Here is a 57671-nt window from a genome sequence, read left to right on the forward strand (position 1 = left end):
TTCAAAAGGTTCCCTCCCCCGCAAATTCTTATTCTTTGGGAATACCCAGCAACCGCCGCCAGCGGGGCAACCCGCGATCCAGAGCCAGAAAGCCGGAGGGCAGATCGGGCGGTGCGGGGTGGCACAGGGCGGCGGCAAGGTCGTCGGCGGTGGCCACAAAGGCGGTGCCGGGCACGCCCAGCAGCGGGCACATGTTGAAGTCGTTGGCGGCGGTCTGCACGATGAGGGGCAGCCGCTGGTAGGCGGCTTCCAGCGCCACGGTGGTGGAATTGGCGGCCCAGACGACCAGTCCATGGGGGCCGGGGACAAGCAGCTGGGCCACGGGGGTGTTCACCACGCGGGGCGCGCCGCCAGCGGGAAAGCGCGCGGCAAGGCGGCCTTCCACGGGCAGGTTGGGGTGCGGCTTGACCACCACGTCGTACCCGCCCAGCGTGCCTGCCCGTGCGGACTCGGCCAGCACGTCGAGCTGGTTGTCGGTCTCGTCGACGAAAAAGCTGGTGACGATGAGCAGGGTGGGCTTGCCCGGCGCGGCGTCGGGGCTGGTTGTCGGGCAGGTGGCCGGTGTGACGGGCGCAGCCGGAGCCGCGTCCGCATCTGTGCCCTGCGCCGCACCCTGCGCGGCATCGGCAAGGTACAGGTAGCGCAGCGCCTCGATTTCGCCCAGCCGGTCGGCGGGCATGCCCGCGTCACGCATGTGGCCCAGCGCTCCCTGGCCGTTGCAGCACAGCAGGTCGGGCAGGGTGGCGGCGGCGTCCGGCTCGGCAAAGGCGCGGGCGTCCTCGTAGTAGCGCAGGTCGGTGGGGCGCACTGTGGAATGCTGGGTGCCGTACACCGGGCCGCGCCGCGCCTCGTGCATGGCGTGGGCAAGGGACTTTTCCCAGGGGTGGTTTTCCATGGGAAAGATGGTCCATTCCTGCGGCGCGCAGACTGCCGCGTACTGGCGGAAGGCGGCGCGCATCAGGCGGCGTTGCAGGCCCAGCCAACCGCGCGTGGATTCCGCCCAGTTGCGTTCCATGTACGGCCAGAAATCCATGCGCGAACCGGGCAGGCGGCACTGCCCGGCCACGTGGCGGGTCAGGCGCGTGGCGCGCAATGCCATGCGGCAGTAATGCAGCACTTCGCGGGCGATGGTGGCCGGGGTCAGGAATTCCTCGATGAAGTGAAAGGCGATGCCGTCCTGCTTGCGGGCGCGGAATTCGTCGCGCAGGCGGATGGCGTCGGCCAGCGAATAGTGCGGCGTGGGCTCGAAGATGAACAGCCAGGTCACGCCATGCACGCCGCCCTGCTGCGGGTCCAGCGCGTCGTGCAGGGTTTCCCAGTAGCGCGAGCGCAGCCGACCTTGTTTGGCGGCCTGCACGTCGATGTTGGGAAAGTAGGTGGCCACGGTGCCGGGGCGCGGGTGCGCGGGCAGGCTGGCCTTGCCCGTGGCCTCCGGCGCGGCGGGCAGCAGGCGCTTTTCGCGCAGCAGCCACGCGCCAAGGCGCGCCACGGCCTGTACCGGCGCGGGCAGACGGTAGTACAGGTCGGTCAGGCGCTGTTTGGCCGAGCGGGGGGCGGCGGCGACTTCCGTGCCGGTTCCCGCCTCGTTTCCGGCTTCCGTTTTGGCCGGATGCAGCTCGAACCGGCGTCCGGTGACCGCGCAGAAGCGCAGCAGGATGCCCGCCAGCACCGTGTCGTCGGTGACCAGGCAGACATGGTCGGCGCGGGCGTCCTCTATGGCCAGTTCCAACGCGCGCAGCTTGGTCACTTCGTACAGGTTGCGGCAGATTTTGGGATGCTTTTCGGCAAGCGTGGTGAACCACCAGTGCGAGAAGGTGTCGCCCACGGCCAGCAGTTCCCGCAGGTTGCGGGTGGAACGTGCGGGCCGGGTCAGCCCGGTCTCGTGCGCCCAGGTGATGTACGCGCGCCGGATGTCCGTGAAATGCGCCTCCACCAGCGCGGGCACCGAAAGATGTCCGTGGGGCACGTTGCGCCGGGCCCAGTGGGCCACCACCGGAGGCAGGCCGCCGGATTCCGGTTGCGGGCGGGGTGGGGCGTCTGGTCCATCCAGCAGGATGAAGGTGGTCACGAAGGCTCCTTTGCGGGTGGTGCGAAAGGCGCGGGGAGCCGCGCCGGTGCGGCATGCGGCTCCCCGGCGAGATGCAGCGGTCGTTCCAGCTTTAGCAGAGGCCTTCCAGCCACACATTCAGCCCCGTCAGGTCATGCCCCCACGGGTGCGGGGTGGCGGCAAAGGCTTCGCCCCGGCCATAGAACAGGGTGCCCACGGCTTCCGCAGCGGTCATGTCGGTCTTGGCATCGCCGATCATCACCACTTCCGCCGGGGGCACGGCGGCCTTTTCCACGGCGCGGCGCAGCACGTCGGTCTTGCCGGGCGGCGAACCGTAGATGGCCGCGAAGTATTTGGCCAGCCCGCGCTCGGTCAGGATGTGCACCAGTTCCTCGTGCGGGGCGCCGGAGCACACGTACAGCGGCACGCGGCCATGCCACGCGGTGATCACGTCGTGCGCGCCGGGTACCATGGGGGCGTTCAGCACGCCTTCGAAGGCGTAGTCCGCATACTTGCGGCCAAGATCATCCATTTCGTCGGGGGTGATCTCGCGGCCCAGCACCTCGCTGAACAGCCATTCGAACTTCTTGTAGCGGCTCACGCCGCCGTGTTCCATGTGATAGGCCACCAGACGGTCGCGTGCGTCCGCGCCGAAGGGTTCGGCCACGCGGGCGAAGGCTTCGGTCTTCACGTTCACGCTTTCCAGGATGACGCCGTCGCAGTCGAAGACGATGCAGGAAAGGGGCATGGTACTCCTTGGTGGTGGCCGCCCCGTCCGCACGGCAGGGGACGGGGCGGGACATCGAGACGGGATGTGTCGCGCGGCAGGCCGCCGGAATGGGTGCCGACGGCCTGTGCTTTCCGCCGATGCTCCCTGCCGATGCTCCCTGCCGATGCGTTTTGCTATTTGGGCAGCGCGTCCAGCAGGTTGCGGATGGTGTCGGTTTCCATCTTCACGCGGGCTTCCACGGCGTACGAGCCCACGTGCGGGGTCAGGATGACGTTGGGCAGGTCGCGCAGGGGGCCTTCGTAGGGTTCCTTGACGAACACGTCCAGCGCGGCCCCGGCCAGATGGCCGGAGGCCAGCAGCGCGTGCAGGGCGGCTTCGTCGATGAGCCCGCCGCGCGCGGCGTTGATCACCCACGTGCCGGGGCGCATCAGGCCAAGGCGCCGTTCGTCCAGGATGTACCCGCCGCCTTCCGGCTTCGAGCAGTGCAGCGAGACGATGTCCGCCCAGGCCAGCAGGGCGTCCACTTCCATCTTGGCGTTGGTGTCGCTTTCGGCGAACGGGTCGGCAAAGGCCACCTCGCAGCCGAAGGCCTCGAACAGCTTGCCCGTGGCGCGGCCAATGCGGCCAAAGCCGATCAGGCCCACCTTCTTGCCCGCCAGCAGGTTGCCCATGCGCTTCTTCCACGTGCCCGCGCGCAGTTCGCGGTCCATGCGGCTGACAAGGCGCATCAGGTCCAGGGCGTAGCCCAGGGTCAGTTCGGCCACGGCCTGGGTGGGCGCATCGGGCGTGTTGCGCACGGCAATGCCCAGTTCGGCGGCGGCGGTGCGGTCCACGCTGTCCATGCCCGTGCCGCAGCGCGAGATGACCTTCAGCTCCGGCAGGGCCTGCATCACCCGGCGGGTCAGCGGCTCTGTGCCTGCGGCCACGGCGATGCAGCCCTGCAACAGTTCGATGGCCTCGTCTTCGGTGATGGCGCGGCCCGTGGGGTTCTGCACGTACTCCATGCCCGCTTCGCGCAGCAGGCGCAGCGGTTCGTCGCTGAACTTGGCGAACGACGAGGTGGTGATGGCTACCTTCATGATGCGTTATCCTTCGCCGGGGGCATGGCCCCTCGGCATGTCGCGCGTGTCGTTGTCGCTTTGCATGTACGGCCAAGGGCTGTTTCCAACGCAGGATTTTCGTTCGTTGGCAAGGAAAACGAGTCCGCCATGAGGGAGTATACTCTTATCGTATTCGACCGATATGGCGGACGAAGTTTGACGAAGCCAACGGGCGAAAAGGCAAGTTGGAACAGTCCCTAGGCTTCCGGAGGCGTGGCCGCCCGCTCATGCACGCCGCGCTTGCGCAGCGGTTTCGCGGGCACGCCGCCCACCACGGTGTACGGCTCCACGTCTTTGGTCACCACGGCCCCGGCCCCCACCACGGCCCCGCGCCCGATATGCACGCCGGGGGTGATGGTGCAGTTGGCCGCAATCCACACGTCGTCCTCTATGGTCACCTCGCCGTACTCGTGCCCCTGGAACATGATGGGCACGTCGGTGCGGTCGAAGTTGTGGTTGGCCGCACGGATGACCGTGCCGGGACCCACGGTGACGTGAGCGCCCATGCGGATGTGCCCGCCGTCGGCGTCCACCACCACGTTGATGTTCAGGGCCGCGTTTTCGCCCATCTCCAGTGCGCCGGTGCGGGCGTACAGGTGGCAGCCCTTGCCGATGCGCACGCCGTCGGCCAGCGCGATGTTGCGGCACCCCTGCATCGTCAGCGACTGGCCGAAGCGTACCCGGCCGCAGTGGCAGAACAGCGGCTGCCACGCGACAAGACGCGCGCCCACCCCGATGACGGTGGGAATCCACGCGAACAGGGACAGCCAGAGTTCCTCGGCAATGGTGGCAAGGCGCGACATGTCGGGCATGCGCGGCATGTGCGGCGTAGGCATGGCGGCTCCGTTACTTCGTGTAGACGAGGCGCAGGGTGTCTTCGCGCATCATGTCCACCACGCGGGCGAGGTCTTCGGGGGTGTCCACGCTGAGGGTGCGCTTGTCGGTGGGCACCATGCGGACCTTTTCGCCGTGTTCGAGAATGCGCATCATGTCCACCGATTCGATGATTTCCAGCGGGGTTTCCTGCATGTCGTTGAACTTGAGCAGGTAGTCGCGGCGGAAGGGGATGATGCACACCTGCTTCTGCATGGGCACGTCGGTGACGCCCTTCTTGCGAGAGGGCACCGCCTCGCGCGAGAAGTACAGCGCGTCGGAGTTCAGGTCCACCACCACCTTGACTTCGTTGGGGTCTTCGAATTCTTCCACGGTTTCCATGCGGGCCATCAGGTTGGTGACGTTGACGGCGGGGTCGGCCAGCATGGGGGCGATGGCGGCGTCGATCATGTCGGGGGTGACCATGGGTTCGTCGCCTTGCACCATGACCACGATGTCCACGCGCTTGCCGGTGGCGGCCTCGATCTTCAGCAGGGCTTCGGCGGTTCGGGTGGTGCAGCGCACGTGGTGGTCGCCGGTCATGACGGCCTTCAGGCCCGCGCTTTCGGCGTAGTCGTAGATTTCCTGGTCGCAGGTGGCCACGTAGGTGGCGGTCAGGGTGGGGCTCATGGCCGTGCGGAAGGTGACGTGGCCCACCATGGGCACGCCGTGGATGTCGGCCATGGGCTTGCCCGGAAAGCGGCTGGAGCCCATGCGGGCGGGGATGATGGCGACGATGTTCATGGTTGCTCCTTTGACGGCGCGGTGCGCCGGGAAATGTCTGGTTGGGGGGGGGCGTTGGTGGCGCTCAGGGTGCTGCGGATACGCTGCTTGCAGAATCCGTCTTTCGCCGCCGGGCGGCGTTGGCTTGGCATTTTTGATGCTCACATACAGGAGTATGCTCCGCTCAAAAATGCCAATCTGCCTTGCCCGGCGACGAAACTCGTAATTCCTTGCATCGTCCCCGCACCAGCCTCCCGCAGCGGAAGACCGCTGCGGGGTATAAGGAAGAAAGGCAATTTTAGGACTGGGAAGAAAAAGCAGCGACCTTTCTGTGGGAGGTGTGGGCGCGGCTTTGTTTCACCCTCATTTGAAAAGTTTTGGGGGGAGGGGTTCGGGGAGGGAGACCTTTTCCAAAAGGTCCCCTCCCCGATAGCTCTTCCTTTCCAAAATCTGCGTCCTGCGCCCTACTCCTCGCGGGGCAGCAGGTAGCCGCCCACGTTGTGCATGTCGGGGTGCAGTTCGCGGTGTACTTCTTCCATCACGCGCAGCACGCCCTGGCCGAGGTCGGTGGTCAGGTTGGGCACCAGTTTCTTGCCCACCTTGGGCATGAAGGCATAGGGCGTGACCTGGTAGTGGCCGCTGTTGGGGTCGTGCTGGTAGGCGACGTTCAGTTCCTTGCCCAGCATTTCGCCGATCATCTTGAACAGGTCGCCCACGCGCATGGGCTGGTTGCCGGTGAGCACGATGTTCTCGTTGGCGTATTCGGGCTTCAGCACTTCCACGGTGCACAGGGCGGCGTCTTCCACGTGGATGTATTCGCGCAGGGCGGTGGGGCTGCCGTAGTAGGTGATGGCCCCGGTTTCCAGCGCCTCTGCCACAAAGCGGTTGATGGCGTTACGGCGGTCGGCGCGGGGGCCGTACAGCGAGCCGTAGCGCAGGATGGTGTAATCCAGCCCGTGCATGGCCTGATAGTTTTCGATGTACAGTTCGCAGGCCTGCTTGCTGCACCGGTAGAACCCGCCGGACTTGCCGTACACGTACAGCGAGCTGGCGAACACGTAGCGGGCAACCTTGGCCTTGCGGCAGGCTTCCAGCAGGATGACGTTGCCCAGCACGTTGATGCGCGCGGTATCCACGGGCTTGCGGTTGGCCTCGCCGATGTCGGCGATGCCCGCAAAGTTGAACACGGCGTCGGCCCCGGCGATGGCGGCGTCCACGGCGGCCTCGTCAAGGACGTTGCCGACAACCATGCGCTGGTCGCCCCGCAGGTAGGGCGAGGGGCGCAGGTCCACGATGGTGACTTCGTGCCCGGCGTCGGAAAGCTTGTCGCAGACGTGGGAGCCGAGGAACCCGGCCCCGCCGAAAAAGGTGATTTTCATTGTACTGCATCCCTTCGGGGCTGTGCCCCATGCCGCCCGTGGGCGGGGTGGTCCGCTGCGCAGCAGGGGCGCGGTGCGGGCCGTATGGATTCGGTTATTGGTGCGATGCGTCGGGCCGTGGCCCGGAGGTGTCCTGCCCTTCAGTCAGCGAAAGGACAAGTCAGGTTTCGGAACTACGCCGCGCCACCGGCAGGCGGGCAGGCGCAATTGCGATAGAGGAACACCGCATCGATGCACCACGCGATGAACCGGTAGCCTTCGCCGATGCGGCGCGCAAGGTCCGCCGTGTCGGGCTGCACGATGTGCAGGCCCATGGGCACGTCGTGGGCGCGCGCGGCAGCGGCTATGCGGTCCAGCGCGGCCAGAAAGTCCGGGTGGTCGAACTGTGCGGTAAGCCCCATGGAGCCGGAAAGGTCGTACGGCCCCACCATGATGGCGTCCAGGCGCGGATGGGACAGGATGGCATCCAGGTTGTCCACCGCGCGGATGTGCTCGATCTGCGCCACGAACAGGGTGTCGCGGGCGGTTTCGTTCACGTAGGGCGCGAACTCGCGGCCAAACAGGTTGGCCCGGCAGTAGCCCACGCCGCGTATGCCCGAAGGACCGTCGGTGCGGGGGTACAGCGCCCAGCCGATGGCGGCGTCAAGCTGCTCGCGGGTTTCGATCATGGGAAAGATCAGGCCCCGCGCGCCGGAATCCAGCGACGCCTTGATGTCGGTCAGGGTCGCCTCGGCCACGCGGGCAAAGGGCGCGGCCCCGCCAAGCTCGATGGCGCGGAATGCGTCGGGCAGCTGGCTGCGGGTGAAGGCGGCGTGCTCCAGGTCCACGGCCACCCAGTCGTAGCCGGACCGGCCAAGGATTTCGGCCACGTCGGTGGAAGGAATCTGCATCCAGGTGCCGATGGTGGCTTCGCCCCGGCGCATTTTTTCCCGAATGTCGCGTGCGGTGATCATGGTGGTTGCGTTCGCGTGCGGTGCGGCGGCAATGCCGCCGGATGGTGTGGGGCGGGCGCGGTGGCGTCCGTCGATGATGTGGAAACCGCGCGGGCCGGGCTGCGTACGGTTGCGCAAGGTTGCGCCCGGTGCGTAAGGTCGCGCCCGGTTGCGTAAGGTCGCGTACGGTCGCGTACGGTCGCTCCCCGGTATTGCCGCTGCCGCTGCGCGTCCCGTAGCCCGTTGGCCTGTGGCTCCCGTGCCCCCCGTGCGGGGTCCGCACCATGCGGCCTGGCAGGGGGGCTTTTCAGGCCGTGGCAGTATATCCGTGCACGATGCGGGGTGCAATATGCCGGTAGTGTGCGGGAATGGTGTGCCGGTGTTGCGTGAAGGCGGCGCTACGCCCCGGACTTGCGGAACCGCCCCAGCGCCCGCGTGGCCAGCCCGCGCAGGTCCTGCCGGGTAAGGCCCACCAGTTGCGGCACGGCCAGCACCGCCCCGCCCACCAGTGCGGAATAGATCACGCCGGAAACGAAGAAGCGCACGATGTCCTGCGTATCCCCCAGCCCCGTGGCAATGGTCAGGCTGCGGCAGGCCCACGCCGCCCCGGCCAGAAAGGCCAGGCACAGCGCCTGATGCGCCACGTTGCGCAGGTAGTTCAGCGGGATGATGCGCGAACTCATCCACAGCATGAAATTGACCGACAGGAACTGGACCAGCACCGTCTTTACCGCAAGCCCCATGGCCCCAAGGCCGAAGCCGAACTTGTCCGCCGGGGCCAGCAGCACCCATGACAGGCCGAAGCCCAGGATGTATTCCGTCACCGCCATGTTGCGCATGGTGCGGGTGCGGCCCGTGGCGTAGAACACCGATCCGGCAAGCTGCCCGTAGGCCTGATGCACCGGGTACAGGGCCATGATCTGCACCGGCAGGATGGCCGCCGCGTAGTCCGCCCCGCCAAAGATGCGCACCACCGCCGGGGCCTCCATGGCCGTGAAGCACGAAAAATAGCCCGCCACCGTGAACAGCAGCGGCGCAAAGCGGTCCATCAGCCTGCCCATTTCCGTCCGGTCGCCCTTGCCCCAGGCAATGGACAACTCGCGCATGACCAGCGGCGTCATGGCCGAAACGAACAGGAAGCAGGCCATGCCCACCTTTTGCGACAGGGCAAAGAACCCCTGCTGCGCGCTGCCGTTGAAGGTTTGCAGCAGCCAGCGTTCCGCCACCAGAAAGACGGTGGACGCCAGCGCCTGCACGAACAGCGGTGTGCTGTAGTCCGCAAATTCCCGCGTGTAGGCCCGCCGGGTTTCCCGGTCCATGCGAAAGCTCACCGTGGGCCAGCCCCCGCGCAGCACCATGGCATAGCCCACCGCCAGCGCGATCAGCGTCACGTACTGGTGCGCGAACAGCGTGCCCATGTTCAGCCAGCCCAGCAGGAACAGCGCCAGCAGCGCCCCCACGCTGGCCAGGTTCAGCACCGTGCGCGAAATTTCGCTGGATACCGTCACCCCCAGCGCGTCGTTCATGGAGCGCAGCACCCGGCCCCACCACGACAGAAACGCCCACAACGCCGCCAGCGGCACGATCCACGCGGGCACGTCCGGCAGCAGCCACTGCCCAAGGCCCGGCACGAACGCCGACAGCGAGAACAGCATGGTGATGGCCAGCACCAGCGCCGCCACCCGCACGTAGAACGACACCAGCCCGAATTCCTGCTGCCGCCGCGACAACGCGTTGTAGAAGCAGGTGGAGGTGCCCATGTCCAGGAACCCCGCGAACTGCTGGAACATGTTCGTGGCAAAGCTGTAGTTGCCGTACCCCGTGGGACCCAGGGCGCGCGGCAGCACCGCCTCCATGGTCAGGTACACCGGGATGGACGCCACGTTCGCCAGCAGTTTGAACGCGTATCGCTTGGCAAGGGTTTGTTGGGTCATGGGGTGGGGCTGGTTGCTGTGTGGGGGGAAGGGCTGCGCACGAACGGATGTATCGGATACAAAGGCTGCCGAATGTTGGCGGGGTTTGGGCCGCCTCCGGCGTGGGGTAGGGGGCCGCGCGTTGCGGTCGCCATCCGTAAGGCGCGCAAGCGCGCCAACGGCTGCCGCATAGCGGCGGCCCCCTACCGACCCCCGCGCTTCGGGGGGCGCGCCCCCCGATCCCCCCGGCCTCCTGCGCCGACATTCCTGTGCCGGTCAGCTTCCCTGCGGCGCGGGGCGCCTTCGGGTGATCTGACCGGCGGAATGCAAGGCGCGCGTTGCTCTCGTCGCCATGGCGGGGCGTGGGGTGCCGGTATCACACGTTGTTCGCGGCGTACCCGCTTCGCCGGAGCTTCCGCCGCGATGCGACGGCGATCTCCGGCGGCGGGCACGAATCGCGCTACGGTTTGTGCCTGAGCCGCACGGTCCGGCGCGGAACCTGCCGTTGCGCGAGCGCATACACCGCATCGGGGAAAAAGGAAACGAGGGGCGGCGCGGGGGCTACGGCAACTGCCGCACCACGCGGGCGGGCGTGCCAGCCACAAGGGTGGCGGGGGGCACGTCGCGGGTGACCACGCTGCCTGCGGCCACGATGGCCCCGTCGCCGATGGTCACGCCTTTCAGGACGATGCAGCGCATGCCCAGCCAGACGTTGTCGCCTATGGTCACGTCGCGGTCGCACTCGCAGGCTGGGGTGGTCAGGCGCGTTTCCGGCGGCCATTGGGCGTGGAAGTCGGAATCGGTGATCACGCAGTTGGGGCCGATCATGGTCCCCTTGCCGATGCGGATGGTGCGCGAGCGGGCGGTGATGGCCGTGCCGTTCATGGTCACGCCGTCGCCGACAAGAATGGCGGCGCTGCCCGCAAAGGTGCGCAGCCGGGCGGGGGCGTGGATGGTGGCGGATGTGCACCGCCGGGACGAGGAAATGATGCCCACCCCGCGCCCCAGTTCGATGCGGCTGCCCGGCCAGCGTTGCAGGATGATGGTGCCGCAGCACTCGCAGCCGCCGCCCAGCCGCACGCCGAACAGTGCGGCCTTCAGCCGCATGCGCACCGTGCCCCACAGGCAGGATGCGTTGCGATGCACGGCCATGCAGCCGTAGGACACGATGTCGCGCGGGGTCAGCCCTTCCTCGCGAATCTTGCGTAGCGCCTTGGTGATGAATCCGCCCATTTCAGGCTCCTTCGCGGGCCACGTTACCCACCCAATTGAAAAGTTTGGGAGGGTGGGGGTGCGGGGGAGGGAACCTTTTTCGCTCTGCGGTCGCCATCCGTAATGTTCGCGCTACGCGCTTACATAACGGCTGCCGCAAAAGGTTCCCTCCCCCGCGAAGTCATATGTCTTTAAATCTGTTCCTTACAACCCGCGCAGCGCGTCCAGCCAGATGCCGTTGATGCTGCCGGGGGTGGTCATGGCGTACTGGGTACACCAGTTGCGGCGGGCCTGCTGCACGGCTTCGCTCTGCCACCAGCCCTGCACGTCGGGCCAGATGCGGCAGATGTGCGCGGCGGCGGCGTCGGGCGTGGCGTGGTGGATGCCCACGGCGGCCAGTTCGGCCAGGGCGGCGGCGGTTTCGCGTCCCACGCGCCAGTGTTCGGCGTTCCAGTACAGCACGGTGGGCGTGTTGGAAGCCATGGCCAGTTCCAGGGTGGTGCCGTGGTGGTCCAGCACCAGCAGGCGGCAGCCCAGCATGTGCTCGTCCAGGCTCCCTTCGCAGCGGCGCACATCGGCAAAGCGGCGCAGCACCCACGGGCCGTCGTCCAGCCCGCTCATGGTCTGGAAATAGGGGCGGTACAGGGCGGATGCGCGCACATGGTCGGGCAGGGCGGCGAGAAAACGCGCCTTGTCGCGGCGGTAGTCCAGCCATTGCAGCGATTGCGGCCGCGAATCCAGCCGGTACGAGAGCAGGCTCATTTCCGCGCCGACGAACACCAGTGCGCCGGTGCGGTCCACATGGCTGTCCTTGATGCGGTCCAGCTGGCCGTGCGGCAGGGGCACGTAGTTGCCCCGGAACGGCGCGTGGCTGGTCCAGCCCCAGGTGACAAAGGCGTGCTGACGGTACTCGTAGTAGGGCACCACGGCGGATTCGCGGATGTGGCCGTAGTTGCCGCCGTGCTGGATGAACACCAGCCGCGCCCCGGCGGCGCGGTCCAGGGCCACGCGCATGCGGTAGGCATCATCGTGGTACGAGGCCACGTTGACCACACGGGTGCGCGGACGGCGCTGCCGCACGGTGCGGGGCAGGCGCTGCTGGCACAGGGCGCGGGGGATGGACGGCAGAATGATGTCGTCCGGTTCAAAGCGCCACACCGGCATCCGCCCCTTGAGCTGGGCCAGGGGGATGGTGCGGTCCTCGCAGGTGCGCGGCCCCAGCAGGGCCATGGAAAACGCCAGCGATTGCAGGGTGGAAAAGCCCTTGATGCGCGGAAACGGCAGCGCGTACAGCAGCCGCCGCGCAAGACCGCGCAAGCCGCCTTCTGCGGGGGCGCCGGAATGGCGGATGACCGGATCGGCATGCACGGCCCGCCACGCGGCGGGCAATTGCGGTTCCAGAATGCGCGAGAACACCCACCAGTTGAACAACTGGTCCTGCGCGCCCGCAAGGATGAACTGGTGGCTGTCCTCGAAGGAAAAGGCGCAGTCGCCCGGCAGCAGGGGAACGTCCAGTTCCTCGTTGCCCCACAGGCGGATCATGTCCTGCACGCGGCGCTGGCGCTCGTGCAGCATCTGGCAGCACAGGGTCAGCCACGGGTACAGGGTCAGATCCCAGAAGTCGCGCGGCAGGTCGGCCCCGTGATGCGCGCCCAGGCGCAGGCCAAGGTCGGGGATGCGCGAAATGGCGTAGCTGTTGGCCTCGTCGATGGCGGCGGCCACCTCGTCGCCGTTGGCGTACGGGTCGGGGCCGAAGGTGAAGCGGGTATCCCAGTCGGGAAAGGCGTCCTCGCGCCCGTGAAAGCACCACGGCCCGGCCATCAGATGGGTATCGGGGGTGGCGTTGTCAGGGGCGACGGCAAGGACGAGGGTGCGGCGTTGGGTCATGTGCGGCTGCGCGCGGGGCGCGGTGTTTCGTGAAGGCCCGGCGGGGCGGCGAGTGGGCCGCTTGATGCCCGCCGGGCGGTCAGTGCGTTATGCGGTATGCGGAAGGCGTCTGGTCAGTGATCGGAAAGGCTCCGGTTGCGCAGCGGTCATGCGTCCGTTTTGCGCCGGGGGATGCCCGGCATGCACCCGGCTGTCCGTCCGCCGGTTATTCCAGATGGCTCCACTGGAGCACGGTGTCTTCCTCAATGTCGGCGCGGGCGCGCTTGCCGAGCACCGCGTCGATTTCGCGCGGGCTCACGCCGTGGGCCGGGCGCTTCCAGGTCAGGTCGTCGCGGGTGATCACGGTGCCTGCGGCAATGGGCCGCGCCGCCACCAGGCTGCGCCGGGCGTTGCGCCGGGCCGGGGCTTCGGATTCCAGCGCGGAGATGGTGAACGGCCCCACCATGGGCAGGATGCGGTCGAGCGAGGCGTTGAAGTGCGCCAGATCGTCCTTGTCCATGGCGTGGTAGTGGTCGTTGCCGGGCAGGGTCTTGTCGTGGGTGAAGTGCTTTTCAAGGATGCGCGCGCCGAGCAGGGTGGCCACTTCCAGCACCTTCATGTCGCGGGGCAGGGTGTGGTCCGAGTAGCCGATGACATGCTGCGGAAAGTGCTGGCGCAGCGCCGGAATCATGCCCAGCGCGGCGTTCACGTCGTCCGTGGGGTAGTTCAGCACGCAGTGCAGCAGGGCCAGCGGGTTGCCCTTGGCCTCTATCCACTCCACGGCCTCGGCGATCTCGTGCAGGTGCGCCGCGCCCGTGGACAGGATGATGGGCTTGCCGAACCCGCACAGGAACTCGATGAACGGCTTGTTGGTGATGTCCGACGACGAGATCTTGTACACGTCCATCATGTCGTTCAGAAACTTGGCCGACTCCACGTCGAACGGCGTGGACATGAATTCGATGCCCGCGCTGTCGCAGTGCTTCTTCAGCGCCTCGAACTCGCCCTTCCAGAACTTGTCGTGCCGGGTAAACAGCTCGAACTGGCTCTTGGTCGGCTCCTTGGTGGTGTCCCAGTAGGCCGGGGAATCCTTGGACGCCAGCGTGGACGCCTTGTACGTCTGGAACTTGATGGCGTGCGCGCCGCCCGCGCAGGCCTCGTCCACCAGACGCCGGGCAATGTCCATGCTGCCCTCGTGGTTCACGCCCGCTTCGGCAATGATGTACGGACGCTGGATGCCCGCGCTGCGTGCGCATACAGGCTTGGTGCTGAATATTTCGGTCAGGCGCATGGTCGTGCTCCTTGTGAAATGACTGGTGGTGGGAACGAAACTTGTGGGTGGGAGAGTAACCGGGGAGGGGACCCTTTGGAAAGGGTCTCCCTCCCCGGACCCCTCCCCCCCAAACTTTTTATTGGGGGTGGGGATACGGGGAAGGTTTGCGCAGTGAATACCCTATAAAAAGGGGTCAAGGGGGTGTGCCCCCTTGCGGGGTGCAGGGGCAGCGCCCCTGCATTCTTGTGGCATTACCCCTTGGGCGGAAAAAGGGCCGCGATCTCCTCGGGGGTGATGTCCGGGTGGATATCCAGCAGTGCGAGGGCGCGGTAGTCTTCGGGGGTATCCATGTCCAGCTTCAGGTCCGGGCGGCGCAGGGCCGGGTTGGCCGGGTCGAAGGTGCGGATGCGGTACTGGCCGGGGTTGTCCCAGATGTACGACAGGCAGTGCTCGCGGTGGGCGGGCAGGGTGGCCTTGGCCGCTATGTCGGCCAGCAGCGCGTAGGACAGGGTTTCCGCGCCGAGGCCGTCGGGGTAGCTGTTGCCACGCGGAATGTGGTTGTATGCGTAGTCGCAGGCCCCGGCGGCGTTTTCGCTGCGCCAGAAGCGGATAAGGTCGTCGATGGCCGGTCCCCAGATCAGCGGGTTGTCGGCGCAGATGCGCACCACCTGCTCCGCGCCGTGGGCGGCACCGGCCAGGCGGAAGCGTTCCAGCACGTCGTCTTCCGGCCCGCGGAACACGGACACGCCCTGCCGCGACAGGTGGTATTCCAGCACGTCGTTCTCGGGTCGGTCGGAAGTGGCCACGACCACCTCGTCGATGAGCTGCGCCTTGCGGGTGCGGCGCACCACCCAGTCGATGACGGGCAGGCCGTGCAGCGAGAGCATGGTCTTGCAGGGCAGGCGGGTGGACCCAAGGCGGGCCTGGATGAGGGCGACGGTTCTCATGCGGAGTCTCCGTGGGGTGAGCCTGCTGCGTCTGACGCCACGGGCGCACCCGAAAGCGGGGAGTCGGGGGAATTGGAGGATGCGCCGGTGGCGGCCACGTTCCCTTCGACGGACGGAGATTGCTCGATGAGCGCGCTGCGCAGGTCGAAGTCCGGGCCAAAGGGCAATTCGTCGATGTACGACGGCCTGCGCGGCGTGGCACCGCCTTGCGCGGGGGCCAGCAGCGCGCCGATGCGCGCCACCACCCCGGCCTTGTTGCGGGTAAAGTCCAGCCGCTGCATGCGCTGGTGCAGGGTGCGGCGAAAGTCTTCGTCCAGCATGCGCGTGAAGGCCCGGCGCAGCGCCCCTTCGCGGAAGGGATGCATGACGCCGAGGTAGGCGAAGCCGTTGCGGGCACGGGCAAAGGTGTGGCGCGCCTCGCGTTCGTGATGGGCCATGACGATGGCGGGCACGCGCATGTGCGCCAGTTCGTACACGGTGCGCCCGGCGGAACAGATGGCGATGTCCGCCCCTTCCATCTTGCGCGACATGACGTTGGTGGCGTGGGTGAATTCCACCAGCGGCGAGTTCAGGGCGTCCACGTGTGCCTGCATGGCCTCGCGGTGGGCGTAGCCCGGCCCGGCCACGATGCTGATGGCGATGCCCCGCTCGCGGCACAGGGGTTCTATGATGTTCAGGGTGCGCCGGGTGAAGTCGGAATGGTCGGTGCCGCCAAAGGTGACCAGCACCCGCCGGGGCCGGGGCCGGAACGGGTTGCGTTCGCCAGCGATGAATTCGTCGCGCAGGCAGAAGTAACGGTGGCCGTAGAGCAGGCGCGGGTCTTCGTGCTTTTCCTCGTACAGGGCGTTGACCACAAGGTCGGCGTGGGATGCGCCGGGGCCTTCGTCCTCGAAGTTCACGGTGCGCACCCCGGCGGCCTTCAGGCGCAGCATGTAGTCCGCGTCGGTGTCCAGAATGTCGTTGACCACCAGGTCCGGCGCCAGGCGCAGCACGTCTTGAGCGAGCCCGGAGGCGAGCCCGGGTGCGAGTCCGGGGCCAAGGTCGTCGGCGTGCTGGATGTAGGTGCGGTAGTCGCGCGCGGCGATGTTCTTCACCGCCAGTTCGCTGTCGCGGGTGCACAGGAAGGTGATCTTGTGGTCGGAAATCTCGTGGGCCAGCATCAGGGCGCGGAACACGTGCCCCATGCCGATGGCCGGGTACCCCGCCACCACGAACACGATGTGCCGCCGCTCCAGCAGCTTTTCGCACAGCCACCAGTCCTGGTAGCTGTTGATCTCGATGGCCCGGTCGTTGAGGAAATAGGGCATCACCCGCGCGGTGGCGCCGGGGGCAAGGGCGGTTGCGCGCAGCATGACCAGCGCCTTGCTTTCCACGTAGACTTCGCGGCTGGGGGAGGGGCGGGTGCCGGAGGAATGGTCCGGCATGGTGGCGTCCACGTCGGCCCCCTCATCCGGCCTGTCATCCGCCCCATCTTCCGGACCTTCATCCGCCAGAATGGCGTCCAGGCTTCCGTCGCGCTTTTCCCACACCCGCTGGCGGATGCTTTTCACCGTCACCAGCACGTCCGCGCCCTCGTTCCGGAAGCGGTCGAAGGCGTCGTCGATGTCGTGTCCGGTCAGCAGCGGGCAACTGGCCCGGTAGATGACCAGGTACGGGTAGGTGGCGGCCAGTTCTTCCAGCACGCCGCGCAGTTCGCGCACGATGTCCAGCGAGGTGAAGCGCAGCGCGGCGTTGTAGTGGTGGCGCACACCGTTGCGTTCGCAGACCAGGGCGATTTCCTGGCTGTCGGTGACCACCACGATGTCCGCCGCCTCTGCCACGGACCGGGCCGTGTCGATGGCGCGCTGGATCAGGGTCACCCCGGCCAGCCGTTTTACCAGCTGGTCGGGGATGACCGCGTTTTTCTTGATGGCGGGAATGACGATGCAGCGCCGGGGGGCGGTCATGGTGCCGCTAACCCTTGCGCAGCCCGTCGAGCACGTCTTTGGTGGCGGCGAGCATGTAGTCGAATTCCGTCTCGGTCAGCCAGTGCTGGAACGGGAAGGAGATCATGTTGTCGAAGAACGTGTCGGCATTGGGGCAGTCCGCCGCGCCGTAACCCAGGCGCTGGTAGAACGGGTAGCGGTTCAGCGGGTAGTACTGCACCACGCACTTCACGCCCTTGTCGTTGAACATGGTGCGGATGAACGCATCGCGGTTGCCGTTCGTCATGCGCGCGGCCAGCAGGTGGTAGTTGTGCCGGGTGGTGTCCACCCGGTGAAACTCCAGCTCCGGATAGTCGGCCAGCGCATCGATGAAGCGCACGGCGCGTTCGCGCTTTTCCGCGTTGATGCGGTCGATGCGCTCCAACTGCTTGATGCCCAGCGCGCACTCGATCTCGCCGATGCAGTAGTTGTTGGGCCACAGCATTTCGCCGTCGATCATGGGCATGTCCACGTTGCCCATGGCAGGCACCCAGTAGTCGGGCCGCTCGTAGTCGAAGCCGCAGTGTCCGTTGTGGCGCAGCGCGGGCACCAGCTTGGCCAGTTCCGGATCCTGCACCACCAGCATGCCGCCCTCGCCCAGGGTCGTCAGGTTCTTGTGCGAGTGGAAGGAATAGATGGCGAAGTCGCCGAAGCTGCCGGACATCTTGCCGTCCACGTCCGCGCCGATGGACTGGGCCGTGTCCTCCACCACCAGGATGCCGCGCGAGCGCGCCAGTTCCATGATGGCGGGCATGTCCGCCACGTAGCCGTACAAATGCACCACCACGATGGCCTTCGTGCGCGGGGTGAGCACCTTTTCGATGCTTTCCGCCGACACCACGCGGGTCTTCAGATCTATGTCCGCCCACACCGGCTTCGCGCCCTTCTTCAGGAACGGATACGCCGACGCCGTGAACGTGTGCGAGGGAATGACCACCTCGTCGCCCGGCTTGAACCGGCACAGCTGCGCCGAAAGCTCCAACGCCGACACCCCGTTCATCACCGCAAAGCAGTGCTCCACGCCCAGGTAGTCCGCAAACTTGCGCTGGAACTCCTGCATGTACCGGCCCTGGGTCAGGGTCTCGGCAGTGCGCATGGCCTCGGCCACCACGGCAATCTCGTCCTCCGTATAGTAGAGGGCGCGGCCGCTGAAATTCACCTTGATATCCATCTGTCCATGCTCCTGCAACGCAGCATCAAGAGTGTGTGGGGCTCCGCCCCACGCCCCGCAAGGGGTCCGTGACCCCTTGACCCCTTATGCCTGTTTGCATCGCACTGCGTGCGCTTCAAACAGGATGTGGGGCAGGACTGATGCTGTGGTTGCTACCTGATCGTGATGTGCTGCGTTTGCCGCCCTGCGTAGGCGGCCCCACAATGAAAAGTTTTGGGGGGAGGGGTCCGGGGAGGGAGACCCTTTTGCCTCAGCCGTTAGGTGAGCGCAGAGCGCGAACCTTACGGATGAGGACCGCAAAGCGTCAAAAGGTCCCCTCCCCGGTAGAAATCCTTCCCGGCCTTACATCGCCTTGAACAGCGAGATGACCTTCTCGTCGGTGAGGATCTTGCGGAAGTCGGGGCCGAGGGCGTTGGTGAGCGGCTTTTCGTGCACCACGGACGAGGCCACCAGGGCCTTCATCTGGTCGTCGGAAAGGTTGGCGCACAGGCCCTTGGGCAGGTTGACGCCCTGGCGTTCGATCATCTTCACGTAGTTGGGGTAGTCTTCGGGGTAGAAGTCGCCCAGCACGCTGAGGGCGTAGCAGTTGGCGATGCCGTGGTGGGTGTGCAGCACCACGGAGAGGCCTGCGGAGATGGGGTGGATGACGCCCACGTTACCGGCGCTCATGCCGCCGAGGTACGAGGCGATCATCATCTTTTCCAGGTTTTCCTCGGCCATCATGTCGTCGGACAGAAAGATTTCCTCGCACATGTGCACGGCCTTCTGGGCCAGGGCATCGACGATGACGTTGCGGTAGCTGCCCCGCAGCGATTCGATGCAGTGCATGTAGGTGTCCATGCCGGTGTAGAAATACTGGTCGCGCGGCACGGTGCGGGTCAGTTCCGGGTCCAGCAGCAACTGGTCGTACATGGTCAGGTCGCTGTTCATGCCCAGCTTGATGCCGCGCTTGGCGTTCAGCAGCACGCAGGTGCGCGAGCATTCCGCGCCGGTGCCGGACAGGGTGGGCACGCCGATCTTGTGCGGGGCGGGGTTCTTGACGAGGTCCCAGCCCTGGTAGTCCGCGGCCTGGCCGGGGTTGGTGAGCATGTTGGCCACGGCCTTGCCCACGTCCAGGGTGGCGCCGCCGCCAATGGCCACGACGGTGCAGGGCAGGCGGTTGTCATGGGCGCGCGTGGCGGCGGCAAAGTCGTCGATCTGCTCGGTGGTGGGTTCGTTGGTGGTGTCCACGAACAGCACGAGGTCGCCGTCCTTCTTGGGCAGGCGGCCTTCCAGCTCGCGCCCCCGGAAGAAGTGGTCCATGAAGAACACGGCGGGACCGGCCACGGCAGCGCGGCGCGCGTCCACAAGGTCGCCCAGCTGGGCAAAGGAACCCTTGCCGAGGATGTAGAAGGGAACATTCTTGGTATTGCGGTACATGGTGGTCTCCTGGGGGTTGTGCGGAAGGTGCGCCGCGCTGCGCATTCTAGGCGCATTCGCGGGGGCGGGCAAGATGTCCGGAAATATGTGGAACAGGCGTCTGGCTGGGGAAATGCCCCGGCGGCGCGGCGTACGTATGGGACAGCCCTGGCGGGCCGACGTGCGTAAAGGACCGGCCCGGCGGACCGGGAACGCGGAGAAGGCAGGACAGTGCGGGGGTATGCATGGGGGTGGCCGGCGATGCCGGGCGGGGTGTGGCCGCGTGCTGCCGCCGGGGGTGCCCGACGGAACGGAGTGGATGGGACTCGCGACGGATGCAGCAGTAAGGATTCGGCGTGCCAAAGTCAATGGGAAAGCGGCCGGTGCGCCGCACAATGCTGGCCTTGGCCGCGCGGGTATGGCAGGGGAGTGGTGGCATGGAGCATTCAACAGTCATTGGGGAGGATGCATGAACGACGACGGCAAGATCATGACCCGGCGAAATGCAACCGCCGGGCGCGGGCTTTCGGTGCTGGTGGCGCTGCTGGTGCTTGCGGCACTGCTGGCCGGGTGCAGCCAGAAACTGCAACTGTATCGGCCCGGTTCACTGGCCATGGTGACGGGTACGGTAACCTTTCGTCAGCGCATTCTGCTGCCGCTTTCGGTGCAGGGCGAGGTGCGCCTGCTGGACGTGACCGATGGCGGAGAAGGGGTGGAGCTGGCCCGCGTGGAACTGGCCGCGCCGGTGCGGGTGCCCGCACCGTTCCGCATCGATTTCGATGCCGCGCGCATCGATCAGCGCCGCAACTACGTGGTCGAAGCCACCCTGTTCGAGCCGGGCACGGGCGGCGGACCGGGCCGGGTGTGGTTTCGCACGTCGGCACCGCAGTACGTGCTGACGCACGGCAACCCGGTCTATCTGGATATGGTGCTGGAGATGACGCGATGAGCGCAGGTGTGCCGGAAGAACAAGACGGCGTGTCCGGCGCTCTGAAGGTCGGCGTGTCCGGCGTTCTGAAGGCCGGTGTCACCCGCTGCCCGTGGGCGCGCGCGCCGGAGGAAATCGCCTACCACGACACCGAGTGGGGCGTGCCCGTGCGCGACGACCGCATCCACTTCGAATTCCTGGTGCTGGAAGCGGCACAGGCCGGGCTTTCGTGGCTGACCATCCTGCGCAAGCGCGAAGGCTACCGCCGTCTGTTCGCCGATTTCGATCCCACCGTGGTGGCTCGGTACACCCAGGCAGACGTGGAACGGCTGCTGGGCGATGCCGCCATCGTGCGTAACCGCCTGAAGGTGGAGTCCGCCGTGCACAACGCCCGGCTGTTCCTGGACGTGCAGGCCCGCCACGGCAGCTTCGATGCGTTCATCTGGAACTTCGTGGACGGTCGCCCGGTGTGCAACCAGTGGCGCGAGCTTGCGCAGGTGCCCGCAACCACGCCGCTGTCGGACACGGTGTCCAGGGAATTGAAGCGGCTGGGCTTCAAATTCGTGGGGTCCACGGTCATCTATGCCCATTTGCAGGCCACGGGGCTGGTCAACGATCATCTGACCAGTTGCTTTCGCCATGCCGAGGTGGCGGCGGAGCGCAGGGGCCACATGGAATAGACGGGTAAGGACTGGCCCCGCGTTCGCGGGAAGGGGAGTCCTGCGTCCGTGGAATGGTGCGGGATGGTGCAGGATGGTGCGGGGCGTGGGGGCCTGTTGCCGAGTCGTGTTGGCCTGTTGCCGGGGCTAGGGCTGACCTGTTGCCGGAGGGGCCGGGGGCTGGTGGTGCAGGCGCACTTCCGCTGCCGTGGCCGTCAGGGCGGCGACAAAGTCCTCGCTGCCAAGGGCGCTGGCGAACATGGCGTCGGGCAGGGCGCCGATGGCGCGGGCGCAAGCGGTGACGACCTTCTTGCGCAGCATGAAGTGGGGATTGATGGAGAACTTCACGTCGTAGCCGTTGATGGCGGGCAGGTACCGCCGGGGGCAGTGCAGTTCCAGAATGCCGTGTTCGTACAGGTAGCAGTACAGCGCAAACTTGTTGATGCCCGTGCGCGGCACAAGGTTCTTGCGGCGTTGGGCGCTCTTGTAGCTGTTGTAGTCCGCCTGGGTGCTGGGCGGCGTGCCGAGGTCGCGTATCCGGCCCTCCGATGCGTAGCAGACCAGCAGAAAGCGCGCCAGTTTGGCCCGGTGCGAGTAGTCGGCGTCCTCCTCGCCATACAGGCCGTAATCCTCGTTCCAGTAACCGAGAATGTTGAACACGTCGCGCGCGATGGCGGTGGCCGAGCCCGTCAGGCTGCGCCGGGTGGCGGTGACCGTCCGCCCGCTTCCAAGGGTGACATCGTACAGCGCCGCTTTCGGCGCGCCGAGCCGTGGCCCCAGAAAGGCCACCTCCGGATCGGCCGACCACAGGTCGAGGATGTCGAGAATCCACCGGGGGTCGGTCACCTCGATGTCGTTGTCCAGCTTCATGTACAGCGGCGTCGGACACACATCGAACCCGAAGTTGGACGCGCACGAGACCCCCATGTTCTTGCGCAACAGGCACAGGTGGTCAATGACACCGTGTTCGTGCAGCTTCACGAGAAATTCGCGCGTGCCATCCGTCGAACAGTTGTCCACCACGGTAATCCTGGACGGTACGTGCACATGCCTTTTCAAGGAAAAAATGCAGCGCTTCGTCAACTCCAGGCGATTGAACGTGGGGATGGTGAAATTGACGGCGGGGGATTCCATCGCTGCTCCGTGGGGGCGTTGCCCACGCTGTCGTTGGTCCGGATGCCGGTCCCGCGCCGCGCACGTGCGTGACCGCGCAGGGGGATTTCTGGACTCCTAACGCAGTGCGACAGTGCAGGCAATAGCATTACTCATATTCACGGGTTCTTGAGTGCCTGAACGCCACCCGCCCGGCCCGACCCTGGGGGGAGCGTCTTGCCAGTGCGAAAATTGATGCCTATAATTATCAGTATCGTTTTTATCTATAGCAACACCAAGGAGTTAGTGGAATTTATGATTACGCTTACCGACCGTGCCCGCACGGAACTTGATGCCTATTTCTCCGACAAGGAACGCAGCCCCATTCGCATCTACCTGGCCCCCGGTGGGTGCAGCGGTCCGCGACTTGCGCTGGCCCTGGACGAACCCGGCGAGGAAGACAAGGTGTTCGAGCCCGGCGGCTACACCTTCTGCGTCAATGGCGCGCTGCTGGAACAGTCCGGTGCCATCAACATCGACCTTGGCTCCATGGGGTTTGCCGTGACCTCCGAAGTGCAGCTTGGCGGCGGTGGCGGTGGTTGCAGCGGGTGCGGGAGTTCCAGCAGCTGCTGCGGCTAAGGGGCTGACTGCAAACCGTCCTTTTTTTCTCATGGCGGCCTCGTGTTCCTTGCCAGCGGAAAAAAACGGGTTTGCAACGCTGAGCCTTCCGCATGGCCGGAGAACGAAAATCCCGACGCGCCAGCGCGCGGGATCACGCTTGTTTCTGCCTTGGCATGAAGAACATGCACGGGGCCGGATGTGACATCCGGCCCCGTGTTGTTGTTGCGGGGCAGCGAGAGAGTAGGCCCGCCAGGCGTACCGGCGGGCTCGCCGTCACTGCCTTGGGCCAACCGTCCATTCCGCCCTTGCACCCCGTGGCGCAGGGGAGTAGGTAACCGCCCTTGTGGGCGGGCGTGGGTGCGCCGCCCGGCGGAAACGTCACCGCATCGGACCATCACGGCATCGTCGCGACCAAGCGACAACGCGACAAACGAGGGCATTCGCCATGCGCAGCATCGCCGTGTATTGCGGCTCCAATTTCGGAAGGGGCGACGACTACCTGAAGGCCGCCGTTGCTCTGGGGCAGACCCTGGCGGCACAGTCCATCCGCCTGGTTTACGGTGGCACCACCAAGGGCCTCATGGGCGTGGTGGCCGACGCGGCCCTGCGCGCCGGGGGCGAGGTGCACGGCGTGATCACCGAAAAGCTGGTGGAGCGCGGGCAGTTGCATGAAGGCTTGAGCAGCCACGACGTGGTGCCCGACATGCGCAGCCGCAAGGCCCGCATGGCCCAGCTGGCCGAGGGCTTCGTGGCCATGCCCGGCGGCATCGGCACGCTGGAGGAACTGTTCGAGGTATGGGTGGAAGGCCAGCTCTACCCGCCCGCGCGGCCCATCGGCCTGCTGGACGTGGGCGGTTTCTACGGGCCGTTCTTCGGCATGATCGACCACATGATCGAGGAACGCTTCCTGCCCCAGGGGCACAAGGACATGGTCATGGCCCATGCGGACCCGGCCCGGCTGGTTTCCGCCATGCGCGCGTATACCCCGGTTACCGTGGAGAAGTGGGGGTTGTAGTCCCCGGCGCCCTGGCACCAGTCCGGCATTTCCAGCGCCCGGCAGGCCACCTGCCCGATGTTTGAGCGAGGCAGCCCGCCTGCGGGAAGGGCTGCGCAGTCCACGGCCCTGCCGCTCCCTCGGGGAAGCGGCAGGGCCGTCGCGCGTGGTAGTTGCCGTGGCGTGTGCGCGCAGCCCGGCAGGTGGGCCGCCGCGCGTGCGCGTACGCTGCGTTGCCGCCGGGTTCCGGCAATGCGGGGGCATCCTCAGCGGCAGTGGGCCATGGTGCGCCGCAGTTCTTCGCGGTCCGCGTTCAGGGGCGGTTCGAACTCCACCCCCATTTCGTTCCCCCGGTACCAGCGGGTGTGGTAGGGGATGTTTTGCAGGTGCCCCGGCTCGCCCATGGTGGCGTGCAGGTACATGCCCCTGCCCGCACCGCCCAGGTCCGCGCCGCCGCCGTACACCAGCAGGCGCGCTCCCCCGGTGCTCACGTCCAGCAGCCGTGCCCTGTACTCGTGCTCGCCATAGCGGATGCGGCACGGGTAGTCGTATTCGTCGGCTGCCAGATTGATGCGGAAATGTTCCCTGCGGTCATCGATGGGATCTTTCATGACGTCTCCCTCCGTGCTGAGGGGCCCGGTGCCGCGAAATGCGGCGCTCTTGCGCGCGTGACGGCGTGCCGACCTTGTCCGTGCTGCTGGCGCCAGTGCCGTGGCGAAGGCGGATGGTGGAGGAGGGTGAAGGCGCGGATCGGCAGGCGTTGCGGCCCGAACGGGGCAGGCCGGGGGAAGCGGAGAGGACGGGAACGCGCGAAGGCCACCGTGTAGTTGCATGGTATGACGTGTCGCGCGCGCGGGCAATGGTGCAGTCGTCACCGGAGGCGTGGCGGGCACAGGTTATCATGCCCGAAAGCCAAGCGCCTGCGGCATTTGACGGCGGGGTGTGGGGCGGCGTGGGGCGCAGGATGTCCGCGCCATGCTCCAGGGGGCCGAAACGAAGCCGGGCCGCCGGTTTCCCGGCGGCCCGAAATGGAGCCCTTGAGCAGGATTGAACTGCTGACCTCGTCCTTACCAAGGACGCACTCTACCGACTGAGCTACAAGGGCAAGGCTTTGCGTGGCTAGTGCCGCATGGCCGCGCGGGCACGAGCGGCCCGTCGCGTGCGGCGGACGGTTGACTAGCCTGTTTCGCCAGCGGCGTCAAGCCATGCGGGCCATGCGGGCCATGCGGGCCGTGCGGGCCGCCCGGCCCGCAGTGACCGGGAAAGGGGCGGAAGATTCCCCCCCCCCCCACACACACGGTCGCGGCGCGGGGGTATCACAAGGCGACCGTACTGAGGCTGGCGCCGCCCTGTACTGGTCGTGCAGTCAATCCATGTCTGTCTGCTTGACCTTGCACGCGGACTGATGCATATACTGCTGTACCCATAGTCTTCCAGGTTTCTTCGTGTCTCCAACGCAAGGACGATAGCCCCCATGCACAGCACCGCAGCCACCGCACTCCCGAACGCCACCGGCCTACTGGCCCCGGTATTCGTAGCGGTCGTCGTACGCGTAGTACGTCGCGTCGCGCCGTAGCCGGGGCAGGTCTCAGCAGCAGAGAACAGTCCAACCCCCGTCGGCGCGAGCCGGCGGGGGTTGTCGTTTTTCGCGATGCGGCGGAAATGGCGCACCCTCTCCCGGCCCCGCCCGGATACCAGAAGGAGCGCACATGCCAGCCCACACCCCGTCCCGTATCGCACCCGGCACCCCGCAAGACAGCGCATCCGGTGCTGCACCCACCCCCCGAAAACGCCAGCCGACCGGCGCGGACCTGGTCATCCGCCTGCTGGAGCGGCAGGGCATCGACGTCATCGCGGGCATCCCCGGCGGGGCCAACCTGCCCCTGTACGATGCCCTTGGCCGTGCCGGTTCCATCCGCCACGTGCTGGCCCGGCACGAGCAGGGCGCGGGCTTCATGGCCCAGGGCATGGCCCGCGTCACCGGGCGGCCCGCCGTGTTCTTCGCCACGTCCGGCCCCGGCGCCACCAACACCCTGACGGCCATCGCCGACGCCAAGCTCGATTCCGTGCCCGTGGTGTGCATCACCGGGCAGGTGCCGCTGAGTCTGGTGGGCAGTGACGCCTTTCAGGAGGTGGACATCTACGGCATGTCCATTCCCGTGACCAAGCACAACTTTCTGGTGCGGTCGGTGGAGGAACTGGCCGAGGTGATTCCCGCCGCCTTCCGCATCGCCGCGTCCGGTCGCCCCGGCCCGGTGCTGGTGGACATTCCCAAGAACGTGCAGATGGCCCCGGTGGACCCGTCGGTGTTCGACAACCCGCCGCAGCCGGGCCAGCCCGCGCCGCCCCCGGCGCCCGACCCGGCGGGCATCTCGCGCGCCGCCGCGCTGCTCAACGCGGCCAGACGCCCCATGCTCTATCTGGGCGGTGGTGTGGTGGCCTCCGGTGCGTCGGAGATGGCCGTACAGCTTGCCGAGCGGGCCGGGCTGCCCACGGTGATGACCCTGATGGCCCTGGGCGCCATGCCCGCCGGGCACCCCCTGTCGCTCGGCATGCTGGGCATGCACGCGGCGCGGCACACCAACCTGCTGCTGGCCGAATGCGACGTGCTGCTGGTGGCCGGGGCCCGCTTTGACGACCGGGCCGTGGGCAAGGCGGAGCGCTTCTGTCCCCAGGCCACCATCATCCACATCGACATCGACGAAAGCGAACTGGACAAGATCCTGCCGGTGCACTGCGGCATCACCGGCGACGTGGGGCTGGCCCTGGCCGAACTGCTGCCCCTGTTGCGCACCCGCGCGGAAACCGGGCGCGAGGCGTGGCTGACCCAGGTGGAGGAATGCCGCCGCCGCCACCCCTTCGTCATGCCCGGCGCGGACGACCCGCGCACGCCGTACGGCCTGATCCGCTGCGCCGCCGATGCCGTGGACCACGACGCCATCGTGGCCACCGACGTGGGCCAGCACCAGATGCGCACCGCCCAGGCCTATCCCCTGCGCGGTCCGCGCCGCTGGCTGACGTCCGGCGGCCTCGGCACCATGGGGTTTGGTTTGCCCGCCGCCATCGGCGCGGCGCTGGCCCGGCCCGAGGCCACGGTGCTGTGCTTCACCGGCGACGGCAGCCTGCAGATGAACATTCAGGAATTGGCCACCGCCGCAGAGGAAGGGGTGAACGTCAAGATACTGCTGGCGGACAACAACGCCCTGGGCCTGGTGCGCCAGCAGCAGGAACTGTTCTACGAGGGGCGGCTGGTGGCCAGCACGTACCGGCGCAAGGTGGATTTTGCGCGCATCGCCGAAGGGTTCGGCGTGCCCGCCGTGGACCTGGACGCCAGCGAACACCCCCTGCGCGACCTGGCCGATGCCCTGCGCGCGCCCGGGCCGTGCCTGATCCGGGTCACCGTGCCCGCCGACGCCAACGTGTACCCCATGGTGCCCCCCGGCGCGGACAACCTGCAAATGATCGGCGGCGAGCCGGAACCGGACGGCGCCACGCCTACCCTGTCGGAAGATGACGACGATTGCGACACCCATGCCGATGCCACCGGAGGCCACCATGTCCACGCCTGATATCGCCACGCGCGATCCGCAACATCTCTCGCCCAGTCCCGCCAGTCCCGCCAGTGCCGCCAGCCCCGCCAGTGCCGCCAGCCCCGCCAGTGCCGCCAGCCCCGCCAGGTTGATCAGCCCGGCGCCGGACGCCCGGCCGCTGGTGGCCCTGCGCCTGACCGTGAACAACCACCCCGGCGTCATGTCGCACGTGTGCGGGCTGTTCGCCCGGCGGGCCTTCAACGTGGAGGCCATCCTGTGCACGCCGGTGAACGGCGGCGAGGTAAGCCGCATCTGGCTGCTGGTGGCCGAGGATGAACGGCTGGAACAGATGGTGCGCCAGGTGCGCAAGCTGCACGACGTGCTGGACGTGCGCCGCCGTCCCGCCGGGGGCGAAGGGTTCGCCCGGCTGGCCGAGTGCATGGCCGCGTGGGAGCGCGAGACCGCCGGGCACTAGCCCCATTCCCGCATGCCGGGGAAAATGGCGCGTCCCGCCATGGCGGATGCCGTGGCGGGACGCGGGGGATATTGTGTAATCCTGACCTATTGCGGTGGGTGTGGGTGACTGGCCGGCCCCTGGGGCTGTTTATGAATCAGGATTTTCGTTCGTTGGCAAGGAAAACCAGCCTGCCATGAGGGAGTGCGGCAGCCGTTATGCGAGTCTTCGAGTATTACGGATGGCGACCGCAGCGCGCCCTTATCGTATTTGACCGAGCCTTAGCCGTTAGGCGAGCGCGTAGCGCGAGTCTTACGGATAAGGACAGCAGCGCTATGGCAGGTGAAGTTTGACAGCGTTGCGCACGATGCCCGTAAAGCTCGCAAGCTCGCTTATCGGGCACGCTACGCGCCCTTCGGGCCGGTTAGCCAACGGGCGAAAAGACTATTCAGAAACAGCCCCTACCCTTCTTCGCGCATCTTGCGGATTAACCCCTGCAACACGTGTGACTGCTGGGCCATCTCGGCCACGGCGGCGGCGGACTGGCGCATCACCTCGGCGGATTCGGCGGAAACCCGGCTGATGTCCTCGATGGAGCGGTTGATCTCCTCGCTGGCGGCGGACTGTTCCTCGCTGGCCGTGGCAATGGACCGAACCTGGTCGGACACCGAGGCCGCCAGGTCCACGATGACCCCCAGCGACTCGCCCGATTCCGTGGCCAGCCGGGTTACCTGCTGCACGTGTTGCACCGTGTCCTCCACGTGGCCCACGTTGCGTCGGGTGCCGCCCTGAATGCCCGCTATGGCCTGCCCCACTTCCTTGGTGGCCAGCATGGTCTTTTCGGCCAGCTTGCGCACCTCGTCGGCGACCACGGCAAAACCGCGCCCGGCGTCTCCGGCGCGGGCCGCCTCGATGGCCGCGTTCAGCGCCAGCAGGTTGGTCTGGTCGGCGATGTCGTTGATCACGGTCATCACCCGGCCAATGTCTTCGGCCTGACGACCCAGTTCGGCCATGTCGGCCTTGAGCTGGTCGGCGGTCTGCTGCACCTGCCCGATGCCCGCCACCACCTGGCGCACCACGTCCTGGCCGCTCAAGGCCTTGTCGCGGGCGCTTTCGGCGGAGCTGGCGGCCTCACCGGCACTACGGGCCACCTCAAGCACCGTGGCGTTCATTTCCTCCATGGCCGTGGCGGTTTCGGACACGCGTTGCATCTGGTGTTCCGCGCCACGGCTGGCCTGCTCGATCTGCGCGGCCAGTTCCTCCGAGGCGGAACCCAGCACGCCGGTGACGCCGGTCAGGGTGTCGGCGGCCTGCAACAGCCCCTCGCGCTTGGCCGATTCCGCCCGGCCTCTGGCGGAATCGGCCTCTGCCGTGGCCTGCCGCGCCCGTTCCGATTCGGCGCGGGCCTCGGCCGAGCGGGCATCGGCCTCGCCGATCTTGTCCTTCAGCGTGGACACCATGCGGCACAGACATTCAGCCAGTACGCCCACCTCGTCGCGGGCATCCACGGTCAGGCATTCTTCCAGCGCCCCGCGTGATACGGCCTCGGAATAGGCAACGGTGCGCTTCAGCGGCACGGTGACCGAAAGGGTGATGGCCGTGGCGAACCCCGCCAGCACCAGCAGTGCCAGAATGGTGGCCCCGGCCAGCCGGTACATGGTGTCGTTGTAGCTGGCATCGGCCTCGGCATTGTCCGCCTTGGCCGCCTTTTCGATGATTTCGGTAAGCTGGTTGATGACCTCGCGCATGGCCTCGAACTTCACGCCCACGTCGCTCAGCGAACTGGCGGCGGCCTTCTGGCGTGCCGCCTGGTCGCCGGAAAGGGCGGCGTCAACCACCGCGCGCGAAAGGGGCATCCAGGTGGCGCGGGCCGCGTCGTACTGCGGTATGAGCGGCCTGGCAGCGTCGTCGAGGGGCAGGTTCTTGTACTTGTTCCAGCGCTCGTCCGACTGCCGCAGGTTGTCTTCGTATTCTTTCTTCAGCCGTTCAATAAGCTTTTTGTCCGCAGGGTCGGCAAACAGCAGCGAGCGCTCAGCCACCAGCAACTGTTGCAGGTCCCTGTCGGCCTGTATCAGAAAATTCAGGCCGGGCAGACGAATGTTGGAAACGTCTTTCAGGTTCCGTTCGATGACCCGCGCACCCATCCAGCCTGCCGTGCCTGCGGCGCCTATGAAGACGAAAGCCAGCAGCGAGAGGACGACAAGCCGGGTGGTGATGCCGAACTGGCGGAGAAATTTCATGGCGGTCCTCGCATGTTACGGATTCGTGTCTGCTTTTCGGATAGCTTAACACTATGCGAAGGTCCACATGCAAGTATAAATAATGAGTCGGTTCCGAGGTCTACAGGAGGTTACAGGGTCGCCGCAACGAAAGCGTCCCGCCGCGGCTGTTGCGGCGGGACGCGGTAATGGCGTGATGTCTTCAAAGCGCGTCAGAACTCGTACTTCACTTGCAGCGCGCCGCTCCAACCCTGGCGCATGCCGACGTAGCCCTGTGCGCCGAGGTCCACGGAAAAGCCGCTGTCCTCCACAGGCTTCCACACCAGCCCCACTTCGCCCACGCCCGTGTCTCCGGCCAGCGACGGAGCGGCCACGCTTTGCCCGTTCACCGTGCTGCGTGCCGAACCGGCGAACTCGTGGTCCCACGCCGCGCCCACGTATGGGCGGATGTTGGAGGTAAGGTCGTGGCTCAGGCGCGCGCCCGCGCGCAGCCGTTGCGAGTCCACCGCGTCGAAATCCAGATCGTCGCCAAAAACGGTCACGGAACTGCCCTCGGTATGGGTCCAGAAGTACTTGCCGTACATGTCGAGGTCGGTGGACTCGTCCAGTTCCCACACGTAGCCAAGGCCGCCGTGCGTGCCCACATAGCCGGAGGTGGTCTGATACGAGGCCCGGCCCAGGGCGGGGTTCAGGTCGTCGCTGCGGTAGGTGGTGTGCAGGCTCCCGGCGCGGGCCGAGACTTCCCCGTACAGGCCCTTGAGCATGCCTTGCGTGGCCTCCAGTCGTGCCAGCAGGCCGCCGCCCTGATAATTGCTGTCGCCCCAGGCGTGAATGGAATCGTCGCCGCCGGGGCCGTCGTTGTAGCTGTCGTACGAACCCACGCCCGCCTCAAAGAACGGCCCGGCCACCAGGTCCGCGCCATCCAGCCCGAAGCGTTTGGCAAGGCCCAGCATGATCGACACGCCCCGCGCGTCCACATGCGAACCCGTGGCATAGGTGGACATGCCGCCTGAGGTGGAGCCAAACCCGCCCCAGCCGCCCTGCGCTGCTGCGCCCGCACCGGCGGCGCGGGCCGCCTGCTGGGCGCTGGCCATGCCCTGTCCGCCAGCCAGGTCGCCGCCCTGCGTCAGGGCGGCCACCCCGGCGGCCTGTCCTTCGGACGGGGACTTGCGGATGCCCTCACTGGTGTTGGAAGCCTCGCCCACCCGGGCGACCAAGGCATCGGCGGAGGTCTCCAGCGTGAACGTGTACAGGGTGGAGATGCCCTGCATGCCCGAGATGGTGTTGGCCAGGCCCGCGTCAGCCGTCAGGCCGGTGTTGGACTTGATGAGGGTTACGCTGTCGCCCGTGGCCAGCGTGGGGGCGCCGCCGCCCATGATGCCCACGCCCACGGTGGTGGCGCCTGTGGAAGGACCGGTGGCGGGCGTGCTGATGTCCACGGCGTCGGCCACCGTGAGCACGGTGCTTCCCGCTGCGATGGTGGACGGCAGGTAGAAATACAGGTTCTGGAAGTTGTGCAGCCCCTTTACCGAAACGCCCGTGGTCCACATTTCCAGGGTGTTGCCGGTGCGCACGTCGCCGGTGCCCGTGTTGGCATTGCCGCCGTACAGGGCGCTGGTTGGCCCGAAGGTGGGAGCGCCCTCGATGCGCACGGTGTTGCCCGTGGCGTCGCTGTTGTTGGAGGAGCCGCCATAGACGTTGTCGTGCAACTCGCCGCCGGTAATGGCCACCGTGTTGAGCAAGGCGTCGCCGCTGCCGCTGGCGCGGCCACCGTAGACATAGCCGAGCACCGTGCCGCCGGAAATGGTCACTACGTTGTTCGCGGCGGTGCCGCTGCCGTCGGCGCGGCCACCGTAGACATAGCCGGTCACCGTGCCGCCGGAAATGTTCACGTCGTTATCCTGGGCGGTCCCAGAGCTGCCGATGCCGCCGTAGACGTTGCGGCCCAGCGTGCCGCCGGAAATGTTCACGGTGTTGCCCGTGGCGACGCCGGAGCTGCCACTGATCACGTCGCCGTCCACCGAGCCCCCGGAAATGGTCACGGTGTTGCCCGTGGCGACGCCGCCGGATTCGGCTAAGCCGCCATAAAGGTAGCCGCCCACGGCAGCAAGGCCGGAGATGGTCACGGTGTTGTCCGTGGCATCGTCGGAGTAGGAGTAGCCGCCGTAGACGTATCCGTTTACCGAGCCGCCGGAAATGGTCACGGCGTTGCGCCTGGATGCGCCGGAGGTGGATTCGCCGCCGGTGATGTCCTCGGCCACCGTGCCATAGATCATTGTCACGGTGTTGTCCGTGGCCGCACCCGCGCCGGATTCGATCATGCCGCCGTAGATGTTGCCGCTCACCATGCCGCCGTTCATGTTCACCGAGTTGTAGGCTGCGGTGATGGAGGAGTCGGCGGCGTTGCTGACGAGGCCGCCGAAGACGTCATAGTTCACCACGGCGCCAGACGGGCTCCAGGCGCTGCCCAGGCCATTTATGGTCACGTTGTTGCGCAAGACGCTGCCGGAGGCAGAGGCACCGCCGTACACGCTCTCCACCGTGCCGCCATTTATGTTCACGGTGTTATCTGTGGCCGCACTCGTGCCGGCAAGGACATGCCCGCCGAAGATGTACTCGCCGACCTGCGCGCCGTACAGGGTTACGATGTTTTGTTTGGCCTCGTCGCTCCAACTGCTGCCGCCGTAAACAGTGCCGGTCACCGTGCCGGTGGTCAGGATCACGGTGTTGGCCTGGACAAAGTTGCCAGAGCTTTGGCCCCCATAGACGTTGCCGGTGTACCCGCCATCAATGCCGACGTAGCTGACCATTTCGTATTGGCCGACGTAGGCGTTCATGACGGGGTTGTACGGGTCTGCCTGCTCGGTGCCGCCGGTGTTGGCGGCCCGCAGCGGCCCGCTCAGGGCCAGCAGGGCCAGCAGGGCCACGCCCACCACGATGACCAGTTGCGGTATGGAAAGGTAGCGTGCGCGGGGGGGCCTTGTGGCGGCATGCGCGGACCGTGGGGGAAAGGGCGAGAACATGGAAGCCTCCTGAGGTGTCGCGGGCGCTTTTTTCAACAGGTCGAAGCACGCAAAAATGCCCGATGCAGCCAAGGTGGCTAGCATCGGGCATTTTTTGCGGCATCACCCGTTTCGGGTGATTTTACGACAGCAGGCGCTTCATGTCTGACCGGGAGGACGTTCCGACTTTCTGGTAGGCGTTCTTGAGGTGGGTTTTCACCGTGTTCAGGCTGATGCACAGGCGCTGCGCGATTTCCCCGTAGGACAGGCCATCCGCCATCAGGCGGGCCACCTCGTCTTCACGCGGGGAGAGCCCGAACCGGCCCCGGGCGGAGTGCCGCGTGTCCGCGACGGCGCGCCGCCCGGCTTCCAGCCGCCCTGCCAGCGAGAACACGCCTGAAGCAAACGCCGGGAGCGTGTCCGGGTACATGTCCGGTCGCATTCTTTCCAGCAGGGGGCCGATCCAGGGCCAGCATTCCGCAAACGGCAAAAGCAGGCCGTCCGGCAGGGCCAAGGCCAGGGCGGCACGCAGGGAATCTGCGGCGGCGTCGCGTTTGCCCAGCATGGACCATGCAGCGGCAACGTGCAGATGCCCGTAGGTCAGGGCCAGGGAATAATTGAGGGCAGAGGCCAGGCCCAGGGCCGCTTCGCTTTCGCCAAGCAGCAATTCCGGCTTGCCGGACAGCAGCAGATAGCGGGCGCGGCACAGTTCGGCAAAGGGGAGCACCTGGACGAAGAAGCGCCTGGCCAGCGAACCCGGCGTGGCCTCGCGCAGCCAGGGGGCCATCTCGTCCGGCTGGTGCAGCAGGCTCATCAGGAAGGAGCGGGCCATGTCCGCCGCCATCCGGTTGGCCCGTTGCGGGAATTGCCCCGCGATGCCGGCCATGTTGTCCATGGCGTCGGTAAGGGCGGCGGCGTTGCCGCGCAGCAGGGCCACCCTGCCCAGAAGAAATTCCGCCCCTATGCCGATGCTGGCCTGCTCCCGCAGGGCGGCCTGGTGCCGGGCCGTGTAGCCGGAGATTTCCGCCGTGTCGGCATCGCCCCGGTGCAACCGGCATTCCGCCTCCATGAGTTCCGGACCGCCCGCCCCGTGCCCTCCGGACAGGGCAAGGTAGTGCGGGCAGTATGTCTGCATGTCCGCCAATTCACCGTCCAGCCGACCGGCCTCGCGGTGGAACATGAAGAGCACGGACACATTGCCGAAGGTCCAGGAATCGTCCAGCCGGACCATGGACGTCTGCCTGCCCGCCAGTTGCAGCGCGTCCTGCATGCACACGCCCATGGCCGCGATGTCGTTGTAGCAGGTGAAGGCCTCCAGCAACCGCAGTTCGCCGCGCAGGTAGTTTCGCTGGTCCGTCGCGAAAGGCTCCGTTTCCACGATGTCGGCAAGCTCCGCGAAGAGAGCCCCGAATTCCTCGGGGCAGTTGGCGGACAGCAGGTCGAGGGCCAGCGCGATGGCGGAAAGCGGATACATGGCCTTCATGGCCCGCGTGCTGTTGGCCGCAATGTCCCTGATCGCGGGTACATAGGACACGCCGGGCATGTCCAGCAGGCCTTCGCCCTTCATTCCGGAAAGGTCGAGCGCCAGAATGCGCTCGTAGTCCCCCAATCGGTAGTAAAAGACAAAGGCGTTTTCCAGGTCGCCGGACCTGGCGCACCAGTCGCCAGCGGCAAGAAGTGCGTCGCGGCGTGTTGCTTCCGGCAGTTCGGCAAATCTCCTGCGTGTGAAATCCAGCAGCGTGCTGTGTGGATAGTACAAGCCAGAGGCGGGGTCATGCCGAAGCATGGCGTTGTGTTGCAGCGCCCCCCACTTTTTCTGGGGAAGGCGCGCCTTGCCCAGCAGAAACGCAGCCTGCTCCGCGGAAAATGCGTCAAAGGGAGAAAGGCGCAGCAGGCACTCTTGCCCCGCCTCGTCCAGATTGTCCCAGACCACATCCCGCAGCAGGTCATCCAGCCCGGTATCGTGGGCCTGGCTGTAGGCCGGGGCAAACGCCCCCCGTTCGTTCCAGCGCCGTAAATACAGCGTTGCGGCGATGATCCAGCCCTCGGCGCGGCGGTGCAGTTCGTGCGCCTGCGCCTCGTTGAGCGCAATGCCCGCCCTGGTCGCATACTCCCTGGACTCCGTTTCCGTCAGGCGCAGGTCATCGGCGTTCAGACGCAGGATGCCGGCCTTTTCATAGGGCAGGATGCGCGTTGCAACGGGCCGGGTGACGACGATGAGCCGCAGTTGCGCGGCGTCGTGCTCCAGAAAGGCTTTCCAGATCGGGGCAGGCACATGGGGGGCAAGATGGTGAAAGTCGTCAAGCACCAGCCAGAAGGGCGTGGGGCAGGGCAGTTCACGCAGCAGCGAGGCCAGATGCCCGGCGCTGTCCTCGTCCGGCAGGCCAAAGGACAGCATGGTCTTGCCGGTATGCGCATCGACCTTCTGCATGGTCTGGCAAAAGCGTCGCCAGGCGGCCTGGGGCGATTCCTCGACGCAGACATGTCGGACCCAGGTCGCGCCTGCGGGCAGGCGTTCGCGCAGATAGTTCTGCGCGATGGTGGTCTTTCCGTATCCGGACGGAGCTTCGATGAACACGCTGCGCATGTTCAGGGCTTCGTGCAGTCTGGCCTTGAGCCGGGGGGAAAAGTACGGAATATCGGTTCGACGTGGGCGTGCCATGAGCTTTTTGTCTGTATTTCTATGTGCAGTTGGCTGTATTTTTTGACTATAATGCGTTGCGCAGGGCTTTTCAAGTTTGCCGGGCGCTGGCGGTATAATCATGTTTTTTAAATGGTTACCGGGAAAAGTTGCAAGGCGTGATGTGTATGCCATCAATGTCTGGCATGGCAGGTGGTGGTTAATGAATGTATTGATTGTATTTAAAATGCATAAAAATTGAATATAAAAATTAATTAACGTTATGGTCTGTAGTATGAAGATCGTTTGTGTGTAAAATTTCAATGTGCAAACGCATATTCTGTTTTATGGTGGCCTTTATGAATTGATAGCGGTTATCGGGGGGCAGAATCCAATTTTTTGCGAGTAACGTATTTTTGAGGATATGTGCATTTTGATATATCATTGAGCAGTGTGATGAAGGTGCAGTTGGATGTAGCGCAACATTGAAAATGATTCCCTGCATCGCGTCCGCAATGAGAAATATGCTGACCCTTTGGGTGCGACGATCATGGTGGATGCCGATATGCAGGACATGGTGCATCATTTCTGATAGCGTATCCGTCATGGATTTTTTGCGGTGATGACGTCGTGAAGGCATGGTTCACGGGAATGGGGCCAGGCATAGCCAGAGAACAGCCGCGTGTGGTGCAGGGAGGGCGCATGCGTTCGCGTTGTTTGCAGGGGGAATGCCCTGCTCTGCGGGCCCGTCTGTATCGGACATCTTGAACGCCGGGGCAAAGTGTGGTGCAATGCGCAACCCGATTTTCCTGCGGAGGTCCCCCCATGCGTTGTCGCGGCATCCTTGTCTGCCTGCTCCTGCTCTCCTGTCTGCCGCTTGTTGCCTGCATGAAGAAGGTACGGGTGGACCCCGTGCCGGAACCCGACCTGCGTCCCCTTGCGATGGACGCCAAGGCCCAGCCCATCACGATATACAGGCTTACCCTCAAGCTGCGCCGGGGCGAGGTGGTCGGAACGGTGGCCTATGACGGCCTGTGCATTCCGCGTGCCGCCACGGCCGCGCTGGGTGAGCGCTCCGAACTGACGCGCGACGAACTGGCGGAAGTGTTCCTGGAAGAGGCCGACAGCAGCGGGTTCAAGGTAGTGGGCGACACGCGCGCCCTGTTCGATGACCCGGACAAATCACGGGCCAACCTGTGGGTAGGCGGCAATATTTCGGAAATCCGCAAGAACATCTGCTTTCCCATGCACGATTGGGGCAACCCCGTTCCCAGCAAGGGCGAAGCCAACATGGTGGTGGACTGGGAGGTGTTCTCGCCGGTGGACCGCCAGGTGGTGCTGCGGCGCACCACCACCGGCTACGGCAAGCTGGACTCGGCCACGGAAGGTGGCGGTGCCGAGGTGCTGCGCATGGCCTTTGCCCATGCCGCGCGGGGGCTGCTGGCGGACGAGGAATTCCGCAAGCTGGTCACCCAGCCCGCCGGTTCCGGGTATGCCGCGCCGCAGTTGACGCAGGCGCAGGAGTCCCGGCCCATGCTGACCGACGTGCGCATTCGGGTGGCCGGGCCGGACACGCCCCGCGTGCCGCTGGACAGCGTGCGCCATTCCGCCGTGCTGGTGCAGATGGGGGGCGGTCACGGCTCGGGCTTCGTCATTACCGACGATGGCTACATGCTGACCAACTACCATGTGGTGGAAGAGTCGGAACGGGTGCGGGTGCGCTTCCAGAACGGGGTGTCGGTGGTGACCCGCGTGGTGGCGCGCGACAAGCGCCGCGACGTGGCCCTGCTGAAGGCCGACATGGAGGGGTTGCGACCTCTGTACATACAGACGGCGGACGTGCCCACCGGGGACGAGGTGTCTCCCGTGGGCGCTCCGGCGGACGAAGGGCTGCAAGGCACCATATCCCGTGGCATTGCCAGCGGCTATCGAATGGACAGGAATGGGCGGATGCTGCAAAGCGATGCGGCGACCTACGGCGGCAACAGCGGTGGCCCGATGGTGGACCGCAACGGCCATGTGGTGGCGATTACCGTAAGCGGCATAGAGGTTGACCACGCGCCGATCGGCGTGAATTTCTTCATCCCCATCACCGACGCCCTGAAGGCGCTGGGCATTCCCGCCACGCCCTGAACCGGGCCCGAGTTGGCGGAAGCAGGCGATTCCCGCCGCACGGGCAGGACGAACCAACAGCGCATCACCATGGAATATTCGGACAAGGGCCGGGCAGCGCACAACCGCTCCCGGCCCTTGCGCGTGTCTGAGGGTGGGTGGGGAGCAGGCAGTGGCGGGTCAGCCACGGGGATGGAGCGGCCACGCGGGCGGAGTGGTCACGCAGGCGGAGCGACAAGGACAGGGAACAGCCAGACGTGCTGCGAGAGGGAACAGCAAGACATGCCGTGAATGGGGCATGGCGCGGGTGCGTGACTGGCAGCATTCCGCCATTGCGGATGTGCGCCGCACCGGCGACATGCCCGCCAACAGCCGGAACCCCCTGCGGAAAAGTCGTGCCGGATGTGACCGCGCTCACGGAAGGCGTTCAGGGTGGTGCCTATATGGAAATCGGACGGGCGGCACGTGACCGCGCCGTTCACACCACACCGAATCCGCATCCGCAAGGAGACACGTCATGGCCCCCGTCACCACCGCGCACTTCATCCGCGACCTCAAGGACGAACACCAGCGCCTGCTGGATACCCTGGAAGACGCCCGCCGCCTGGGCCTGGGCACGGCGGAAGGCCGCCGCTGCCTGTTCGCCTGCAAGGAGCTGCTGTCGCGCCACCTGCGCAAGGAAGACACCATGCTCTACCCCGCGCTGCGCCAGGCCATCGGCAAGGGCGACCTTGCCAACGTGGCCGACGCCTTCGCCACCGAAATGCAGTCCATCTCCGGCAGCCTGCTGGAATTCTTTGCCCGGTACGACGCCAGTGAAGGCGCGGTCGATGCGGGCGGGCTGGATTTCGCGCGCGAGCTTGGCCGCATCATCATCGCCCTCAAGATGCGCATCCAGCGCGAGGAAACCCGCCTCTACCCCGCCTACGAGAAGGCCCGCGCGGTCTAGCCCCTGTACGGGGCACCCGCCGGGGCGGCATGGCCGGAGCGCCGGACCATCGTTGCGGTGGGGGGTACGACGGGGTATGGGGATGGCTTGCGCCAGACCGGCGCTCCGGGCGGGTGGCGCATGCAGCGCCATGCCATGGTCCGGGAAAGGATGCCCATGCCCCGCGATACAGGTTCTGCCGTGCCATGCCTTGATTCCGCCACCTTCGGCCCCGCTGCACGTCGCGGCGGAGAGCTCGCAACCTCGCCCGCCGCGCAGTCGGCCATGGCGCCGGAAGAAGCCGCCAGTCTGCTCGGGTTTCTGCGCCGCGCGGAACGGCTGAAGGACACCACCCGCAGCGCCTGGACCACCGGCGGGCGGCACGAAAGCACGGCCGAGCACTCCTGGCGTTTGTGCCTGCTGGCCATGCTGGTACGGCCGGAATACCCGCACCTGGATTTCGAGCGGGTGTTGCGCATGTGCGTGGTGCATGACCTTGGCGAGGCCCTGAACGGAGACATCTCTGCCGTGGATCAGGCCCCCGGCCACGCCAAGGCCGATGCCGAACGGCGCGACCTGCTGACCCTGCTCGGCGACCTGACCGGTCCGGCCCGCGACGACATCGTGGCCTTGTGGGACGAATACGATGCGGCGGCCACGCCAGAGGCGCGGCTGGTGAAGGGGCTGGACAAGCTGGAAACGCTGGCGCAGCACACCCAGGGCGCGAATCCGGAGGGGTTCGATTACCGCTTCAACCTTGGCTACGGACGTGCCCAGACCGATGCGGACCCGTTGCTGGCCGCGCTGCGCGCCCTGGTGGACGTGGATACCGCCCGCCGGGCACATGAGCGGCAAGGCGGCGCGGGCGGCACCGCCCCGTCGGGGTGCGGTGCGTAGCGGCCCCGCGCGCGTGGCGTTGTTGCCACCACCTTTTCCTTCCGCCTTCCGCGCCCCACTCCTTCGCTTTTCGCGCCCCACTCCTCCGTCTTTCGCGTCCGTGTCGCGTCCGTGTCGCGTCCGTGTCGCCTCCGTGCCGCCTCCGTGCCGCGCGCCCGCGTCGTGCCCCTGTCGTGCCCGCGTCGTGCGTCACGCCCTGCCGCGCACCCATCCCCAGGCCAGGCGCGGCCCCAGCGCCAACGCCACGGGCACCAGCACCCAGACCCGCCCTGCCGTGATATCGTAGTCCGCCAGCAGCCGTTGCCACGGGTGCCCAGCCACGTAGTGCCCGAACAGCAATTCGAAGGCCACGGTCAGCCCCGCCCAGAACAGGCCGGTGGTCCACATGCCCCGCGTACCCTGCGCGGCCCCCTGGCGCCGTGCGTAGTGCAGGGCGGCCAGCCCCACCGCCGCGCAGAGCAGCAGCGTGCTGACCACGTGGGCGGTGCCGGGGCCCAGGCGCGGGGCAAGCCACGCCTCGCGCAGCGCGCCATTGGCAATGGCGGCGGCGCACAGCGCGCACCAGTAGGCCGTGGCGATGCGGGACTGGAACATGCAACCTCCGTGATCGTGCGGAACATGCGGTTCTCTGGCCGTGCACCGGGGGCGGCAGCCGCCCCGGTAGCCAGATGGGCATGCCCCAACGCGCGGACGCGGGCAAGGGCCGCGCGGAGCCTGCCCGGCAGTGCGCCAGTACGCCCGTCAGTATGCCTGCTACCGCGCCCGGTCCCGATGGTGGCGGCGGAAATGCCGCGCCACGGGGTATTGTCGCGCCGATACAGATGATTAGGTGAAGCCCGTATTTTGTGGGTAGGGTAGCGGTGGGGAATTGCGGGTGTGCTGTAAATATGCCGAAATGATTCAGCAAAACGCAGGTGTGCCGCCTCGTGTGCTTGGGGCGGCACATTGACACATTCCGCATGGTGGGTCACTCATACTACATGAGCGAAAGCCAAACCCGCTGTGAAGCGGGGACGGAAAGCCACGGATCTCGCACAGAGACAGCCGGGTTGCCTGCATCGGAAAGCAGAGCGTCTGCGCGGCCCGTGGCACGATCCCTTGGGGGGGATATGCTGACGGGCATTTTTGTTCTTGTGGTGGACAGCAATCCCATGTCCGCGTTCATGTGCGAGTGGGAACTGCGCAAGCGCGGCGCGGACGCCTTCGTGGTGCGCAGGGTGCAGGACGCCCTGCCCGCGCTGGATACGCACCGCTTCGATTTCGCGCTGGTCGACGTGGGCACCATGCAGGACGATGCAGACCGCGCCACCCTGCATGAAAGCCTTGTCAGAAACGGTGTGCCTTCCCTGCTGATGACACGCCGCAGCCAGACCTGCCCCGACCACCACGCCTCTGCCTGCGCCTTGCAGGACAGCCTGCGCCTTGCGGCGGAATCGGTAAGTTGCATTGCCTACTGCGTGCTCAGCATGGGCAAGCAGGTGTCCGCCCGCTTCAGCTGACCTGCCCCGGCACGGCTGCACACCCGGTCCGCCCGACTCATCTGGCACGTCCGGCCAGCATGTCCGGCCAGCCCATCCTGTCGGCCCGCCCCATTCGCCTGCCCCGTTTGCCGCATCCTGCGGGCCTTGGCGCGGTGGCCGGGCATGACGTTCCGCCAGCTTGCGTCAGCTTTCGTCGCCGGAAGCGGCAGGCGGCGCGGCGCCGACACCGGGCTTGACCCCCTCCGCGCCACTGTGTGCCTTTCGTCCCTTGCGCCCCTTGGCGACGCCAAAACCGCATTCCGCCGCAGTCCGGTCCACCATGATGTGCCCTTGCCGGTACAGCGCCACGAACTGGATGACCAGTTCCGGGTCGAACTGGCTGCCCGCGTAGTTGATGAGGTGGCGTACCGCCGCGTTGGGGTCCAGCGCCTGCTGCCCGCCCCGGCAGGACGTGAGCCTGTCGAACACGTTGCAGATGGTCACCACGCGCGCGAGCAGAGGAATGTCCGCGCCCTTCAGGCGGCAGGGGCAGCCGCGCCCGTCGTAGCGTTCGTGGTGGTGGTAGGCGGCAAGGGCGATGCGCCGCAGGCTGGGGTGGATGGCCCGCAGTATCTGGTGCCCGGCATGGGTGTGGCGTTTGATGCTTTGGTGCGAGATGGCGCGGCGGTCGGGGGACAGGGTGATCTTGCCGATGTCGTGCAGCAGGCCCGCGTAGTAGGCTTCCGTGCGGGTGCAGCCAGGATCGGTCAGGGCGCAGGCCAGGGTGCGGGTGTTCAGGGCCACGCGGTCGAGGTGCCCTTCGTTGCCGCTGCCGCGCTCGCTCTCTATGTACGACAGGATGCCGATGGTCTGCTTGATGATGCCCGTCAGTTCGTCGTGCTTTTGCCGCGATTCGCGCAGCAGGTCGCGCCGGATGCGCAGCAGCCCCCGCACCACGGCCACCATGGCCAGATACGCCACCAGGCGCAGGGCCGCGTTGACGGGCATGCCCACCGGCTCCAGCAGGCGCAGGTCGACCCATGCCAGCAGGGCCATGGCGCTAACGCAGGCCAGGCGCAGGTACACGTTGCGGATCAGTGCGGCCAGCAGGGCGGGCAGGGCGTAGCTGACCGTGAATTTCTCGCCCACGGCGCTGCCGGTAAAGAACAGGTCCAGCCCTACCACCACGGCGGTGGCCATGACCACCAGTTCGAATGCCAGCACGTCGTTGTCGATGGCCGCCAGCGCATCGAAGCGCCGGCGGCACCACGCAAGAATACCGCGAAACGGCAGGATGGCCATGGTCCCCCCGGATCATGACTGGCGCGGCATGGCCGCGTGGGTACGGTCTTTCCTTCGGGATGCGCACACCACGCTCGTGGCGCCGGGGGTGCCCCGGAACCGCGATCCCTTGTGCGAAGCGGGCGGCTGGTCTTGTATATTGAAAAGTTAGCACTTGCGTACGCAGGTGTCTATGGTGTGGGCGCCTTGCCGTGTAACGCGGGGGGTGCCCAACCCGTGGCGCAATGGCCTCCGCGTGCCGCGCCCGGCGGGGCATGCCCCTGCCTGCTGCCGTGTCTGCTACCCTTGCCTGCTGCCCCTGTCTGCTGCCGTGTCCGCTGACGTGTCTGGGGCGGCCTTTCTTTTCACCAAGCGTGGCAAAATTTTCTAGACTTATTGCCGGACGGGCCGCTCCGGGGTATTGCGCAGGCATCGCCGTGCCGCTCCTGCCGGTTCGGGTGCCGCCGTGCGGTGCCCGTGACGGGCGGCGCGACACGAACATCAGTCCGACCGCGATGCGCGCCGCCAGCGCACCCGGCCACGGGGGAGGCGTGAGACCCAGCAAGACAGTTCTGGTTCTGGCCGGGCCGCTGCTTACGGTGGCCACGGCGCTGGCGCTGCTTTTTCTGTCGCGGCACGGGGTGCCGGTGTACAACCCGGTGCTGCTGCTGGTGGTGTCCATCGTGCTGGCGGCGTACCTTGGCGGGCACGCATCGGGCCTTGCCAGCGTGGGCCTGTCCTTCGTGTACGTGCTGCTTACCTGGTCCACCGGGTTCGGCACGTTCGTCTATCCGGAATCCAGTGTCAGCCGCCTGCTGGTCTTTCTGCTGACCATGCCGGTGATCTCGCTGCTGGTGTCGTATCTGCAAAGCCGCAACGCGCGCATGCTGGAGAGGCTGCACGCCAAAAGCGAACGCCTGCGCGAGAGCGAGGCGCGCCTGCGCCGGGCCGAGCTGGTGGCGGGCATCGGCAACTGGGAGGTGGACCTGCGCACCGGCGCACTGGTCACTTCCGAAGGTGCCCGGCGCATCTACGGCATACCGGATGATTGCGACGTCTTCGAGGCCGTGAAGGCCATCCCCCTGCCGGAATACCGCCCCTCGCTGGACGCGGCCATGCACGGCCTGATCACCCGTGGCGTGGAATACGTTATCGAGTTCAAGATCCGCCGCCCCTCGGACGGGGTGGTGGCCGACATCCAGTCGCGCGCCAAGTACGACGCCGAGCGGCACCGCATTTACGGCACCATCAAGGACATCACCGCGCGCAAGCGGGCGGAGCGCGAGCTGATGGAGGCCAACCGCCAGGCCAACAGCGCCAGCGAGACCAAAAGCCTGTTCCTGGCCAACATGAGCCACGAGATACGCACCCCGCTCAACGGCATTCTGGGCGCGTTGCAACTGCTGAAGGCGGACCTGACCGACCCGGAGCTCGCGGGCTACGTGAGCCTGGCGATCCGCTCGTCGCAACGGCTGGCGCACCTGCTGACGGACCTGCTGGACCTGTCGCGGGTAGAGGCGGGGCGCATGCCCGTGGCCAGCGACCCCTTTGACGTGGCCCGGCTGGGCGAGGCCGTGCGCGAACTGTTCCAGTTCGAACTGGGCACGCGCGGCCTTTCGCTGGACGTGGAACTGGCCCCCGGCCTGCCGCAGACCGTGCTGGGCGACGAGGGCAAGGCCCGCCAGATACTGTTCAACCTTGTGGGCAACGCGCTGAAGTTCACCGAGCGGGGCGGCGTGCGGCTGAGCCTGTCGCCGCTGTACGGCCAGCCGTCCCGGTTGCACCGCTCGGGCGGGGCTGGCGGGAACGGCGCGGGCGAGAGCGGGGAGAGGGAATACGGTGCCGCAGTATCGGGCGGACCGGACAGCACGGACGGCTCGGGCGGATCGGACGGATCGGGCGGATCGGATGGATCGGGCAGGCCGGGCGGATTGGGCGGATCGGGCAGGGCTGACGCGCCGGGCAGAATGGACGCGCCGGATGGCAAGGAGGGCGGGGCCGGACTGGGCGGGGCCGGACAGGGCGCGGCAGCTTCGGGCGGTAACGTGACGGGCATCCTGTTCATGGTGGAGGATACCGGCAAGGGCATACCCGACGCCCAACTGCACAGCATCTTCGACCCGTTCACCCAGGGCGACAATTCGTACGTGCGGCGCTATCAGGGCGCGGGGCTGGGCCTGTCCATCGTGCGGCGGCTGGTGGCCCTGCTGGGCGGCACCCTTTGCGTGGACAGCGAAGAAGGGCGCGGCACCACGTTCTACATAACCCTGCCCTTCTGCGCGGCGGCGCGCTGCGAACTGCCGCCGGAAGCGGTGGGCTGTCACCCCCCGCCGCAGAATGGTGCACCGCTGCGCGTGCTGCTGGCGGAAGACGACGTAACCACCCGTATGGTGGGGCAGCGCCTGCTGGAAAAGGCCGGGTACCGCGTGACCCTGGCCGTGGACGGCGACGACGCGCTGGCCCGGCTGGCCGCCGAAGAGGTGGACGTGGTGCTGATGGACATCCACATGCCCAATACCGACGGCCTTACCGCCGCCAGCACCATCCGTACCTCACCCCGCTTTGCGGACAAGCGCAACGTGCCCATTCTGGCCGTGACAGCCGCTGCCATGGCGGGCGACCGGGAACGCTTTCTGGCCGCCGGTATGGACGGCTACGTGGCCAAACCCTTCGACATGGCCGACCTTGTCGAGGAGATCGAGTGTGCGCGGAGGAAAAGGCAGGTGTGTTGAAGGAGGGCTGGCGAAGAGGCAATTGAAGCGGTGGTTATCGGCTAATGGAGGGCTGTATGCTTTTGGCAATTTTAGTTTGTAAATTGAGCGTCCCAACCTTTGGAGATTGCGTGCTTGAGTGTTCAGCGTTTGCGCATAGATGGTCAATAAAACACGATTAGTATTTATTGCTGCGGGTGTGTGGGAGGGAACCTTTTAGCTAGTATTGCTATTTGTTGATGTTGGGGTGCTTGATATTTCCGTATATATTCTTTTTGCGCAGATGGTGTCCACGACGTCTAATAAGAAAGCAGCAACATGTTCGTATTCTTCTTCTTGCGATGAATTCCATTTGTTGAACGTATGTCGGTTGGCGTGTTGTAACTCTCCCCGCAGATCTATAAAAAAATCTATAATAGCAAATTCTTTTGGTGTGTTATTGTATAGTTCAATTTTTCTTGCGAGTATGTGAGCATAGTGTTCGTTTTCGCGGAGTACATTTTTTATTGCATCGATTAATTCGGCAGCAGCTCTGAATTCATTTTTTAAGTCTTTCTTTTTATATTTTCCGTTGCCAAATTCGTATTCTAAAAAGAAAAACAAGTGTCTAATGGAGTCAATGTAGCGCATGTTGTCGAAATGCATTCTGCCTGTGCGAAAATTTGAAACAGCATAAATGTTCGGATTGTCCTTTCCAGACGCAATAATGCAGAGTGATAATGTGTTGTTGTCTACAGGATAAAATACGTCAGATAGACTCTTCGGAAGTGTTTCTCCACCAGCAAAAATTGAAGTATGCTCGTCACCGTCTTCAAATATCCATTCCGCTTTTAAGGCGGCCATGTTTATTGACCATAGTCCGAAAATGCTCAGTATATTTTCTAGGTTTGTAATATTTTTGTGAATGTCCCTAAACTGTAGGGCATTTTTGTTGGGAGCGAAAGGAAACGTTGGGATTTTTGCTTGGGGGTCTTGTTTAGCGTGAATTATGGTTGGCCATTTTTCTTTTGGAATGTTCCTTATTTCAATTATAAGTGCCGTCACGAATCCTGTATTGTTATTAGATTCAAAGTGAAATGAAAAATTGCCTATAATGATTGGCTGTTGGTCGAGTATCCTTAAAATGCCTTGTATGGGAAGTGTATAACGGACTTTCATGGTTTAATCCCTGTTCGTGACGGTCTTATTTGTAAATGTGTACTGGAGTGAAGGTTTTTGTTTGATTTGTTAAAAAATTAAGAATTTTGCTGCTGCGGTGGTAAGTTGCGCCTAAGGGGTCGTTTTATTATCGACGCCGTGATGTGCTTTGTAAGCATTATAACTCAAGCTTTCGTGATTTTCCATTAAGTAATTGCAAGGCGTGTTGTTGTTGATATTTTGCTCTTCCGCGCGCGATACAAAACTGTTCTGGGCAAAGTGATGAGGTAGTCGTAACACTTTGTCGTCCCCCCATCCCCCCCTCCCTCACCCCACCTCCTGCCCCATGCACTGCAATAGCCCCAGGCACCACGGGCAGTCGCCGCACGGCACGGGTTCGCCGTAGCAGTCGGTTTCAAAGGTAGTGGTTTCTATGTCGTCGCAGGGGTATACGTTGCAGTTGGCGCAGAACGGGTAGCCCTTGGCCGTTACCCTGTCGCGGAAAGCCCGGTACTCGGCGCCGTTCCACACGTCGATGATGTCCTGCCCCCGCTCGGGGCCGACAGTGCCGAAAAAGCGGGCCACCACCTGCTTCTGCATGCCGTACATGTGGCAGTGGTAATCGCGCCACAGAAAGTAGCAGGGGGCCACCTTGCCGTCCCAGGCGATGAAGGCCCCGCCTTCGTCCACGGCGGGGCAGTGGCGCAGGTTGCGGGGCCGCAGGGCGGGCAGGCGCAGGTTCAGTCCGTGTTCGCGGGCCACGGCCCGTGCGGCGTCGAATACCGCTTCCGCCTCGTGGACGTGGGCGTCGGCATCGCGCAGCAGGTTGTGCAGATGCAGGGGCACGTCCGCCTCGCGCGCGGCCACGGTCATTTCGCGGATGAAGCTGGTGATCCGCGTTTCCTCCTCGGTAAAGCGAAACCGCCACACCACGTCGAAGTAGCGGCCAATGTCTATGCCCTCCCGCTCGGCCCGCGCCTGCCATTCGCGGTAGAAGCGCATCGATGCTTCCGTGTTGGCGCCGAACACGGCCTGCCCGGACATGGCCGGGGCATAGGGCAGCACGTGCGAGACAATGGCGAAATCCGCGCCGCGCTCTGCCGCCCAGCGCAGGGTGGCGGGCAGTTCGTGCAGGTTGTCGCGCATCACCACAAATTCCACGCCCACCGCCAGCGGCGCAGCGGGCCGCGCCGCGCGGGCCGCTGCAAGGCTGGCCAGCGCCCGCTCCATGTGGTCCATGTCGCCCCCGGCCCGGCAGGTGGAAAACAGCTCCGGCGAAACCGCGTCGATGGACAGGCATATCCTGTCCAGCCCGGCGTCCTGCAGCGCGTGCGCCCGGCTTTCCGTCAGCAGGTGCCCGTTGGTCTGAAAGCCCACCCAGCCTTGCGGCGGCATGTGCTGCCGGGCAAGGCGGATGAACGTTTCAAGGTTGCGGTGCAGCAACGGTTCGCCCACGCCGTTCAGCACAAGAGCGTTCAGGTGCGGCATGGCGGGCAGCAGGGCGGCATAGATTTCCGCCGTCATGTCGCCTTCCGGCGCCCTTGTGGTGCCGGAGTGCTTCACGCACATCCGGCAGTGCAGGTTGCAGCGCGAGGTAACCTCTACAAACAGCTTGCGCGGATAGGGCAGCTGGGCATCCTGCTGCGGGGCCGCTTCCAGCAGGGGGGCGGCAAGGGCGGCTGTAGGCATGGGGGCCTTTGCGGGGATGACTCCGCGTCATTGATGGACGGGCGGACAACACGGAACGTGCGTATTTGGCAATTTAGCCAAGCGCAATGCGGGCGTCAATTGCGGGTGCATGCCGCTGCGGGGCGGCGCACCCCGCAGCGCAGGGCCGTCGCGGCACCCGCCACCCCGTCGGCGGAACACTCGTTCCTCCCCGCGCCACGTGCAAGCGCCACTCCCATTTCCGGCACTGGTCATTCATGCTGCAAAGTGCTTAGGCTTTGTCCAGTCCCTCTGCGATACCTCCACCTCTACACAAGGAGCACGCTCGTGGCGAACAGGACAGTCTTCGTCAATACCTTCACCAACGGCATCCTCGGTCCCGATGTCCCCATGCTTGGGCCGGTGCAGGACGGCGGCATCATCGTCGCCAACACCGCGCCCGGCTGCTGGGGACCCATGCTTACCCCCGCCATCCGGGGCGGGCACGAGGTGACGCAGCCGGTGCACGTGCAGGGCGCGGAGCCGGGCGATTCCATCGCCATCCGCATCCTGTCCATCCAGGTCACCTCGCGGGTCACGGCGTCCGGCAACGACAGCATGTTCGCAGACCGTTGCCTGGGCGACCCCTACGTGGCGGGCAAATGCCCGCAGTGCGGCGCGCTGTACGAAAACACCTGCGTGGAAGGCTGCGGGCCGGACTGCATCCGCTGTGCGGCGTGCGGGGCGGCGGCCGCGCCCTTTGCCTTTACCAACGGCTACACCATCGCCTTCAATGAACAGGGCACCCTGGGCGTCACCCTGAACAAGGCCGCCGCCGAACGGGTGGCCGCAAGCGCCCGCGACTACATGTGTACGCCGGACAACTCCATCCAGAACCCCGTGGTGGCCCTGGCCCCCGGCGACATCCCCGGCGTGGTCAGCCGCATGATCCCCTTTGTGGGGCAGCTTGGCGTCATGCCCACCCGGCAGATTCCCGATTCGCACAACGCGCGCGACTTCGGCTCGTTCCTCGTGGGCGCGCCGCATGAATACGCCATCACGCAGGGACAGCTGGCCGACGTCACCGACGGGCACATGGACATAAACCGCGTGCGCGCCGGGGCGGTGCTGATAACGCCGGTGCGCGTACCCGGCGGCGGGGTGTACGTGGGCGACATGCACGCCATGCAGGGCGACGGCGAAATTGCGGGCCACACCGCCGACGTGGCCGGGGTCATCACCATGCAGGTTTCGGTGCTGAAGGGCGTGACCTGCGGCGGCCCCATCATCCTGCCGGTGCATGACGACCTGCCCTTGCTGGCCCGCCCCCTGAGCGAGGACGAAAAGCGCCAGGCCCGGCAGCAGGCGGATGCCTGGGGCGTGCCGCTGGAAGAATCCGCGCCCATCTCCTTCGTGGGCACCGGCCCCACCCTCAACGACGCCACCTCCTGCGCGCTGGAGCGCGCGGCGGCGTTCCTGGGCTGCCCGGTGCCGGAAGTGATGAACCGCGCCACCATCACCGGCAACATTCAGATCGGCCGCGCGCCCGGCACCGTTACCGCCACCTTCCTTGCGCCCGTGGCAACGCTGCGCGAGAAAGGCGTGTACGAACTGATCCGCACCCAGTACGGGCTGTAAACGCGTAGCCGCAGTTGGCACGCACAACGAAGAAGGCCGCCGATCTTTCGATCGGCGGCCTTTGCGTGTCTAAGCTGGTCGGGATGAGAGGATTTGAACCTCCGACCCCCTGAACCCCATTCAGGTGCGCTCCCAGGCTGCGCTACATCCCGACACGCGAGACAAGGTGTGTAGCCCCGGTGGTCGAAGCTGTCAACATGAAAGTGGTCCAAAGTGCGCGAAAAGGCGTGATGGGGGCATGGCGGGGCTGTGCGGGTGCACGATGCCCTTGCAGGTACGGCTGTGTCGGGTAGAATGCCGTCAGCGAGTCGGCGTACATTGCCGTTGCGCTGTTTCGTCCACTGCCCGCATGTCCCACAGCCCCGCGTCATCCCGTTGCATCTACCCGCAGGAGGCACCATGACCCCATCGCCCCGCGTCCCCGTCGCATCCATTTCCGCGCAGGCCCTGCGCGACTACATGGCCGCCCGGCCAGAGGGCAGCTACGTGCTGGTGGACGTGCGCCAGCCGGGGGAATACCGGCAGGAGCACATCCCCGGCGCGCGGCTGGTGCCCGTGGGCGAACTGGCCCCCCTGCTGGGCACGCTGGACCCGGCGCAGGACCACGTCTTCTATTGCCGCAGTGGCGGGCGGTCTGCGGCGGCGGCGGTGATGGCGGCGGAAAGCGGCAGGTTTGCCGCCGCGTCAGGTGATAGGGGCGATAGGGGCGAGACGGGCACCACGGCGGGTGGTCGCATCCTGAACCTGACGGGCGGCATGAACGCCTGGAACGCCCTGTCCGCCTTGTCTGGGCATGCCGTGGCCGACAGCCCGCGCATTCAGGTGTTCGCCGGGGTGCGCACCATGGTCGAACTGCTGCGCCGCGCGCTGGACATGGAAAAGGCCGCCCACCTGCTGTACACCCGCGTGCGCGACGCCGGGCCGAAGCCCGTCGTGTGCGCGCTGATGGACCGGCTGATCGGTGTGGAACTGGCCCACGCCAAGGTGGTCTACCACCACCTTGCGCAGCGCTGGGACGCGGACGCCCACGCGGACGCCACGCGCGGCCCGCTGCCGCCCTTCGACGAACTGTTCGCCGCGCTGGAAGGCCGCGTGCTGGAAGGCGGCATGGCCGTGGCCGATCTGGACCCGTGGCTGCGCGACGCCGCCAGCGGCGATTGCCTGGACATCGCGGAACTGGCGCTGGAAGTGGAAATGAACGCCTACGACCTGTACCGCACCCTGGCCGACGAGGCCCGGCGCGGCAGCGGGCTGGGCGGCCTTGCGGAGCGCGCCTTTCTGGATCTGGCCACGCAGGAAAAGACCCACGCCCGCATGATCATCGACCAGATAGCCACCTTTTCCACGGACGGGGAGGCCCGGTGATTCACACGTTTCCGCATCAGGACCAAACTGGCCCGTTCGACCATTCCGGCCAGCCCGTGCCCCTGCCAGCTCCGTGGCGCAGGGATGGGACGGCCAAGGATTCAGGCGCGGATGACCGGACGAACGGCGCGCCCGCCCCGGTTGCCTCCATCGGCCCGGAAGGAATCCCGTCCGATTCCGTGCGGCCTGATGCCACTACGCCCATTCCCGTGGCCCTGCTGCGTTGCCCGGACTACGAGCCCGTCCGCGTGCAACGCACCGTGGCCGATGCGCTGGACGCCTGCGGCTGGGCGCCGCCGCGCGGCCACGTGCTGGTAAAGCCCAACCTGCTGCGCGCCACCCCGGCGCTCAGCTGCACCCATCCGCAGGTGGTGCGCGCGGCCTGCGCGTGGCTGCTGGACAGCGGGTGCCGCGTCACCGTGGCGGATTCGCCGGGCTTCGGCACGGCGCGCGGCGTGGCAGAGGCCATCGGGTTGGCGGAAGCCCTGCGGCCCCTTGGCCTGTCCGTGGTTCCGCTTGATGACGCGGTGCAGGTGCCCCTGTCGTTCGGCGGGTCCATCGGCGTGGCCCGCTGCGCGCTGGAGGCGGACGGCGTGCTCAGCGTGCCGCGCCTGAAGGCGCACAGCCAGATGCGCGTCACCCTGGCGGTAAAGAATCTGTTCGGCTGCGTGCCCGGCGTGCGCAAGGCCTTCGTGCATACCCGCCACGGCGACCGCGACCACCGCTTCGAGGGGGCGCTGGTGGAGGTGGCGGCGGCGCTGCCGCCCACGGCGGCCCTGCTGGACGGGGTGGAGGCCATGCACGTGACCGGGCCGGGGTCCGGCAGGCCGTACGATCTGGGGCTGGTGGGGGCCTCTGCGTCCGGCGTGGCGCTGGATGCGGTGGTCTGCGGGCTGCTGGGCCTTACGCCAGCGCAAGTACCCCTGTGGGCCGAACTGGCGCGGCGTGGCGCCCCCGGCGCATTGCCCGGCCAGACGGCGCTGGTGCGTGAAGGAATGGACGCCTTCGATGCCGGCCGGTTCGAGGTGCCCGGCGTGCTCAAGCCCATGAGCTTTCGCCCCGGCACGCTGCTGCGCAGCACCGTGCGCCGCCTGTGGGCGGCGTGGCGGTCGTGATGCGGGGCTGCTGCACGCTGGGCAAACGCGTCTGACGGGCGCGCTTCGCGCCCTGCGGGGTGGTCGGCCTGCGGGCCAGGGTCCATCGGGCAACAGCGCCTACGCGCCCGCCCCCTTGCGCACGCCATCCACCACCCACGCGTTGCCGTCCACGTTCAGGATGTCGGACAGGTTGCGCAGCCGGGTGATGGAGGCATCGCTTACCCGCTGCCCGGCCAGCAGCAGGGGTGTGCCCTCCGTGTTGACCAGGTCGCGCGCCAGCACCATGCCGGGGCGCAGCGCCGCCACGGGCACCTCGCGCATGGGCACGTCCGATGCGGCGGCCAGCCCGGCGGCCAGGGCGTCCAGCACGGTGGGGTCATAGCGTTCCGGGGTGGTCCGCAGGGCGGCCACGGCCTGCACCGGGGCAAGGCCGCGCCGCAGTTCCACGTCGTAATCCAGCGCCGCCCGCAATATCCGCGCGCCCAGCGGCACGTCCGGTCCCGGCGGCATCTGCTGCGAGCCGATCATGGCCGCCACTTCACCCAGCCGGGGGATGTTGGTCAGCAGGTTGGCCGCGATTTCCGGGTGCATGCCCCATATCTGCTGTTCCTCGGCGTTCAGTGGCTCGCCCGACAGGCGCTTGCGCAGGGTGTCCGGCGGCAGGGCCACGCAGCCCAGCTGACAGAGCATGGCGGCCAGTTCCAGTTGCCACAGCGGCTTGGCGTCCAGTCGCGCCCCCATCTTCACCACCAGGTCGCGGATGCGCTCGCTGCGGCCAAAGGCCTCCGGGTTCACCAGCGCCAGCACGTCGGTCAGCACCTGCACGCTGCCGCGCAGGGTGCCGCGCAGCAGTTCGCGTTCGGCTACCACCAGCCGGTGCTGGCGCAGCGCGTCACGCAGCACGCCCACCAGTTCTTCCGGCGGGCAGGGTTTGGTCAGAAAGCGGAACACCGCCCCCCGGTTCACGGAGGCCACGGCCGTGGCGAAGTCGCCGTGGCCGGAAAGGATGATGCGCACTGCGTCGGGCGCGCGCTGGCGTACGTGCTCCAGAAAGGTGATGCCGTCCATGCCCGGCATGCGCAGGTCGGACACCACCACCGCGAACGGGCCCTTGCCCTCCAGCGCCAGCAGGCCCTGCTCCGGGCCTTCCGCCGTGGCCACGTCGAAGGCGCGGCGCAGGTTGCGCAGAAAGGTATCGAGGATGTTGGGTTCGTCGTCCACGAACAGGATGCGTTCGGTCATGCGGTGCTCCGTGTGGGGGCGAAAAATGCCGGAACGGTATGCGGCGCGGCTGGCTGGTGGTCACGCGGACGGGGCGGTGTCCGTTGCGCCGTCATTGGGGACATCTGCCGCGCGGGGCGCGGGCTGCGGCGGGAACAGCCGTTCGGTGGGTGTTGTGGGGGCTGCCTCAACCGCCACCCGGTGCGCGGCGGCCCGCCAGACGTATTGCACCCCGGTATCGGCAGGGATGGCGTCGTGCCCGCGCCCGCCAAACAGCACCCGCACCCCGCCGTGGGTGCGGCGGCGGATGATGATGGGGCTGGCCGCCATGTCCGCGTGGTAGCGCTTGCGGTCCAAGGCGATCTGGCTTCCCATCTCCTTCTGGCGGGTATCCAGTTGGTTGCGCATGCGTATCAGCGCCTCCACCAGGGTGCGGTCTTCTTCCGGGGTTTGCAGCAGCACGGCCATGTCCGGGCCGGGGGGCAGTTCCGCCGATATGCGCGCCATGCGGTCGGCCAGGGTGTCGCGTTCGCGCAGCAGGGCGTTGAGCTGTGTTGTGTCCGGCTGCACCATCAGCCGGGTGGGCACCTCTGCCACCGAACCTGCCTCGCCGATGTCGATGCCCCCGCCTACGCGGATGACGCTGCCGATGACCACGCCGCGCCCCGGTGCCAGAAAGCGGCCGCCCGCCGTGATGCGCGAACCCGTCACCCCTGAGGGGATGACCACGTCGCCGCCCGCCGTTACCAGTGCAAAGGCGGCGTGCGCGGCCACCACGTTGCCGCCCGCCTCGATGCCCGCTTCCACCACGGTAGGAGCACCGGACGCTGCGTCCGGAGGCAGGCCCGGATGTTGGCCCGGATGTGCACCGGAAGCAGCCCCGGAACGCTGGTCCGCCGCCGTGGATGCGGCTGCGGGTGCCGATCTGAGCGGGCTGGCCGGGCTGGCCGTGGTAACCGCACCCGAGCGTATGCCCGGCGGGAGCACGGTGTTCGTCTGGCTGGCAGGCCCGGTTGCGTCAGCCGCATCGGTCACGCTGCCCACGGCCTCGCGTCCGGCCCGGCCCATGACGATGCCGCCGCGCACCATCAGGTTGCCGCCACAGCGCACGCGGGCGTTTTCCACCGCTTCCTCCACCAGGACGTGGTGGCGTACGGTCAGCGTCACGCCGCTGCGCACCGAACCCCGCACGCAGGCCGAGCCGTCGGGCACGGAGATGTCGCCCGTGGCCAGGTCCACGTCGCCGTCGATGATCCGCAGGGGGGATACGGCCACCTCGCCGCGCGCCACGTCCACCAGCCCCGGCGTGGAAGCCACGAACAGCACGCAGCCGTCGTCCTCGTCCAGTGCCCGGACGCCGGGACCGGGGGTGAGGCGCAACGGAGCGCCGGGGCGCTGGGCCACATGCGCGCCGAATACGTCCACGCCTGGGGCGCCGGGGGTGGGCGGAAACAGCCGGGCCACCTTGTCGCCGGGGGCCACGGTGAAGTGCGGCCAGCGGTCGGAGCACGCCACCCGTCCCTCGTCCTGTGCCAGCACGCAGGTGGCGTCGGTGATGGCCAGAAATTCCAGTCGGCCGTCGCGGCCATGCTCCGGGGGGGTCCCCCGGGCCAGCAGCACCCCGGTGCGCGGACCAAGCCGGGCGGCATCGCGCAGGGCGGTCTGCAGCGCGGCGACATCCAGGGGCGGAGCGTTTGGCCCGGCGCCGACGCCAAGGCGCGTGGCCGCCGCCAGGTAGGCGTCCGGGTCAAGGGGGCGGTTGCGGTGGTCGGTGGCGTGCACGTCGGCCAGCACGGACAGTCTGTCGAGACTCACGGTCACCAGCGGGCGCAGGGTAAGGGTGTGCGGCGTGCCAGCGGATATGGGCGGGGTGGAGGTGCCCGTTGGTTCAGCGGGGTCGGGAGGGGCGGTGGGGGCAGGGACTGCCGCCGGGGTGCCGGGTGCTGCCGCCGCAGCGGGGCGCTCCATGCGCTCCAGCACCCCCAGTTCGCGGGCCATGAGTTCGCCGGTGACCAGGTCGATGCCCAGGGGCGCCCGGGTGTCGCCAAGCGGGGGAAAGGCCGTGCCGTCCAGCACCCGGCCCACGGATTCGCCGTGGCGCACCGGCCGGGTGGGGTCGCCGTAGGGTTGCAGCAGCCCGGCAAGATCGGCTGGCTGCACGGGATGCCCCGGAAGAGACGGATTCCCCGAAAGGGCCGGGCCTGCTGGCATGGGCGTGGCGGCGGGGGAAGTGATGGGCTGTTCCGGCCGGGGGGGGCTGTCGGGCATGGGGACTCCGATGATTGCTCCGGTGCCTGTGCGAGATGTGCCATGGGTGCGCCGGTCAGGGACGAATGGCGCGGTCCGGGGGCACCTCCGGTGATGCACGTCCGGGGCTGCACTTCCGGTGATGCATGTCTGGTGATGCATGTCTGGAACAGCATAGCATCTCCGATGGCGCGTTGTCAGTCCCCAGGGCGGTGATGCGTGCGCCTTTCGCCAACGGAAGCCCGCTGTGCCCCGCAACGGAAACGGGCCGGAAGGCATACCTTCCGGCCCGTGGCGTTTGCTTGGGGCGTGGCGCGTGCGGTGTCCCTTACGCGGTTTCCTTCTTCATGCCCTCGATCAGGCGGCGTAGTTCGGCGGCCTGGTCGGCCAGGTTGCGCAGGTCGGTGTTGGTGGCGTTGACCAGCGTGCCGTTTTCGCGGGCAATGCGGTCGATTTCCTCCACCGAGCGGGTAATCTCTTCACTGGCGGCGGACTGTTCCTCGGCTGCCGTGGCGATGGCCTGCACCTGCCCGGCGGCGTCGTGGGCCATGGTCACGATTTCCTGCAACAGCTCGCCCGAACTGCCGGAAAGGCGCGCCGCGCCGTCAATGGCGTTGACCGCGTCGTCCATGCCCGTCACGTTGGTGCGGGCCAGGTCCTGGATGGCCTTGATGGAATCGCCCACTTCCTTGGTGGCACCCATGGTCTTTTCGGCCAGCTTGCGCACCTCGTCGGCCACCACGGCAAAGCCGCGCCCGGCGTCACCGGCCCGCGCCGCCTCGATGGCCGCGTTCAGCGCCAGCAGGTTGGTCTGGTCGGCGATGTCGTTGATCACGTTCATCACGTGGCCGATGGCCTCGGACTGCTGCCCCAGGCGGTGCATGTTGTCCTTGAGGTTGCTGGCCAGGTTCTTCAGGTCCTGCATGGCCTTCACGGTCTGGCCCACCATGCCCGAGCCTTCGTCGGCCTTGGTGCGCGAGGCCTCGGTCTGGTCGGCGGCGCGGCCCGCGTTGCGCGCCACTTCCAGCACCGTGGCGTTCATTTCTTCCATGGCCGTGGCCGTCTCGTTGATGCGGGCCATCTGGGTGTCGGTGCCCCGGCTGATCTCTTCGGACCGGCGCGAGATGTCTTCCGCCGCGTGGTCGATGGCGCGTACCACGCCTTCCAGCCGTCCGGCGGCGGTAAGAATGCCTTCCTTGGTGGCCACGGCGGCCTTGGCCATGGCTTCTTCGGCCTGCTGGGCGGAGGCGCGTGCGGCGTCGGCCTGGCGGCCTGCCTCGCGCTGCTTTTCGGTGATGTCGGCAATGTTGTTCTTGAGCGTGGCGACCATGGTGTTCAGCGCGGCCTGAAGGGCCGAAACCTCGTCGCGGCCCTTGGCCTCGATGCGTATCTCAAGGTTGCCGTCGGCCACGGCCTGGGCTGCCGCCGTGGCTTCACGCAATGGCCGCACGATGGACGCGATGAGCATGATACACACCGGTATGACGACCAGAAGCAGGATCGCCGCCATGACCGAAAGCTGCCAGGTCAGGGCCTTGCTGGCGAGGCCTTCGAGCGTGTTGTTGATGGCGGCCTTGGCCTCGTCGATGTTGTCGATGTACACCCCGGTGCCGATCCAGAATTTGGTGCCGGGAATCATTTCGGCATAGGCCAGCTTGGGCTGGTCGCCCTTGCCCGGCTTGGGGAAAATGTACTCGACGAACCCCCCGCCAGACGTGGCGCGCTGGGCCAACTCGCGCACGAAGTAAACCCCGTTCTTGTCCTTGTTCTCGGACAGGTCCTTGCCGTGCACGCTCTTGTTGGGGGGCAGGGCCACGTTGGTGGTGCCCTGGTAGACGAAAAAGTATCCGGACTGGTCCTTTTCGAAGCGGATGGTATCGATGGCCTTGCGCACCGTCTCGATGCGCGCGGCATCGTCCGGTACATCGGCCAGCAACTGGCCCAGGGCCAGGGCCACGGAGTGGGTGGCCACCTGCAACTTGGCCTTTTCCTCTTCCAGCATCACCTGTTGGGTCTCGGTGACGCCGTGGTCCTTTACCGTATCGATGGTGGCCACGAAGGCCCCCACCACGCCGGTGACAAACAGCACCATGAAGACGAGCAGCGTGATGACGCGCGCGCCGATGGAGAAATTCCTGAACATGCGATCCCCCTTGAGTGTTCGCACGAGTCGCCTGCCTTCGGTGTGCCTGCCGCGGGCCAGCTCCCGGATACTGGTTTGAGGTAACACTATACGCTGATATCTTTTTTGCAAAGGCCGTTAGCGGTTATTAGTGGAATGCC

The 57671-nt window shown here is 66.5% G+C and carries 41 protein-coding genes, 2 tRNA genes and 1 riboswitch; of the genes, 14 read left to right on the forward strand and 29 right to left on the reverse strand.

The window, feature by feature from the left end; translation table 11 throughout:
* Window positions 1–28: 28 nt before the first annotated feature.
* The 15 genes from ABWO17_RS10360 to ABWO17_RS10430 all read right to left on the reverse strand — a co-directional run bounded on the left by ABWO17_RS10360 (window position 29) and on the right by ABWO17_RS10430 (window position 19549).
* Window positions 29–2068, reverse strand: coding sequence for a TIGR04326 family surface carbohydrate biosynthesis protein (locus ABWO17_RS10360; RefSeq protein WP_353118246.1), 2040 nt, complete (start codon window positions 2066–2068; stop codon window positions 29–31).
* Between the two features lie 91 nt (window positions 2069–2159).
* On the reverse strand, window positions 2160–2795 hold the full coding sequence (locus ABWO17_RS10365) for an HAD family hydrolase (RefSeq protein WP_353118248.1): 636 nt from the start codon (window positions 2793–2795) through the stop codon (window positions 2160–2162).
* Between the two features lie 155 nt (window positions 2796–2950).
* Window positions 2951–3856, reverse strand: coding sequence for a phosphoglycerate dehydrogenase (locus tag ABWO17_RS10370; RefSeq protein ID WP_353118250.1), 906 nt, complete (start codon window positions 3854–3856; stop codon window positions 2951–2953).
* Between the two features lie 218 nt (window positions 3857–4074).
* Window positions 4075–4713, reverse strand: a complete 639-nt coding sequence (locus ABWO17_RS10375) for an acyltransferase (protein ID WP_353118252.1) — start codon at window positions 4711–4713, stop codon at window positions 4075–4077.
* 10 nt (window positions 4714–4723) lie between these two features.
* A complete protein-coding gene (gene kdsB, locus ABWO17_RS10380; RefSeq protein WP_353118254.1) occupies window positions 4724–5494 on the reverse strand; it encodes a 3-deoxy-manno-octulosonate cytidylyltransferase in 771 nt (256 codons plus the stop codon).
* Window positions 5495–5937: 443 nt separating this feature from the next.
* Window positions 5938–6852 (reverse strand): NAD-dependent epimerase/dehydratase family protein, encoded by a 915-nt coding sequence (locus tag ABWO17_RS10385; RefSeq protein WP_353118256.1) that lies wholly within the window; start codon window positions 6850–6852, stop codon window positions 5938–5940.
* A 173-nt stretch (window positions 6853–7025) separates the two neighbouring features.
* Window positions 7026–7805, reverse strand: a complete 780-nt coding sequence (locus ABWO17_RS10390; RefSeq protein WP_353118614.1) for an HpcH/HpaI aldolase family protein — start codon at window positions 7803–7805, stop codon at window positions 7026–7028.
* A 377-nt stretch (window positions 7806–8182) separates the two neighbouring features.
* Window positions 8183–9718, reverse strand: coding sequence for a lipopolysaccharide biosynthesis protein (locus ABWO17_RS10395; RefSeq protein ID WP_353118258.1), 1536 nt, complete (start codon window positions 9716–9718; stop codon window positions 8183–8185).
* 540 nt (window positions 9719–10258) lie between these two features.
* Window positions 10259–10930, reverse strand: coding sequence for an acyltransferase (locus ABWO17_RS10400; RefSeq protein ID WP_353118260.1), 672 nt, complete (start codon window positions 10928–10930; stop codon window positions 10259–10261).
* Window positions 10931–11113: 183 nt separating this feature from the next.
* Window positions 11114–12796 (reverse strand): LIC12162 family transferase, encoded by a 1683-nt coding sequence (locus ABWO17_RS10405; RefSeq protein WP_353118262.1) that lies wholly within the window; start codon window positions 12794–12796, stop codon window positions 11114–11116.
* 205 nt (window positions 12797–13001) lie between these two features.
* On the reverse strand, window positions 13002–14066 hold the full coding sequence (locus ABWO17_RS10410; RefSeq protein WP_353118264.1) for an N-acetylneuraminate synthase family protein: 1065 nt from the start codon (window positions 14064–14066) through the stop codon (window positions 13002–13004).
* A 233-nt stretch (window positions 14067–14299) separates the two neighbouring features.
* A complete protein-coding gene (locus tag ABWO17_RS10415) occupies window positions 14300–14995 on the reverse strand; it encodes a cytidylyltransferase domain-containing protein (RefSeq protein WP_353118266.1) in 696 nt (231 codons plus the stop codon).
* Window positions 14992–16941, reverse strand: coding sequence for a cytidylyltransferase domain-containing protein (locus ABWO17_RS10420; protein ID WP_353118268.1), 1950 nt, complete (start codon window positions 16939–16941; stop codon window positions 14992–14994). Before ABWO17_RS10420 ends, ABWO17_RS10415 begins: the two co-directional genes overlap by 4 nt.
* Window positions 16942–16948: 7 nt before the next feature.
* Entirely contained in the window at window positions 16949–18130 is a 1182-nt protein-coding gene (locus ABWO17_RS10425; RefSeq protein ID WP_353118270.1) for a DegT/DnrJ/EryC1/StrS family aminotransferase, read from the reverse strand.
* A gap of 342 nt (window positions 18131–18472) precedes the next feature.
* Complete coding sequence (locus ABWO17_RS10430; protein ID WP_353118272.1) at window positions 18473–19549, reverse strand: iron-containing alcohol dehydrogenase family protein; 1077 nt, start codon at window positions 19547–19549, stop codon at window positions 18473–18475.
* Between the two features lie 448 nt (window positions 19550–19997).
* Between ABWO17_RS10430 and ABWO17_RS10435 the strand changes: the two genes are divergently transcribed.
* Together ABWO17_RS10435 and ABWO17_RS10440 are read left to right on the forward strand one after the other, a co-directional pair.
* On the forward strand, window positions 19998–20477 hold the full coding sequence (locus tag ABWO17_RS10435) for a YbaY family lipoprotein (protein WP_353118274.1): 480 nt from the start codon (window positions 19998–20000) through the stop codon (window positions 20475–20477).
* Window positions 20474–21136 carry a DNA-3-methyladenine glycosylase I gene (locus ABWO17_RS10440; RefSeq protein ID WP_353118276.1) on the forward strand — a complete coding sequence of 221 codons (663 nt, stop codon included), beginning with the start codon at window positions 20474–20476 and terminating at the stop codon, window positions 21134–21136. The genes ABWO17_RS10435 and ABWO17_RS10440 overlap by 4 nt, the downstream gene beginning before the upstream one ends.
* Before the next feature lie 126 nt (window positions 21137–21262).
* Here ABWO17_RS10440 and ABWO17_RS10445 read toward each other — a convergent pair whose 3' ends face one another.
* Window positions 21263–22249 (reverse strand): glycosyltransferase, encoded by a 987-nt coding sequence (locus tag ABWO17_RS10445; RefSeq protein WP_353118278.1) that lies wholly within the window; start codon window positions 22247–22249, stop codon window positions 21263–21265.
* A gap of 273 nt (window positions 22250–22522) precedes the next feature.
* On the opposite strand from ABWO17_RS10445, the gene ABWO17_RS10450 reads away from it, so the two are divergent.
* Both ABWO17_RS10450 and ABWO17_RS10455 read left to right on the forward strand, forming a co-directional pair.
* Entirely contained in the window at window positions 22523–22846 is a 324-nt protein-coding gene (locus ABWO17_RS10450) for an IscA/HesB family protein (protein ID WP_353118280.1), read from the forward strand.
* Between the two features lie 427 nt (window positions 22847–23273).
* A complete protein-coding gene (locus tag ABWO17_RS10455) occupies window positions 23274–23843 on the forward strand; it encodes an LOG family protein (protein ID WP_353118282.1) in 570 nt (189 codons plus the stop codon).
* 245 nt (window positions 23844–24088) lie between these two features.
* On the opposite strand, the gene ABWO17_RS10460 is transcribed toward ABWO17_RS10455, so the two are convergent.
* Together ABWO17_RS10460 and ABWO17_RS10465 are read right to left on the reverse strand one after the other, a co-directional pair.
* Window positions 24089–24433, reverse strand: a complete 345-nt coding sequence (locus ABWO17_RS10460) for a PilZ domain-containing protein (protein ID WP_353118284.1) — start codon at window positions 24431–24433, stop codon at window positions 24089–24091.
* Window positions 24434–24851: 418 nt separating this feature from the next.
* Window positions 24852–24927: transfer RNA gene (locus tag ABWO17_RS10465), tRNA-Thr, on the reverse strand.
* A gap of 604 nt (window positions 24928–25531) precedes the next feature.
* Here ABWO17_RS10465 and ilvB point away from each other — a divergent pair.
* Window positions 25532–27391 (forward strand): acetolactate synthase large subunit, encoded by a 1860-nt coding sequence (ilvB, locus tag ABWO17_RS10470; protein ID WP_353118286.1) that lies wholly within the window; start codon window positions 25532–25534, stop codon window positions 27389–27391.
* A 109-nt stretch (window positions 27392–27500) separates the two neighbouring features.
* The gene (gene ilvN / locus ABWO17_RS10475) at window positions 27501–27827 is read left to right on the forward strand and encodes an acetolactate synthase small subunit (protein ID WP_353118616.1); all 327 of its coding nucleotides are present in this window, start codon (window positions 27501–27503) and stop codon (window positions 27825–27827) included.
* Between the two features lie 440 nt (window positions 27828–28267).
* Here ilvN and ABWO17_RS10480 read toward each other — a convergent pair whose 3' ends face one another.
* The 3 genes from ABWO17_RS10480 to ABWO17_RS10490 all read right to left on the reverse strand — a co-directional run bounded on the left by ABWO17_RS10480 (window position 28268) and on the right by ABWO17_RS10490 (window position 35689).
* On the reverse strand, window positions 28268–30046 hold the full coding sequence (locus tag ABWO17_RS10480) for a methyl-accepting chemotaxis protein (protein WP_353118288.1): 1779 nt from the start codon (window positions 30044–30046) through the stop codon (window positions 28268–28270).
* Between the two features lie 191 nt (window positions 30047–30237).
* Entirely contained in the window at window positions 30238–33048 is a 2811-nt protein-coding gene (locus ABWO17_RS10485) for a beta strand repeat-containing protein (protein ID WP_353118290.1), read from the reverse strand.
* Between the two features lie 121 nt (window positions 33049–33169).
* Window positions 33170–35689, reverse strand: a complete 2520-nt coding sequence (locus ABWO17_RS10490) for a LuxR C-terminal-related transcriptional regulator (RefSeq protein ID WP_353118292.1) — start codon at window positions 35687–35689, stop codon at window positions 33170–33172.
* Between the two features lie 783 nt (window positions 35690–36472).
* On the opposite strand from ABWO17_RS10490, the gene ABWO17_RS10495 reads away from it, so the two are divergent.
* From ABWO17_RS10495 to ABWO17_RS10505, 3 genes are all read left to right on the forward strand, one after another.
* A complete protein-coding gene (locus tag ABWO17_RS10495) occupies window positions 36473–37780 on the forward strand; it encodes a S1C family serine protease (RefSeq protein ID WP_353118294.1) in 1308 nt (435 codons plus the stop codon).
* 496 nt (window positions 37781–38276) lie between these two features.
* Window positions 38277–38708: a hemerythrin domain-containing protein gene (locus ABWO17_RS10500; protein ID WP_353118296.1), complete on the forward strand. Its 432-nt coding sequence runs from the start codon at window positions 38277–38279 to the stop codon at window positions 38706–38708.
* 156 nt (window positions 38709–38864) lie between these two features.
* A complete protein-coding gene (locus ABWO17_RS10505; protein WP_353118298.1) occupies window positions 38865–39584 on the forward strand; it encodes an HD domain-containing protein in 720 nt (239 codons plus the stop codon).
* A 189-nt stretch (window positions 39585–39773) separates the two neighbouring features.
* Here ABWO17_RS10505 and ABWO17_RS10510 read toward each other — a convergent pair whose 3' ends face one another.
* Window positions 39774–40178, reverse strand: coding sequence for a hypothetical protein (locus ABWO17_RS10510; protein ID WP_353118300.1), 405 nt, complete (start codon window positions 40176–40178; stop codon window positions 39774–39776).
* 386 nt (window positions 40179–40564) lie between these two features.
* A riboswitch (cyclic di-GMP riboswitch) is annotated at window positions 40565–40641 on the forward strand.
* 52 nt (window positions 40642–40693) lie between these two features.
* Here ABWO17_RS10510 and ABWO17_RS10515 point away from each other — a divergent pair.
* Window positions 40694–41083 (forward strand): response regulator, encoded by a 390-nt coding sequence (locus tag ABWO17_RS10515; protein ID WP_353118302.1) that lies wholly within the window; start codon window positions 40694–40696, stop codon window positions 41081–41083.
* A 165-nt stretch (window positions 41084–41248) separates the two neighbouring features.
* On the opposite strand, the gene ABWO17_RS10520 is transcribed toward ABWO17_RS10515, so the two are convergent.
* Window positions 41249–42346, reverse strand: a complete 1098-nt coding sequence (locus ABWO17_RS10520; protein WP_353118304.1) for an HD-GYP domain-containing protein — start codon at window positions 42344–42346, stop codon at window positions 41249–41251.
* Between the two features lie 530 nt (window positions 42347–42876).
* Between ABWO17_RS10520 and ABWO17_RS10525 the strand changes: the two genes are divergently transcribed.
* Window positions 42877–45057, forward strand: a complete 2181-nt coding sequence (locus ABWO17_RS10525; protein ID WP_353118306.1) for a response regulator — start codon at window positions 42877–42879, stop codon at window positions 45055–45057.
* Window positions 45058–45252: 195 nt separating this feature from the next.
* Here ABWO17_RS10525 and ABWO17_RS10530 read toward each other — a convergent pair whose 3' ends face one another.
* The gene (locus tag ABWO17_RS10530) at window positions 45253–46194 is read right to left on the reverse strand and encodes a hypothetical protein (protein ID WP_353118308.1); all 942 of its coding nucleotides are present in this window, start codon (window positions 46192–46194) and stop codon (window positions 45253–45255) included.
* Between the two features lie 306 nt (window positions 46195–46500).
* A complete protein-coding gene (locus tag ABWO17_RS10535; protein WP_353118310.1) occupies window positions 46501–47862 on the reverse strand; it encodes a radical SAM/SPASM domain-containing protein in 1362 nt (453 codons plus the stop codon).
* Window positions 47863–48168: 306 nt separating this feature from the next.
* Here ABWO17_RS10535 and ABWO17_RS10540 point away from each other — a divergent pair, with 306 nt between their 5' ends.
* A complete protein-coding gene (locus ABWO17_RS10540; RefSeq protein ID WP_353118312.1) occupies window positions 48169–49458 on the forward strand; it encodes an acetamidase/formamidase family protein in 1290 nt (429 codons plus the stop codon).
* 75 nt (window positions 49459–49533) lie between these two features.
* Here the strand turns inward: ABWO17_RS10540 and ABWO17_RS10545 are convergent.
* Window positions 49534–49610: transfer RNA gene (locus ABWO17_RS10545), tRNA-Pro, on the reverse strand.
* A 247-nt stretch (window positions 49611–49857) separates the two neighbouring features.
* On the opposite strand from ABWO17_RS10545, the gene ABWO17_RS10550 reads away from it, so the two are divergent.
* Complete coding sequence (locus ABWO17_RS10550; RefSeq protein ID WP_353118314.1) at window positions 49858–50823, forward strand: rhodanese-like domain-containing protein; 966 nt, start codon at window positions 49858–49860, stop codon at window positions 50821–50823.
* A 209-nt stretch (window positions 50824–51032) separates the two neighbouring features.
* On the forward strand, window positions 51033–51938 hold the full coding sequence (locus tag ABWO17_RS10555) for a DUF362 domain-containing protein (RefSeq protein ID WP_502914907.1): 906 nt from the start codon (window positions 51033–51035) through the stop codon (window positions 51936–51938).
* A 99-nt stretch (window positions 51939–52037) separates the two neighbouring features.
* On the opposite strand, the gene ABWO17_RS10560 is transcribed toward ABWO17_RS10555, so the two are convergent.
* The 3 genes from ABWO17_RS10560 to ABWO17_RS10570 form a co-directional block, all read right to left on the reverse strand.
* A complete protein-coding gene (locus ABWO17_RS10560) occupies window positions 52038–53162 on the reverse strand; it encodes an HD domain-containing phosphohydrolase (protein ID WP_353118318.1) in 1125 nt (374 codons plus the stop codon).
* A 60-nt stretch (window positions 53163–53222) separates the two neighbouring features.
* Complete coding sequence (locus ABWO17_RS10565) at window positions 53223–55409, reverse strand: FapA family protein (protein WP_353118320.1); 2187 nt, start codon at window positions 55407–55409, stop codon at window positions 53223–53225.
* A gap of 307 nt (window positions 55410–55716) precedes the next feature.
* Window positions 55717–57531, reverse strand: coding sequence for a methyl-accepting chemotaxis protein (locus ABWO17_RS10570; RefSeq protein ID WP_353118322.1), 1815 nt, complete (start codon window positions 57529–57531; stop codon window positions 55717–55719).
* Window positions 57532–57671 lie beyond the last annotated feature (140 nt).

Source organism: Nitratidesulfovibrio sp., from assembly GCF_040373385.1.
In the GTDB taxonomy this organism is placed as follows: domain Bacteria; phylum Desulfobacterota; class Desulfovibrionia; order Desulfovibrionales; family Desulfovibrionaceae; genus Cupidesulfovibrio.

Coding starts and splice junctions, on each gene's coding strand:
- ilvB (WP_353118286.1), top strand. CDS start 25,532: ATGCCAGCCCACACCCCGTCCCGTATCGCACCCGGCACCCCGCAAGAC.
- ABWO17_RS10440 (WP_353118276.1), top strand. CDS start 20,474: ATGAGCGCAGGTGTGCCGGAAGAACAAGACGGCGTGTCCGGCGCTCTG.
- ABWO17_RS10415 (WP_353118266.1), bottom strand. CDS start 14,995: ATGAGAACCGTCGCCCTCATCCAGGCCCGCCTTGGGTCCACCCGCCTG.
- ABWO17_RS10460 (WP_353118284.1), bottom strand. CDS start 24,433: ATGAAAGATCCCATCGATGACCGCAGGGAACATTTCCGCATCAATCTG.
- ABWO17_RS10565 (WP_353118320.1), bottom strand. CDS start 55,409: ATGCCCGACAGCCCCCCCCGGCCGGAACAGCCCATCACTTCCCCCGCC.
- ABWO17_RS10455 (WP_353118282.1), top strand. CDS start 23,274: ATGCGCAGCATCGCCGTGTATTGCGGCTCCAATTTCGGAAGGGGCGAC.
- ABWO17_RS10390 (WP_353118614.1), bottom strand. CDS start 7,805: ATGATCACCGCACGCGACATTCGGGAAAAAATGCGCCGGGGCGAAGCC.
- ABWO17_RS10505 (WP_353118298.1), top strand. CDS start 38,865: ATGCCCCGCGATACAGGTTCTGCCGTGCCATGCCTTGATTCCGCCACC.
- ABWO17_RS10375 (WP_353118252.1), bottom strand. CDS start 4,713: ATGCCTACGCCGCACATGCCGCGCATGCCCGACATGTCGCGCCTTGCC.
- ABWO17_RS10410 (WP_353118264.1), bottom strand. CDS start 14,066: ATGCGCCTGACCGAAATATTCAGCACCAAGCCTGTATGCGCACGCAGC.
- kdsB (WP_353118254.1), bottom strand. CDS start 5,494: ATGAACATCGTCGCCATCATCCCCGCCCGCATGGGCTCCAGCCGCTTT.
- ABWO17_RS10365 (WP_353118248.1), bottom strand. CDS start 2,795: ATGCCCCTTTCCTGCATCGTCTTCGACTGCGACGGCGTCATCCTGGAA.
- ABWO17_RS10405 (WP_353118262.1), bottom strand. CDS start 12,796: ATGACCCAACGCCGCACCCTCGTCCTTGCCGTCGCCCCTGACAACGCC.
- ABWO17_RS10520 (WP_353118304.1), bottom strand. CDS start 42,346: ATGGCCATCCTGCCGTTTCGCGGTATTCTTGCGTGGTGCCGCCGGCGC.
- ABWO17_RS10510 (WP_353118300.1), bottom strand. CDS start 40,178: ATGTTCCAGTCCCGCATCGCCACGGCCTACTGGTGCGCGCTGTGCGCC.
- ABWO17_RS10385 (WP_353118256.1), bottom strand. CDS start 6,852: ATGAAAATCACCTTTTTCGGCGGGGCCGGGTTCCTCGGCTCCCACGTC.
- ABWO17_RS10560 (WP_353118318.1), bottom strand. CDS start 53,162: ATGACCGAACGCATCCTGTTCGTGGACGACGAACCCAACATCCTCGAT.
- ABWO17_RS10535 (WP_353118310.1), bottom strand. CDS start 47,862: ATGCCTACAGCCGCCCTTGCCGCCCCCCTGCTGGAAGCGGCCCCGCAG.
- ABWO17_RS10420 (WP_353118268.1), bottom strand. CDS start 16,941: ATGACCGCCCCCCGGCGCTGCATCGTCATTCCCGCCATCAAGAAAAAC.
- ABWO17_RS10530 (WP_353118308.1), bottom strand. CDS start 46,194: ATGAAAGTCCGTTATACACTTCCCATACAAGGCATTTTAAGGATACTC.
- ABWO17_RS10370 (WP_353118250.1), bottom strand. CDS start 3,856: ATGAAGGTAGCCATCACCACCTCGTCGTTCGCCAAGTTCAGCGACGAA.
- ABWO17_RS10400 (WP_353118260.1), bottom strand. CDS start 10,930: ATGGGCGGATTCATCACCAAGGCGCTACGCAAGATTCGCGAGGAAGGG.
- ABWO17_RS10485 (WP_353118290.1), bottom strand. CDS start 33,048: ATGTTCTCGCCCTTTCCCCCACGGTCCGCGCATGCCGCCACAAGGCCC.
- ABWO17_RS10490 (WP_353118292.1), bottom strand. CDS start 35,689: ATGGCACGCCCACGTCGAACCGATATTCCGTACTTTTCCCCCCGGCTC.
- ABWO17_RS10515 (WP_353118302.1), top strand. CDS start 40,694: ATGCTGACGGGCATTTTTGTTCTTGTGGTGGACAGCAATCCCATGTCC.
- ABWO17_RS10480 (WP_353118288.1), bottom strand. CDS start 30,046: ATGAAATTTCTCCGCCAGTTCGGCATCACCACCCGGCTTGTCGTCCTC.
- ABWO17_RS10425 (WP_353118270.1), bottom strand. CDS start 18,130: ATGGATATCAAGGTGAATTTCAGCGGCCGCGCCCTCTACTATACGGAG.
- ABWO17_RS10495 (WP_353118294.1), top strand. CDS start 36,473: ATGCGTTGTCGCGGCATCCTTGTCTGCCTGCTCCTGCTCTCCTGTCTG.
- ABWO17_RS10570 (WP_353118322.1), bottom strand. CDS start 57,531: ATGTTCAGGAATTTCTCCATCGGCGCGCGCGTCATCACGCTGCTCGTC.
- ABWO17_RS10450 (WP_353118280.1), top strand. CDS start 22,523: ATGATTACGCTTACCGACCGTGCCCGCACGGAACTTGATGCCTATTTC.
- ABWO17_RS10435 (WP_353118274.1), top strand. CDS start 19,998: ATGAACGACGACGGCAAGATCATGACCCGGCGAAATGCAACCGCCGGG.
- ABWO17_RS10395 (WP_353118258.1), bottom strand. CDS start 9,718: ATGACCCAACAAACCCTTGCCAAGCGATACGCGTTCAAACTGCTGGCG.
- ABWO17_RS10550 (WP_353118314.1), top strand. CDS start 49,858: ATGACCCCATCGCCCCGCGTCCCCGTCGCATCCATTTCCGCGCAGGCC.
- ABWO17_RS10430 (WP_353118272.1), bottom strand. CDS start 19,549: ATGTACCGCAATACCAAGAATGTTCCCTTCTACATCCTCGGCAAGGGT.
- ABWO17_RS10445 (WP_353118278.1), bottom strand. CDS start 22,249: ATGGAATCCCCCGCCGTCAATTTCACCATCCCCACGTTCAATCGCCTG.
- ABWO17_RS10500 (WP_353118296.1), top strand. CDS start 38,277: ATGGCCCCCGTCACCACCGCGCACTTCATCCGCGACCTCAAGGACGAA.